The 57,273-nt window shown below is 70.0% G+C and carries 40 protein-coding genes, 3 rRNA genes and 24 pseudogenes (2 of these 67 running past the window's edge); 10 read left to right on the top strand and 57 right to left on the bottom strand.

Going from position 1 to position 57,273, the window contains the following annotated elements:
• The 18 genes and pseudogenes from L2X98_RS17085 to tyrS all read right to left on the bottom strand — a co-directional run.
• Nucleotides 1–191 carry the beginning of a hypothetical protein gene (locus tag L2X98_RS17085; protein ID WP_259611676.1) on the bottom strand. Its footprint begins 214 nt before the window's first position, so only the first 191 of its 405 coding nucleotides appear in the window; it begins with the start codon at nt 189–191; its stop codon lies off the left edge, out of view.
• On the bottom strand, nt 158–772 hold the full coding sequence (locus L2X98_RS17080) for a hypothetical protein (RefSeq protein WP_259611675.1): 615 nt from the start codon (nt 770–772) through the stop codon (nt 158–160). Before L2X98_RS17080 ends, L2X98_RS17085 begins: the two co-directional genes overlap by 34 nt.
• On the bottom strand, nt 769–2,385 hold the full coding sequence (locus tag L2X98_RS17075; RefSeq protein WP_259611674.1) for a hypothetical protein: 1,617 nt from the start codon (nt 2,383–2,385) through the stop codon (nt 769–771). Before L2X98_RS17075 ends, L2X98_RS17080 begins: the two co-directional genes overlap by 4 nt.
• Nucleotides 2,382–4,022 (bottom strand): annotated as a pseudogene (gene recN / locus L2X98_RS17070) (DNA repair protein RecN). Before recN ends, L2X98_RS17075 begins: the two are co-directional and overlap by 4 nt.
• A 54-nt stretch (nt 4,023–4,076) precedes the next feature.
• Nucleotides 4,077–5,009: an NAD kinase gene (locus L2X98_RS17065; protein WP_259611673.1), complete on the bottom strand. Its 933-nt coding sequence runs from the start codon at nt 5,007–5,009 to the stop codon at nt 4,077–4,079.
• Nucleotides 5,006–5,806: a TlyA family RNA methyltransferase gene (locus L2X98_RS17060; protein WP_259611672.1), complete on the bottom strand. Its 801-nt coding sequence runs from the start codon at nt 5,804–5,806 to the stop codon at nt 5,006–5,008. Before L2X98_RS17060 ends, L2X98_RS17065 begins: the two co-directional genes overlap by 4 nt.
• The gene (locus tag L2X98_RS17055; protein WP_259611671.1) at nt 5,803–5,952 is read right to left on the bottom strand and encodes a hypothetical protein; all 150 of its coding nucleotides are present in this window, start codon (nt 5,950–5,952) and stop codon (nt 5,803–5,805) included. The genes L2X98_RS17060 and L2X98_RS17055 overlap by 4 nt, the downstream gene beginning before the upstream one ends.
• Before the next feature lie 34 nt (nt 5,953–5,986).
• Nucleotides 5,987–7,026, bottom strand: a pseudogene (locus L2X98_RS17050) (HAD-IIA family hydrolase).
• Nucleotides 7,027–7,043: 17 nt separating this feature from the next.
• Nucleotides 7,044–7,478 carry a hypothetical protein gene (locus L2X98_RS21815; RefSeq protein ID WP_354002837.1) on the bottom strand — a complete coding sequence of 145 codons (435 nt, stop codon included), beginning with the start codon at nt 7,476–7,478 and terminating at the stop codon, nt 7,044–7,046.
• Complete coding sequence (locus L2X98_RS17045) at nt 7,471–7,962, bottom strand: hypothetical protein (RefSeq protein WP_354002836.1); 492 nt, start codon at nt 7,960–7,962, stop codon at nt 7,471–7,473. Before L2X98_RS17045 ends, L2X98_RS21815 begins: the two co-directional genes overlap by 8 nt.
• Nucleotides 7,963–7,980: 18 nt before the next feature.
• Nucleotides 7,981–8,799: a hypothetical protein gene (locus L2X98_RS17040; protein WP_259613425.1), complete on the bottom strand. Its 819-nt coding sequence runs from the start codon at nt 8,797–8,799 to the stop codon at nt 7,981–7,983.
• Nucleotides 8,800–9,007: 208 nt separating this feature from the next.
• Nucleotides 9,008–9,124 (bottom strand): 5S ribosomal RNA (rrf, locus tag L2X98_RS17035).
• A gap of 113 nt (nt 9,125–9,237) precedes the next feature.
• A 23S ribosomal RNA gene (locus L2X98_RS17030) occupies nt 9,238–12,344 on the bottom strand.
• 367 nt (nt 12,345–12,711) lie between these two features.
• Nucleotides 12,712–14,236, bottom strand: a 16S ribosomal RNA gene (locus L2X98_RS17025).
• The 16S, 23S and 5S rRNA genes sit together here, the layout of an rRNA operon.
• Nucleotides 14,237–14,594: 358 nt before the next feature.
• The gene (locus L2X98_RS17020) at nt 14,595–14,993 is read right to left on the bottom strand and encodes a hypothetical protein (protein WP_259613424.1); all 399 of its coding nucleotides are present in this window, start codon (nt 14,991–14,993) and stop codon (nt 14,595–14,597) included.
• Nucleotides 14,912–15,316 (bottom strand): DUF4184 family protein, encoded by a 405-nt coding sequence (locus L2X98_RS17015; protein ID WP_259611670.1) that lies wholly within the window; start codon nt 15,314–15,316, stop codon nt 14,912–14,914. Before L2X98_RS17015 ends, L2X98_RS17020 begins: the two co-directional genes overlap by 82 nt.
• 19 nt (nt 15,317–15,335) lie before the next feature.
• Nucleotides 15,336–15,590, bottom strand: a pseudogene (locus L2X98_RS17010) (DUF4184 family protein); the annotation flags it as partial.
• A gap of 66 nt (nt 15,591–15,656) precedes the next feature.
• Nucleotides 15,657–16,988, bottom strand: a pseudogene (gene tyrS, locus L2X98_RS17005) (tyrosine--tRNA ligase); the annotation flags it as partial.
• Between the two features lie 28 nt (nt 16,989–17,016).
• Here tyrS and L2X98_RS17000 point away from each other — a divergent pair.
• Nucleotides 17,017–17,652, top strand: a complete 636-nt coding sequence (locus tag L2X98_RS17000) for a hypothetical protein (protein WP_259611669.1) — start codon at nt 17,017–17,019, stop codon at nt 17,650–17,652.
• Nucleotides 17,653–17,693: 41 nt separating this feature from the next.
• On the opposite strand, the pseudogene L2X98_RS21810 reads toward L2X98_RS17000, so the two are convergent.
• The 21 genes and pseudogenes from L2X98_RS21810 to infC form a co-directional block, all read right to left on the bottom strand.
• A pseudogene (locus tag L2X98_RS21810) lies at nt 17,694–18,254 on the bottom strand (SatD family protein); the annotation flags it as partial.
• A gap of 79 nt (nt 18,255–18,333) precedes the next feature.
• Nucleotides 18,334–19,758: pseudogene (argH, locus tag L2X98_RS16995) on the bottom strand (argininosuccinate lyase).
• Between the two features lie 36 nt (nt 19,759–19,794).
• Nucleotides 19,795–20,700, bottom strand: a pseudogene (gene argF, locus L2X98_RS16990) (ornithine carbamoyltransferase); the annotation flags it as partial.
• Nucleotides 20,697–21,910: pseudogene (locus tag L2X98_RS16985) on the bottom strand (acetylornithine transaminase). The pseudogenes argF and L2X98_RS16985, both read right to left, overlap by 4 nt.
• Nucleotides 21,907–22,812: an acetylglutamate kinase gene (gene argB, locus L2X98_RS16980; protein WP_259611668.1), complete on the bottom strand. Its 906-nt coding sequence runs from the start codon at nt 22,810–22,812 to the stop codon at nt 21,907–21,909. The pseudogene L2X98_RS16985 and the gene argB overlap by 4 nt, the downstream one beginning before the upstream one ends.
• Nucleotides 22,809–23,968, bottom strand: a pseudogene (gene argJ, locus L2X98_RS16975) (bifunctional glutamate N-acetyltransferase/amino-acid acetyltransferase ArgJ). Before argJ ends, argB begins: the two are co-directional and overlap by 4 nt.
• Nucleotides 23,965–25,007, bottom strand: a pseudogene (gene argC / locus L2X98_RS16970) (N-acetyl-gamma-glutamyl-phosphate reductase). Before argC ends, argJ begins: the two co-directional pseudogenes overlap by 4 nt.
• A 251-nt stretch (nt 25,008–25,258) precedes the next feature.
• Entirely contained in the window at nt 25,259–26,026 is a 768-nt protein-coding gene (locus tag L2X98_RS16965) for a dienelactone hydrolase family protein (RefSeq protein WP_259611667.1), read from the bottom strand.
• A gap of 135 nt (nt 26,027–26,161) precedes the next feature.
• Nucleotides 26,162–27,556 (bottom strand): hypothetical protein, encoded by a 1,395-nt coding sequence (locus tag L2X98_RS16960; RefSeq protein ID WP_259611666.1) that lies wholly within the window; start codon nt 27,554–27,556, stop codon nt 26,162–26,164.
• 63 nt (nt 27,557–27,619) lie between these two features.
• Entirely contained in the window at nt 27,620–28,387 is a 768-nt protein-coding gene (locus tag L2X98_RS16955) for an ABC transporter ATP-binding protein (protein WP_259611665.1), read from the bottom strand.
• Between the two features lie 10 nt (nt 28,388–28,397).
• Nucleotides 28,398–30,224: pseudogene (locus tag L2X98_RS16945) on the bottom strand (phenylalanine--tRNA ligase subunit beta).
• A gap of 377 nt (nt 30,225–30,601) precedes the next feature.
• Nucleotides 30,602–30,970 (bottom strand): hypothetical protein, encoded by a 369-nt coding sequence (locus L2X98_RS16940; RefSeq protein ID WP_259611664.1) that lies wholly within the window; start codon nt 30,968–30,970, stop codon nt 30,602–30,604.
• Nucleotides 30,970–31,977, bottom strand: coding sequence for a phenylalanine--tRNA ligase subunit alpha (gene pheS / locus L2X98_RS16935; protein ID WP_259611663.1), 1,008 nt, complete (start codon nt 31,975–31,977; stop codon nt 30,970–30,972). The genes L2X98_RS16940 and pheS overlap by 1 nt, the downstream gene beginning before the upstream one ends.
• Nucleotides 31,978–31,992: 15 nt before the next feature.
• Nucleotides 31,993–32,898, bottom strand: coding sequence for an amino acid ABC transporter permease (locus tag L2X98_RS16930; RefSeq protein WP_259611662.1), 906 nt, complete (start codon nt 32,896–32,898; stop codon nt 31,993–31,995).
• Nucleotides 32,895–33,578, bottom strand: a complete 684-nt coding sequence (locus L2X98_RS16925) for an amino acid ABC transporter permease (protein ID WP_259611661.1) — start codon at nt 33,576–33,578, stop codon at nt 32,895–32,897. The genes L2X98_RS16930 and L2X98_RS16925 overlap by 4 nt, the downstream gene beginning before the upstream one ends.
• 78 nt (nt 33,579–33,656) lie before the next feature.
• Nucleotides 33,657–34,559: a glutamate ABC transporter substrate-binding protein gene (locus L2X98_RS16920; protein ID WP_259611660.1), complete on the bottom strand. Its 903-nt coding sequence runs from the start codon at nt 34,557–34,559 to the stop codon at nt 33,657–33,659.
• A 30-nt stretch (nt 34,560–34,589) separates the two neighbouring features.
• Entirely contained in the window at nt 34,590–35,378 is a 789-nt protein-coding gene (locus L2X98_RS16915; protein ID WP_435526220.1) for an amino acid ABC transporter ATP-binding protein, read from the bottom strand.
• Between the two features lie 51 nt (nt 35,379–35,429).
• Nucleotides 35,430–36,245, bottom strand: a complete 816-nt coding sequence (locus L2X98_RS16910) for a TrmH family RNA methyltransferase (protein ID WP_259611659.1) — start codon at nt 36,243–36,245, stop codon at nt 35,430–35,432.
• A gap of 9 nt (nt 36,246–36,254) precedes the next feature.
• Nucleotides 36,255–36,710 carry a 50S ribosomal protein L20 gene (gene rplT, locus L2X98_RS16905; protein WP_259611658.1) on the bottom strand — a complete coding sequence of 152 codons (456 nt, stop codon included), beginning with the start codon at nt 36,708–36,710 and terminating at the stop codon, nt 36,255–36,257.
• A 32-nt stretch (nt 36,711–36,742) separates the two neighbouring features.
• Nucleotides 36,743–36,937 (bottom strand): 50S ribosomal protein L35, encoded by a 195-nt coding sequence (gene rpmI, locus L2X98_RS16900; protein WP_259611657.1) that lies wholly within the window; start codon nt 36,935–36,937, stop codon nt 36,743–36,745.
• A 68-nt stretch (nt 36,938–37,005) separates the two neighbouring features.
• On the bottom strand, nt 37,006–37,602 hold the full coding sequence (infC, locus tag L2X98_RS16895; protein ID WP_259613371.1) for a translation initiation factor IF-3: 597 nt from the start codon (nt 37,600–37,602) through the stop codon (nt 37,006–37,008).
• Between infC and L2X98_RS16890 the strand changes: the two genes are divergently transcribed.
• Nucleotides 37,528–37,686: a hypothetical protein gene (locus tag L2X98_RS16890; RefSeq protein WP_259611656.1), complete on the top strand. Its 159-nt coding sequence runs from the start codon at nt 37,528–37,530 to the stop codon at nt 37,684–37,686. The genes infC and L2X98_RS16890 overlap by 75 nt on opposite strands.
• A 182-nt stretch (nt 37,687–37,868) precedes the next feature.
• A pseudogene (locus L2X98_RS16885) lies at nt 37,869–38,265 on the top strand (DUF1844 domain-containing protein).
• Between the two features lie 9 nt (nt 38,266–38,274).
• Here L2X98_RS16885 and L2X98_RS16880 read toward each other — a convergent pair.
• The 6 genes and pseudogenes from L2X98_RS16880 to L2X98_RS16855 all read right to left on the bottom strand — a co-directional run bounded on the left by L2X98_RS16880 (nt 38,275) and on the right by L2X98_RS16855 (nt 42,563).
• Nucleotides 38,275–39,045 (bottom strand): annotated as a pseudogene (locus L2X98_RS16880) (SseB family protein).
• Nucleotides 39,042–39,760 (bottom strand): annotated as a pseudogene (priA, locus tag L2X98_RS16875) (bifunctional 1-(5-phosphoribosyl)-5-((5-phosphoribosylamino)methylideneamino)imidazole-4-carboxamide isomerase/phosphoribosylanthranilate isomerase PriA). Before priA ends, L2X98_RS16880 begins: the two co-directional pseudogenes overlap by 4 nt.
• Before the next feature lie 33 nt (nt 39,761–39,793).
• A complete protein-coding gene (gene hisH, locus L2X98_RS16870) occupies nt 39,794–40,447 on the bottom strand; it encodes an imidazole glycerol phosphate synthase subunit HisH (protein WP_259611655.1) in 654 nt (217 codons plus the stop codon).
• The gene (hisB, locus tag L2X98_RS16865; RefSeq protein ID WP_259611654.1) at nt 40,444–41,055 is read right to left on the bottom strand and encodes an imidazoleglycerol-phosphate dehydratase HisB; all 612 of its coding nucleotides are present in this window, start codon (nt 41,053–41,055) and stop codon (nt 40,444–40,446) included. The genes hisH and hisB overlap by 4 nt, the downstream gene beginning before the upstream one ends.
• Nucleotides 41,052–42,148, bottom strand: a pseudogene (locus L2X98_RS16860) (histidinol-phosphate transaminase). Before L2X98_RS16860 ends, hisB begins: the two are co-directional and overlap by 4 nt.
• A gap of 31 nt (nt 42,149–42,179) precedes the next feature.
• Entirely contained in the window at nt 42,180–42,563 is a 384-nt protein-coding gene (locus tag L2X98_RS16855) for a LysM peptidoglycan-binding domain-containing protein (protein WP_259611653.1), read from the bottom strand.
• Between the two features lie 255 nt (nt 42,564–42,818).
• Here L2X98_RS16855 and lexA point away from each other — a divergent pair.
• Nucleotides 42,819–43,510: pseudogene (gene lexA, locus L2X98_RS16850) on the top strand (transcriptional repressor LexA).
• Nucleotides 43,511–43,572: 62 nt separating this feature from the next.
• Here lexA and metE read toward each other — a convergent pair.
• From metE to L2X98_RS16830, 4 genes and pseudogenes are all read right to left on the bottom strand, one after another.
• Nucleotides 43,573–45,904: pseudogene (gene metE / locus L2X98_RS16845) on the bottom strand (5-methyltetrahydropteroyltriglutamate--homocysteine S-methyltransferase).
• Complete coding sequence (locus tag L2X98_RS16840) at nt 45,901–46,515, bottom strand: methylenetetrahydrofolate reductase (protein WP_259611652.1); 615 nt, start codon at nt 46,513–46,515, stop codon at nt 45,901–45,903. The pseudogene metE and the gene L2X98_RS16840 overlap by 4 nt, the downstream one beginning before the upstream one ends.
• Nucleotides 46,516–46,528: 13 nt before the next feature.
• Nucleotides 46,529–47,338 (bottom strand): annotated as a pseudogene (locus tag L2X98_RS16835) (methylenetetrahydrofolate reductase); the annotation flags it as partial.
• A gap of 188 nt (nt 47,339–47,526) precedes the next feature.
• A complete protein-coding gene (locus L2X98_RS16830) occupies nt 47,527–47,754 on the bottom strand; it encodes a hypothetical protein (protein ID WP_259611651.1) in 228 nt (75 codons plus the stop codon).
• 26 nt (nt 47,755–47,780) lie between these two features.
• Here L2X98_RS16830 and L2X98_RS16825 point away from each other — a divergent pair.
• Nucleotides 47,781–48,791, top strand: a pseudogene (locus L2X98_RS16825) (prolyl oligopeptidase family serine peptidase); the annotation flags it as partial.
• A gap of 86 nt (nt 48,792–48,877) precedes the next feature.
• Entirely contained in the window at nt 48,878–49,084 is a 207-nt protein-coding gene (locus tag L2X98_RS16820; RefSeq protein WP_259611650.1) for a S9 family peptidase, read from the top strand.
• Nucleotides 49,085–49,101: 17 nt separating this feature from the next.
• On the opposite strand, the pseudogene hflX reads toward L2X98_RS16820, so the two are convergent.
• Nucleotides 49,102–50,621 (bottom strand): annotated as a pseudogene (gene hflX, locus L2X98_RS16815) (GTPase HflX).
• A 29-nt stretch (nt 50,622–50,650) separates the two neighbouring features.
• On the opposite strand from hflX, the gene L2X98_RS16810 reads away from it, so the two are divergent.
• A complete protein-coding gene (locus L2X98_RS16810; protein WP_259611649.1) occupies nt 50,651–51,292 on the top strand; it encodes a class I SAM-dependent methyltransferase in 642 nt (213 codons plus the stop codon).
• Between the two features lie 74 nt (nt 51,293–51,366).
• On the opposite strand, the gene L2X98_RS16805 is transcribed toward L2X98_RS16810, so the two are convergent.
• Complete coding sequence (locus L2X98_RS16805) at nt 51,367–51,837, bottom strand: MarR family winged helix-turn-helix transcriptional regulator (protein WP_259611648.1); 471 nt, start codon at nt 51,835–51,837, stop codon at nt 51,367–51,369.
• 58 nt (nt 51,838–51,895) lie between these two features.
• Here L2X98_RS16805 and L2X98_RS16800 point away from each other — a divergent pair, with 58 nt between their 5' ends.
• From L2X98_RS16800 to L2X98_RS16795, 3 genes and pseudogenes are all read left to right on the top strand, one after another.
• A complete protein-coding gene (locus L2X98_RS16800; RefSeq protein ID WP_259611647.1) occupies nt 51,896–52,786 on the top strand; it encodes a haloalkane dehalogenase in 891 nt (296 codons plus the stop codon).
• A gap of 118 nt (nt 52,787–52,904) precedes the next feature.
• A pseudogene (locus L2X98_RS22505) lies at nt 52,905–53,111 on the top strand (alcohol dehydrogenase catalytic domain-containing protein); the annotation flags it as partial.
• The gene (locus L2X98_RS16795; protein WP_435526219.1) at nt 53,027–53,767 is read left to right on the top strand and encodes a zinc-binding dehydrogenase; all 741 of its coding nucleotides are present in this window, start codon (nt 53,027–53,029) and stop codon (nt 53,765–53,767) included. The pseudogene L2X98_RS22505 and the gene L2X98_RS16795, both read left to right, overlap by 85 nt.
• A gap of 33 nt (nt 53,768–53,800) precedes the next feature.
• Here the strand turns inward: L2X98_RS16795 and dapF are convergent, their stop codons facing one another.
• The 6 genes and pseudogenes from dapF to miaB all read right to left on the bottom strand — a co-directional run.
• Entirely contained in the window at nt 53,801–54,664 is an 864-nt protein-coding gene (dapF, locus tag L2X98_RS16790; RefSeq protein ID WP_259611645.1) for a diaminopimelate epimerase, read from the bottom strand.
• Between the two features lie 185 nt (nt 54,665–54,849).
• Nucleotides 54,850–55,074 (bottom strand): annotated as a pseudogene (locus L2X98_RS21805) (hypothetical protein); the annotation flags it as partial.
• A complete protein-coding gene (locus L2X98_RS21800; RefSeq protein WP_354002835.1) occupies nt 55,071–55,238 on the bottom strand; it encodes a hypothetical protein in 168 nt (55 codons plus the stop codon). The pseudogene L2X98_RS21805 and the gene L2X98_RS21800, both read right to left, overlap by 4 nt.
• Nucleotides 55,239–55,277: 39 nt before the next feature.
• Nucleotides 55,278–55,598: a GNAT family acetyltransferase gene (locus tag L2X98_RS16780; RefSeq protein WP_354003078.1), complete on the bottom strand. Its 321-nt coding sequence runs from the start codon at nt 55,596–55,598 to the stop codon at nt 55,278–55,280.
• A gap of 102 nt (nt 55,599–55,700) precedes the next feature.
• A pseudogene (miaA, locus tag L2X98_RS16775) lies at nt 55,701–56,609 on the bottom strand (tRNA (adenosine(37)-N6)-dimethylallyltransferase MiaA); the annotation flags it as partial.
• 73 nt (nt 56,610–56,682) lie between these two features.
• Nucleotides 56,683–57,273: pseudogene (gene miaB / locus L2X98_RS16770) on the bottom strand (tRNA (N6-isopentenyl adenosine(37)-C2)-methylthiotransferase MiaB); it runs 968 nt beyond the window's last position.

The raw sequence follows: 57,273 nt of genomic DNA, 5'->3' as shown, positions 1-57,273 counted from the left end.
CGACCGCGCGCAAGCCCGGTGTCCGGCCACGACTGGTCGCCGAGCCATCCCGACGCGCCCGACGCGGCGCTGCTCATCGAGGCGGGCACGGTGAGACCGACCGCGATGTGCGCGGGGGCGGCATCCGTGCCGGCCCAGCCGAAGTCCCACCCCGGATTCAGCGCCGTCCAGCGCAGCTTGCCTGGCGCCACTCCCCGTCCTCCCAGACGGTGGCGACCGGATCATCGATGCGGTAGCGGATGACGATCGCATGCTCCCCCGGCCAGTCGTCCGGGATCTTCGTCTGCAGCAGCGCCTGGCCCTGCATCCGGCGCTGGGTGAACGGGACGGCGGCCCCGTCGACGGTGACGGATGCCACGGTCAGCGCCATCCGGTGACCGGCGATGTCGTCGTGCCACTGCCGCAGCACCTGCGGCACGTCCTGGTAGTCGCCCCCGACCGTCGCGGTCATGGTCTCCTGCACGTCGAGGCGGACCCGCTCGCCGGGGCCGACGGTCGCCGTCGCATCGGAGGAGAAGTCGGTGACGAACACGCCGTAGTCGCCGGGCAGGTCGCCGTCGTAGACGGCGTCGTCGGGCGGACGGGCGGTGGATGCCGGAACCCACACCGCGATGGCGATCGCCGCCATCACCGCGACCACCGCCGCCGTCCGGACGACGAGTCGTCCACCGGTGACGAACTGCGGATCGGCCTCGGCCTTGGCCCGCACGCCCTCGTCGGCGAGCAGGCGCCGCACCAGCCGCCCGGCGCGCCGGGAGGGCGAGAACATCACCGCATACGGCAAGCGGATCGGACAGCGACGTGCGCTCGTCGCCGCGGGTGCGCTGCACGAACAGGCGCAGACCCAGCAGGTGCTCCTTGACCAGCGCGCCCTGTCGAGTGAGCGGTCGCGCGCTGAGCGCGAGCACGAGGATGACGACGGCCAGAGCCGTGGTGACGACCACGATCGCGACCGGCCACCAGTACACGGACAGCGGCACCTGGTATGACAGCTGACGCACCAGTCCCCACTGCAGCACGGTCCAGGCCAGGGCCGCACCGATGAACGAGTCGCGCACGAAGCCGGTGGGCACCCGCCGCAGACCCCGCGTGAACTGCTCGCGCCACGCCGGCGCCGACAGGTAGCGCGACCAGGCGGTGAAAAGGTTTCCGGTCCGGCCGGTGCGCGCCGCGGCGCGCACCAGGGCCCGCCGCGCTGCCGCCGACTTCGGCGCGGCGCGATGGTCGGCCACGGCCCCGGCCAGACCCGAGGTGAGCACGGCCCGCCAGAGCCGGGCGGCGAGAGCCGGCTCGACGCCGGGCGGCGGCTGCTCCTGGTAGACGTACCAGGCCCGACCCCGGGCATCCGCCCACGCGACCGCCCGTGCGGCCAGGGCGAACAGCAGCGTCGCGGCCAGCAGGAGCAGGGGCACGAACGGGCCGATCACCTGCACCCAGTACAGGAACGAGGGGGCCGGCATGGTGAACGTCCCCTGCTGGAAGGGGAACCGGAACCAGAACGTCGCGTACGGCGGGATGTTCTGGTCGTTGACCAGCGAGTAGGTGACGGCGGCGGCGGTCTGGGTGTCGGGCTCGAGCTGTGAGGAGTCGCTCAGCAGCGAGCCAGGAGATGCCGCCGTGCGGCTGCCGGGAGTAGTCCGCGACCAGTGCGCGCGGCACGGTGACGGTCAGCGCCGAGTGCGCCACGCCGTGCGGGAAGTCCGGGCCGAAGACGTTCCACTCCAGGAGGTCCTCGATCCGCCCGGTGGAAGCGTTCTCTGCCGGGTACGCCAGATCGCTCAGCGTGTACCGCAGCACGAGCTCGTGGTCGCCGGTCAGCGGCGAATCGCGCTGGATCCGGAACGTCGTGCGCGTGGGCGCGCGCACGGTGTCCACGCCGGTCTCGGCCCCGTCGAACGTGGCCGAGACCAGGGTCGGGTCCAGGTCGTGCGACTCGTACTGCGACGGGATGACGCGCTCGACGGCATCCTCGTCCACATCATCCGGGAAGAAGGCGGTGATCCGCTCGGTGACCTCGACGCGCAGGCGACCGTCCGCCGACCGGGCGAGGGTGTAGTCGGCGGCGAAGGAGCGGGCGATCCAGGTGTCGGTGGCGCCTTCGGCCGAGGCGGTGATGTCGTCGAAGCCGATCGGTCTATTGATCACCGGGCCCGCCAGCAGCAGGATGCCGATGCCGATCACCAGCGCCCAGCCGACCCGGGTGGCCCAGCGGATGTTCGCCGAGCCGTGCGAGCGCACCCATGCCTCCAGGCGCAGCAGGCGCGCCGAGAGCCACCGGTACAGCGGGGTGGGGCGGCGCTGCTCCACCCGGACGGCGCCGTCGGGCATGGGTCCGTCGGGCACAGGAGCGTCGGGCAGGCCGCCGCCGGGGTCGTCGGAGCTCACGCGGCCCCGCGAGCCGTGTCCAGCAGCTCCCGGGCGTGCGTGAGCGCGGCATCCGAGTCGGTGAGCCCGGACAGCAGCCGCGCCATCTCGGCCTCGCGGTCGGCGCCCTCCAGCCGCCGCACGCTCGAGGACGTGACCGTCCCGTCGTTCGACTTCACCACGCTCAGGTGGTTCGTGGCGAACGCGGCGACCTGGGCGAGATGGGTGACGGCGATGACCTGCGCCGACCGCGCGAGCCGGCCGAGCCGGCGCCCCACCTCGATGGCCGCGGCGCCGCCGATGCCGGCGTCGACCTCGTCGAAGACGAACGTGGGGACGGGGTCGGTCGCGGCGATCACCACCTCGATCGCGAGCATGACACGGCTCAGCTCTCCGCCGGATGCGCTGCGTGAGACCGGTCGTGCCGAGCCGCCGGGGTGCGGGGCCAGCAGGATCGCGATCTCGTCCCGGCCGTGCGTCGAGGCGGGCGCGTCGCTCACCGCGACCTCGACGCGGGCGTCGGGCATCGCGAGCGCGTGCAAGCTCTTCGGTCACGGCGTCGCCGAGCTGCTGTGCGGCCCCGCGGCGCGCTTCGGTCAGCGTCGCGGCCGCCGCATCGAGGTCGGATGCCGCGGCCCGGCCCTCGGCGGTCAGCCGCTCGATGCGGTCGTCGTCGTCATCGAGCTCGGCCAGCCGCGCCGAGCCGGTCTGCAAGGCTCGAGCGCAGCCTCGAGCGTCCCATGGGTGCGCACCAGCCCGCCGAGCACCGCACGCCGCTCTTCGACGGCGGCCAGCTCGTGCGGGCCGGACTCGTCGAGGTCGGCGAGGTACCCGGAGATGCCGGCTGCCAGATCGGCCGCCCGGTAGCCGATGTCGGCGGCCTGCTCGGCCAGCGCCTGCAGCATGGAATCATCCTCTGCGGCCCGCTCCAGCGCACGCCGAGCGTGCGCCACCAGCGCGGTCACATCTGGCTCGTCATCCTCGGACGACAGGGCGGCGTGCGCGGTCGCGGCGGCCTCGCGCAGTGCTTCGGCGTTGGCCAGCCGCTCGGCCCGCCGGTTCAGCTCGACGTCCTCGCCCGGCTGCGGGTCGGCCTGCTCGATCTCGGCGAGGGCGGTGCGCAGCGCCTCGGCCTCGGCGGCGCGGGCATCCCGGTCCGTGATCAGGGCGGTCAGCTCGGCATCCAGCGTGCGCCAGTGATCGTAGCGCTGCTGATACTCCCGCAGAGCACCGGCGACCGGGTCGCCGCCGAACCGGTCCAGCGCATCGCGCTGCGCGGCGGATGACCGCAGCCGCAGCTGCTCGGACTGCCCGTGCACCACGACGAGCCGGTCCGCGAGATCGGCCAGGACCCCCGCCGGGGCGGTCCGGCCGCCGACGGTGGCCCGGCTGCGGCCCTCGGCCGACAGCGTCCGTCCCAGATAGAGCTCGGCCCGCCCGTCGCCGATCGGCTCGACCTCGCCGCCCGCGTCGCGCACCCGCTCGGCGACCGGGCCGGCATCGGGCACGATCCACACTCCGTCCACCGACGCCTGCGCGGCCCCGGCGCGAACGGCCCCGGAGTCGGCGCGCTGGCCCAGCAGCAGTCCGAGGCCGGTGACCACCATGGTCTTTCCCGCCCCGGTCTCGCCGGTGATGGCGGTGAAGCCCGGACCCATGGGCAAGGTCGCCTCGGCGATCACACCGAGGTCGCGCAGCCTGCATGTGCTCGATCACGGCCGGGCTCCCGGCCCGTCCCCGTTCCCCCGCCACCCGGCGACCGGAAGCTGGAACTTCCGCACCAGCCGGTCGGTGAACGCCGCCGGGTGCAGTCGCGCCAGGCGCACCGGCTCCTCGGAGCGCCGCACGACCACCCGGGCTCCCGGAGGGAGCTCGTGCGAGCGCCGGCCGTCGCACCAGAGGATGCCGGTGCCGTTCGTCCGCTCCAGCACCTCGATCGCCACCGACGTCTCGGGCCCCAGCACCAGCGGCTTCGCGAACAGCGCATGCGCCGACAGGGGCACCACCGCGATCGCGGCCACGGTGGGCCAGATGACGGGGCCGCCGGCCGAGAAGTTGTAGGCGGTGGAGCCGGTCGGGGTGGACACGACCATGCCGTCGCACCCGAAGCTCGACAGCGGCCTGCCGTCGATCTCGACGACGACCTCCAGCATCCGCTCCCGACTCGCCTTCTCCACCGTGGCTTCGTTCAGCGCCCAGGTCGAGAAGATGACCGCGCCGCTGACGTCCTTGACCCGCACCGACAGCGCGAGCCGCTCCTCGACGCGGTAGTCGCGGTCGATGACGCGCCGGACAGCATTGTCCATGTCGTCGCGCTCGATCTCGGCGAGGAAGCCGACATGCCCCATGTTGATCCCGAGGACGGGCGCCGTCCCGCCGCGCACGAGCTCGGCGGCCCGCAGGATCGTGCCGTCGCCGCCGAGCACGATCGCCAGCTCGATGTCGGAGACGGCCACGTCCGTGCCGAGCGTCGAGGTCCGGCGCAGCTTCGGCTGCAGGCCGATCAGCTCTTCCCGGTCGTCGGCGGCCAGCACGGGCCGTGCACCGGCGGTGTGCAGCGCGTCGATGACGTGCGCCGCCGCCTCGACCGTGTCCTCGCGCTGGGCGTGCGCGACGACCAGGATGCTGCGCTGATCCGTCGTCATGTGCTTCCCGTCGCCGCGTTCACGATGCCCGTCCATTCTGTCGGATTCCCCTCGGATCCCGATATCAGGTGGACCACGTACTCCCGGTTGCCGTGGGTGCCGACCACCGGCGACGGGATGACCCCGTGGGTGCCGAGGCCGACGTCCCAGGCGGCCCACAGCACGTCGGCGACCGCCTCGGACCGCAGCGCCGGATCGGTCACCAGACCGCCCCGGACCGCGGTGCGCCCCACCTCGAACTGCGGCTTGACCAGCAGGACGACATCGGCGGCGGGGGCGGCGACCGCCGCGACGGCCGGGAGCACGTGGTGCAGCGAGATGAACGACAGGTCGCCGCAGATCAGCTGCGGCGCGGCCTCGATCCCGGACACCTCGCGCAGGGATGCGGCGGTCATGTACCGGACGTTGAACCCCTCGATCGCTATCACGCCGGGGTCCGCGGCGATCTCGGCCGCCAGCTGGTCGTGGCCGACGTCGACGGCGATCACCGGATCGGCGCCGCGCTCGCGCAGCACCTGGGTGAATCCGCCGGTGGAGGCGCCCATGTCCAGCGCGAGACGTCCGGCGACCGGCACGGCGAAGGCATCCAGTCCGGCGAGGAGCTTGTGCGCAGCGCGGCTCACGTAATGGTCGGCGCCGGCCAGGCCGATCTCGGCCGCGTCGTCGACGGGGGCGGATGCCTTGACCACGGCGCGCCCGTCGACGGTGACCAGTCCCTGCGCGATGAGGGTCTGGGCGTGCGTGCGCGAGCGGGCCAGTCCCCGGGCGGCCAGCGCCTGATCGAGCCGCTGCGTCATGCGGTCGGAGGGGTCGCCGGGCCGCTGTCCAGCACGCGTGCGAGCTCTTCGTGCAGCGCCGCGTAGGCGTCGGCCCGTTCGGCGAGCGGCTGGCCCTCGATCACCCGCAGGCGGCTGATCAGCTCGTCGTGCTCCACGTCCTCCATGGTCCCCATGCTAGCGCCGGGCACCCCGCCGTGCTCAGGGGCGGAACGGGTCGGCGTACAACTCCTCCTGCACGTGGAAGCCGAAGATGGCCCGCCCCGAGTCCCACACGGCCGCCGCGCCCGCGCGGACCAGATCGATGGGATGCGGACCCGCCTGCACCACGCGCAGCTCGGCGCCGTCGATCTGCACCACGGCGTCGCCGACCTGCGTGCGGTCGCCATCGGTGCGGGTGGTCGGATACGGCTCGAACAGCTGGCGCAGGTCCGCGACGATGTAGTCCGGGCGGCTGGTGGGCGGCGCGGCCAACAGGTGCTTGGGGCGGTCGACTCCGGTCAGCACGAACGCGGAGGGGATGCCGGCAGCCTGCGCCCCGGCGATGTCGGTGTCGAGACGGTCGCCGATGAACAGCGGCCGACGTGCCTCGAAGCGCGCCACCGCCTCGTGGAAGATCGGCGTCTCAGGCTTGCCGGCCACGGTGGCCAGGCGTCCCACCGCGGTGTGCACGGCCGAGACGAGGGTGCCGTTGCCGGGCGCGATCCCGCGCTCCTGCGGCAGCGTCCAGTCGGTGTTGGTCGCGATCCAGGGGATGCCGCCCTCCTCTTCGGGCGTCTGCAGCGCGTACGCGGCCTCCGCCAGCTGGGTCCAGGCGATGTCGGGAGAGAACCCCTGCAGCACCGCCGCCGGCGCGTCCTCCGCGCTCGCGGTGACGGTGTAGCCGGCGCGGGCGACCTCGGTGACAAGCCCTTCGCCGCCGACGACCAGGATCGTCGCCGGCGGGGCGATCTTCGTGCGCAGCGCCGCACGGCGGCCTGGGGGCTGGTCACGATGTCTTCGGGCACCGTGCGATCCAGGCCCAGGTCGCGCAGGTGCGCGGCGACGTTCGCGTCGGTGCGCGAGGCGTTGTTGGTGATGTAGCCGAGCCTGCGCCCCTCGGATGCCGCCCGGTTCAGGCTGTCCACGGCATGCGCGAGCGCCCCTGCGCCGGTGTACACGACGCCGTCGAGGTCGGCCAGCACCGTGTCGATCCCGTCGAGCGGCGTCGCCGTGCTCTCCGCGGGCGCCTCCCCGCGCAGCCGCGCGAACACGCCCTTCACTCCCCGTCCCCCTCCGCCGAGGTTGTCCTCGGTCCGCCGAGGTTGTCCTCCGTCCGCCGAGGTTGTCCTCCGTCCGCGGAGGTTGTTGTTGTCGGTCCGCCGAGATTGTCCTCGGTCCGCCGAGATTGTCCTCGGTCCGCCGAGATTGTGCCGGCCCCGTCCTCGGTTTCGTCGGCCGCGAGGTCGTCATCCTGAGGCTCGACCTCAGTCTGGTCGTCGGCATCCTCTCGGTCGCCGGCATCCGCCTGGTCGTCGGGCACCGCCTGGTCGTCGGCATCCGCGGCATCCGCAGGCGGGTCTTCTCCCGCCTCGTCGAGATCCTCTTCGAGATCTTCGACGTACACGGTCTCGTCCTGTCCGACACCGGATGCCTCGTCCAGCGCGTCGGCCGCGACATCGGCGAGTCGCTGCCAGCGGGTGGCCTCATCCATCCGGCCGAGCTCTTCGAGGACCGTGGCCCGCGCGGCGAACAGCGCCGGGCTCCATTCGTAGGCGTGGTCGGGATCGGCCTCGGGGATCTCGAGCTCCTGGAGGGCACGGCTCGCGTCCCCCTGGTCGAGCCATGCCCCGGACATCGCGATCGCCAGCTTGCACGCGGACATCGGCGGGCAGCGTGGACCGCTCGACCGAGCGCCCGACCTCGAGGGCACGTTCCGGCCGACCGACCCCGCGCTCGCTGTCGACCATGAGAGCGATCTGGTCTTCGCGGCCGGACAGCCGCCGGTACGTGCGCAGTTCGCGCAGCGCCAGCGCGTAGTCGCCGAGCGCGTAGGCCGTGATCGCCACGGTCTCCCGTGCGACGGGGATGCGTCCGGCATGCCGCGATGCGGCCAGCGCATGCTCGTGCGCCAGCGCCGGGTCGTCGTCGATGAGCTTGCGCCGCCATCGCGAGATGCCGCGCGACGCGCTCCGCATTCTCCTTGCTCAGCGTCTTCAGCTCGTTGCGGGCTGCCGGGGCGAGGTCCTTCGGCGTAATCTCGTCCGGCAGCTGGGGATCGCGCGGGCGATCCTCGCGCACGTCCTGCGGGGGACGCGAAGAGCGACGGTCCGAGTCTTGTCCATGATGGCTGTCGGGTCGGCGCCGATCGTCTCGATAGGGTCGATCGTCCCGACGGGGCCGATCGTCCCGCTGGGGCCGGTCATCCCGATAGGGCCGGTCATCCCGATGGGGCCGGTGCTCTCTGTTCGTGCGGTCGCTCCGGTCGGAACCCGCCCCGCTATACGGGCGATCACGTCGCTCAGAGCCGCGGTCGCGGTAGGAATGGTCGCCCCCGCCGGAGTCGCCACGGTACTGGCGATCGCCGGCGCTTCCCCGAGCCGGCCGATCATCACGTGCAGAACCGCCCTGATACGGGCGGCCGCTGCGCTCGGAGCCGGCCCGATTCGGCCGGTCACCGCTTCCCGAGCCACCGCCACGGTACGGACGGTCCCCACCAGTCGAGCCACCGCCACGGTACGGACGGTCCCCACCAGTCGAGCCACCGCCACGGTACGGACGGTCCCCACCAGTCGAGCCACCGCCGCGATACGGACGATCCCCAGCAGACGAGCCACCGCCACGGTACGGACGATCCCCACCAGACGAGCCACCACGATACGGGCGGTCACCACCAGAACCACCACCACGATACGGGCGGTCACCGCCCTCGTTCGAGCGCTGGGGCCGGGATCCGGTATCGCGGTGCGGACGTTCGTCGCGTCCCCGATAGGGGCGCTCGCCCGCGGAATCGCCGCGAGGCGCGCGGTCGCCATGCGGCGGCTTGTTCCGCTTGCGTCGGATTCCTGTCCTTCCCGGCTCCCGCGCCATCCCGGCGGGGAACGTCGGAGGACGGTCGTCCACCGTCCCGACGCTCGTCGTGACGGTCCTCTCGATCAGCCATATCTCTCCCTTGCCCTGCCATTGTGGACCCCGTAACGCAGAAATGGCCACCCAAGATGGGTGGCCATTTCTGGAATGGAAGTCCGGCGGTGTCCTACTCTCCCACAGGGTCGCCCCTGCAGTACCATCGGCGCTGAGAGGCTTAGCTTCCGGGTTCGGAATGGGACCGGGCGTTTCCCTCTCGCTATGGCCGCCGAAACACTATTGACGTTTCAGTCTGCACAACAAAAGTCTTGTTCTGGTGTGCGGTGCCCGACCGTACGTCGAGAACCACAAAGTGGACGCAAGCACCCGCAGGAAAAAACGGGTGTGTTATCAAGTCATCGGCTTATTAGTACCGGTCAGCTGCACGCATTACTGCGCTTCCACATCCGGCCTATCAACCCAGTAATCTGGCTGGGAGCCTCTCACCCGAAGGTATGGAAGTCTCATCTTGAGGCCGGCTTCCCGCTTAGATGCTTTCAGCGGTTATCCATCCCGAACGTAGCTAATCAGCGGTGCTCCTGGCGGAACAACTGACACACCAGAGGTTCGTCCAACCCGGTCCTCTCGTACTAGGGTCAGATCCTCTCAAACTTCCTACGCGCGCAGCGGATAGGGACCGAACTGTCTCACGACGTTCTAAACCCAGCTCGCGTACCGCTTTAATGGGCGAACAGCCCAACCCTTGGGACCTACTCCAGCCCCAGGATGCGACGAGCCGACATCGAGGTGCCAAACCATGCCGTCGATATGGACTCTTGGGCAAGATCAGCCTGTTATCCCCGAGGTACCTTTTATCCGTTGAGCGACAGCGCTTCCACAAGCCACTGCCGGATCACTAGTCCCGACTTTCGTCCCTGCTCGACCTGTCAGTCTCACAGTCAAGCTCCCTTGTGCACTTACACTCGACACCTGATTGCCAACCAGGTTGAGGGAACCTTTGGGCGCCTCCGTTACTCTTTGGGAGGCAACCGCCCCAGTTAAACTACCCACCAGGCACTGTCCCTGAACCGGATCACGGTTCGAAGTTAGGCATCCAGAGTGACCAGAGTGGTATTTCAACAATGACTCCACCCGAACTAGCGTCCGGGCTTCACCGTCTCCCACCTATCCTACACAAGCCACACCGAATACCAATACCAAGCTATAGTAAAGGTCACGGGGTCTTTCCGTCCTGCTGCGCGTAACGAGCATCTTTACTCGTAATGCAATTTCGCCGAGTTCGTGGTTGAGACAGTTGGGAAGTCGTTACGCCATTCGTGCAGGTCGGAACTTACCCGACAAGGAATTTCGCTACCTTAGGATGGTTATAGTTACCACCGCCGTTTACTGGGGCTTAAATTCGAGCTTCGCCTTGCGGCTGACCGCTCCTCTTAACCTTCCAGCACCGGGCAGGCGTCAGTCCGTATACATCGTCTTGCGACTTGGCACGGACCTGTGTTTTTAGTAAACAGTCGCTACCCACTGGTCTCTGCGGCCACCACACCCTTTCCCGCGCAAGGCGGTATAAGTGGATGGCCCCCCTTCTCCCGAAGTTACGGGGGTATTTTGCCGAGTTCCTTAACCACGATTATCTCGATCTCCTCGGTATTCTCTACCTGACCACCTGAGTCGGTTTGGGGTACGGGCGGCTGGAACCTCGCGTCGATGCTTTTCTTGGCAGCATAGGATCACCCACTTTTCATCCGCATCGTGTCTCACCCTTCATGAACGGCGGATTTGCCTACCGTTCGGGCTACGCACTTGCACCAGGACAACCATCGCCTGGCTTGGGCTACCTTCCTGCGTCACACCTGTTAATACGCTAGCCGCACCAGCATGGGGTCGAGCGTTCACGCAGCAACCATCACCCCGAAGGGATCCGGCAACGCCACGCTAGGACTCTTAGCACCACTGGATTGACTGGGGCGGTTCTTCGCCGGTACGGGAATATCAACCCGTTGTCCATCGACTACGCCTGTCGGCCTCGCCTTAGGTCCCGACTTACCCAGGGAAGATTAGCTTGACCCTGGAACCCTTGGTCTTTCGGAGGACGTGTTTCTCACACGTCTTTCGCTACTCATGCCTGCATTCTCACTCGTGTGGCCTCCACGGCTGGGTCACCCCGCCGCTTCACCGGCCACACGACGCTCTCCTACCCATCAACACGGCTGGACCACGAAGGCCTACCACAAGTGTCAATGCCACATCTTCGGTGGCGTGCTTGAGCCCCGTTACATTGTCGGCGCGGAATCACTTGACCAGTGAGCTATTACGCACTCTTTCAAGGGTGGCTGCTTCTAAGCCAACCTCCTGGTTGTCAAAGCAACTCCACATCCTTTCCCACTTAGCACGCGCTTAGGGACCTTAGATGGTGGTCTGGGTTGTTTCCCTCTCGACGATGAAGCTTATCCCCCACCGTCTCACTGCTGCGCTCTCACTTACCGGCATTCGGAGTTTGGCTGACGTCAGTAACCTGTTGAGGCCCATCGGCCATCCAGTAGCTCTACCTCCGGCAAGAAACACGCAACGCTGCACCTAAATGCATTTCGGAGAGAACCAGCTATCACGAAGTTTGATTGGCCTTTCACCCCTATCCACAGCTCATCCCCTCAGTTTTCAACCTAAGTGGGTTCGGCCCTCCACGACGTCTTACCGTCGCTTCAGCCTGGCCATGGATAGATCACTTCGCTTCGGGTCTAGGACATGCGACTGAACGCCCTGTTCAGACTCGCTTTCGCTACGGCTACCCCACACGGGTTAACCTCGCCACATATCGCTAACTCGCAGGCTCATTCTTCAAAAGGCACGCTGTCACAGCTACCAAGGCTGCTCCAACGGTTTGTAAGCAAACGGTTTCAGGTACTATTTCACTCCCCTCCCGGGGTACTTTTCACCTTTCCCTCACGGTACTTGTCCACTATCGGTCATCTGGGAGTATTTAGGCTTATCAGGTGGTCCTGACAGATTCACACGGGATTTCTCGGGCCCCGTGCTACTTGGGATACTCTCCGCGCCAAGAACAAGCATTTCGGCTACAGGGCTCTCACCTGCTATGGCTCGCCTTCCCAGACGATTCGCCTATACTCTCTTGTCACGCCGGCTGCTCGGCAGAACAGCCAGGAAAGTCCCACAACCCCGCACACGCAACTCCCGCCGGATATCACACGTGCACGGTTTAGCCTCTTCCGATTTCGCTCGCCACTACTCACGGAATCACGGTTGTTTTCTCTTCCTGTGGGTACTGAGATGTTTCACTTCCCCACGTTCCCTCTACCCGCCCTATACATTCAGGCGGGAGTCACCAGGTCGGCACGCCGCCTGGCGGGGTTTCCCCATTCGGACACCCTCGGATCAAAACTTGCTTATCAGTTCCCCGAGGCTTATCGCAGATTGCTACGTCCTTCTTCGGCTCCAGATGCCAAGGCATCCACCGTTCGCTCTTAAAGACTTGAAATCACATGAGCAGACCAACCCCCAAAAAAGGGGTCGGCCAAATTATTTCTTTAAGATGCTCGCGTCCACTGTGTAGTTCTCAAAGTACGGGCGGCACCCGCCCCCACCACCAACCGGCGACAGGAACGAGCCCACGAGGAAACCACCAACCACCCCGAAAGGCAGCCACGGCCAGTCCCTCAGGACCCAACAACGTGCAGACACCCCGCTCCCCAACCCCCACCTTCCAACCATCCGAAAACGGCGTACTAGCAAGAATCAGCTGCGCTGATGCCATGTCAAATGTTCCACCCATGAGCTAACCAGCACCACACATCCGGTGATGACCTGGCGCCTGGAAGACCCGAAGATCCCCAGATGCTCCTTAGAAAGGAGGTGATCCAGCCGCACCTTCCGGTACGGCTACCTTGTTACGACTTAGTCCTAATTACCGATCCCACCTTCGACGGCTCCCTCCACAAGGGTTGGGCCACCGGCTTCAGGTGTTACCGACTTTCATGACTTGACGGGCGGTGTGTACAAGACCCGGGAACGTATTCACCGCAGCGTTGCTGATCTGCGATTACTAGCGACTCCGACTTCACGTAGTCGAGTTGCAGACTACGATCCGAACTGGGACCGGCTTTTTGGGATTCGCTCCACCTCACGGTATCGCAGCCCATTGTACCGGCCATTGTAGCATGCGTGAAGCCCAAGACATAAGGGGCATGATGATTTGACGTCATCCCCACCTTCCTCCGAGTTGACCCCGGCAGTATCCCATGAGTTCCCACCATAACGTGCTGGCAACATAGAACGAGGGTTGCGCTCGTTGCGGGACTTAACCCAACATCTCACGACACGAGCTGACGACAACCATGCACCACCTGTATACGAGTGTCCAAAGAGTTGACCATTTCTGGCCCGTTCCCATATATGTCAAGCCTTGGTAAGGTTCTTCGCGTTGCATCGAATTAATCCGCATGCTCCGCCGCTTGTGCGGGTCCCCGTCAATTCCTTTGAGTTTTAGCCTTGCGGCCGTACTCCCCAGGCGGGGAACTTAATGCGTTAGCTGCGTCACGGAATCCGTGGAAAGGACCCCACAACTAGTTCCCAACGTTTACGGGGTGGACTACCAGGGTATCTAAGCCTGTTTGCTCCCCACCCTTTCGCTCCTCAGCGTCAGTTACGGCCCAGAGATCTGCCTTCGCCATCGGTGTTCCTCCTGATATCTGCGCATTCCACCGCTACACCAGGAATTCCAATCTCCCCTACCGCACTCTAGTCTGCCCGTACCCACTGCAGGCCCGAGGTTGAGCCTCGGGATTTCACAGCAGACGCGACAAACCGCCTACGAGCTCTTTACGCCCAATAATTCCGGATAACGCTTGCACCCTACGTATTACCGCGGCTGCTGGCACGTAGTTAGCCGGTGCTTTTTCTGCAGGTACCGTCACTTCCGCTTCTTCCCTGCTAAAAGAGGTTTACAACCCGAAGGCCGTCGTCCCCCACGCGGCGTTGCTGCATCAGGCTTCCGCCCATTGTGCAATATTCCCCACTGCTGCCTCCCGTAGGAGTCTGGGCCGTGTCTCAGTCCCAGTGTGGCCGGTCACCCTCTCAGGCCGGCTACCCGTCGACGCCTTGGTGAGCCACTACCTCACCAACAAGCTGATAGGCCGCGAGCCCATCCCAGACCGAAAAATCTTTCCAACTGCAGACCATGCGGCCACAGCTCATATCCAGTATTAGACACCGTTTCCAGCGCTTATCCCAGAGTCCAGGGCAGGTTGCTCACGTGTTACTCACCCGTTCGCCACTGATCCCCAAGTGCAAGCACCTGGTTCACCGTTCGACTTGCATGTGTTAAGCACGCCGCCAGCGTTCATCCTGAGCCAGGATCAAACTCTCCGTAAAAAAACGATGCCACAACACCACCGGGAAAACGGCAGACGCTTGCAGCGAGTTCAACCATGACCAACAGAAATGCCATCACTGACAATCCATAAATTGATCCAAAGGAATCTCACCAGCCAACCAAACAAATGGTCAACCGACGAGGATAAAATTTGGCATTTGACAAGTGCACGCTGTTGAGTTCTCAAAGACCGGACGCACCCACAACCCGGACAAAATCCATCGCGCAGGGCAACTTCCCAATCATACCCAGTCCGCACGGCATCTCGACTCGACACGCCGCCCTCGGGCTGGACGTCCCATGCTACCACTTCGGAGACCGATGAAAACATCGGATCGTGGTGGAGATGGGAGGTGTTCACTGCTTGAGGGGTGCGGGGCCTTCCGGCCTCTCCGCTCTACCCTTTGGGGCGAACAGGTAATACTGTACGCGAGGATCGACGCGTGCGCCCAATCGGGCGTGCAGCCCGGGCGTGTCTGCCCGGTCAGGCCGTATTTCACCCTGCACACTCGCCGGATCGCGCTCCACGATCCGGCCCGACGTGCCGCTCAGCGACGGCTTGCGGCGGCGCAGGGCCGGGACGGCGATCGCGAGCAGGATCGTCAGCGCCGCCCACACCGCGCACGCCGGCGGCAGCACGCGATAGGCCAGGTGCTGGACGGTGAACTGTGCCGTCAGCGGGCCGAGCACGACCAGCCCCGCCACCCATGCCACGACGAGCACGACCGGCAGCGCGAGCAGCCATGCCCACGGCATCCAGCCTGGAAGCACCCGCGCCACCGGAACGCTGCGCGCACGACGCAAGCCGGAGCAGCGCCCACACCGCGAGCACGACGACCCCGATCACGCTCGACCCGTGCCTGCACCCACTTGTACCCGACCAGCGGTCCCCATTGCGCATCCAGCGCCGGGACGAGCCCGACACCGCTTGCGCCCTCGTGGCTGAACGCGTCCCAGGCGATGTGGCTGGCCACCCCGAGCGCGAGCGCCAGGACGAGGAGCAGGATGTCGCCCAGCACTGACCGCGCACCCGGACGGAGCGCGAACGTCTGCCGCACGCCGGAGCCGGCTTGCGGCATCCCACTCCGCCGGAAGACGCGCGGCGATCCACGGCGGAGCCAGCTGCCGGACCGCTGGCCGCAGGACGGCGCGCCACAGCAGCAGGAGCACCAGAGCCAGGCCCACGGTGACCGGCAGCCAGGCGAAGCTGTGCGTCCACTCGTACGCGATCGGGGTCCCCCGCAGGAACAGCGGCAGATCCGGCGTCATCGCCCCTACGGCGATCGCGGCCGCCGGCAGCGGCGAACGCACGAATGGCAGAGCGACGATCGCGTGACTCGGGGTGAACGGCACCGTCAGACCCCCGATGCGCTGCGGATCGGCGAGCCTCGCCGACGCACCGGCCTCAGCGCCCGGGGTGACGAAGACGCCGGCCAGGGTCTTCTTGCCGCGCCGCAGCACGGACACCGCACCCGGCAGCCCGCCGGTCACCAGCGCGCCCTCGTCCTCGACGCGCACGCCGTCCAGCGAGACGCCGCCCTGGGCGATGGCCCGCCGGCCCTCGGAGAGACTGGCGACGAGCCCGGTGTCGACCAGCGCCTGGACCACACTGGTGTCCAGGCCCGCCTCGACGTGCGGCAGTTCGCGCAGCGCGCTGCGCAGGGTGTCGGGATCGAGCGCGGCGAGATCCCCCGTGCCGAACAGGGCATCGGATGCCGCAGCCACCGCCGCGGTCGTCTGGACGCCGTGCACCGTCGTGCACACCTCGTACGCGAGCCGCTTCTGTGCCGCGCGGCGGTACGGTTCGACCTCGACCAGCCGCGCGTACTCCTCGATCTCGGCGCGCGCCAGGAACGTGAACACCTTGAGCCGATCGACCACATCGCCGTCGTCGGTGTTCAGCCAGAACTGGTACATCCGGTACGGGCTGCACATCTCGGCGTCCAGCCAGATCGCATTGCCCTCGCTCTTGCCGAACTTGGTGCCGTCGCTGTTGGTGATCAGCGGGGTCCCGATCGCATGCGCGGACGCCCCCTCGACCCGGTGGATCAGATCGACGCCGCTGGTGAGGTTGCCCCACTGGTCGGATCCGCCGGTCTGCAGCACGCAGCCGTACTGACGGTACAGCTCGAGGAAGTCCAGGCCCTGCAGGATCTGGTAGCTGAACTCGGTGTAGCTGATGCCGGCATCCGAGTTCAGCCGTGCACTGACGGCATCCTTCTTCATCATGGTGCCGACCCGGTAGTGCTTGCCGATCTCGCGCAGGAAGTCGATCGCCGACAGCGGCGCGGTCCAGTCGAGGTTGTTCACCAGCCGGGCCGCGTTCGCCCCCTCGAAGCTGAGGTAGCGCTCGACCTGACCCCGCAGCCGCTGCACCCACTCGGCGACGGTCTCGCGGGTGTTCAGCGTCCGCTCCGCCGTGGGGCGCGGGTCGCCGATAAGTCCAGTCGATCCGCCGACCAGCCCCAGCGGCTTGTGCCCGGCCAGCTGCAGGCGGCGCAGGCAGCGAGCTGGACGAGGTTGCCCAGGTGGAGGCTCGGGGCGGTGGGGTCGAATCCGCAGTAGTACGTGATCGGCTCGCCGCCGAGCAGGGCGCGCAAGCGCCTCGGGGTCCGTGGACACGTGCACCAGGCCGCGCCACACCAGTTCGTCCCAGACGTTCGGGAACGCCGGGTCGTTGGCGGGTGCGAGGGCGCTCAGAGCGGATTCAGCCACGCGTTTCAGGCTATCAGCGCGGCCCAGCCCTCCCATGTCCGCACCACGTGAGACACTGCCGCTCATGGTCCTGTTCCCCGGTACGGACGTGCTGCTGACGGCGGCCCTGTCGATCTTCCTCTTCCTGGCGCTGTGCGCCGCGCTCGTGCTGATCGTGATCGCGCTTCGTCGCCCCACCACGTATCCGCTGATGGTCGCGGGGATCCTCGTCGTCGTGGCACTGCTGGTGGTCGCGATCTCGCCGGTGAACACGCCCGCGCTGATGGGTCTCATCCTCACCATGCTGGGCGTGGCGGTGGCCGTCCTCGGCGGCAATCCCATCTCGCGTCGCGTGCTGGACGTGGCAGCCGGGTCGCGCGTGCGCGAGACCGAGGACGGCGGCATCATCGTGGCTGCGCGCGACGAGGAAGCCGCGACCGGCGAACCGCGCACCCTGATGCGCGGCGGCAGGGTGATCGGGTATCTCGAGCGGCTCGCGGCCGTGGTCGCGATCGTCGTGGGGTATCCCGAGGCCATCGCGGTGGTCGTCGCGGTCAAGGGCATCGGCCGGTTCTCGGAGCTCAGCGAGCCCGAATCGCGCGAGCGCTTCATCGTCGGCACCCTCGCGAGCCTGCTGTGGGCCTGCGTCCTGGGCGCTCGCTGCGCCTGGCGATCTGGTGACCTCTGGCGACCCGGTGAGTCAGGGCGCAGCAGGCGGTAGCCCTCGATCACCGCGGCGGACCCGCCGGCGGCCAGCGCCTGCGACACCGCGGACTGGGTGATCTTCTCCTGCGCGGCCAGCGCGTTCTGCGTGAGACCCTGGCACCGTCCGTAGGTGAGTGTGCGCGTGCGCTCGCTCATCGTGCCCACGATCTGATCGCGCGCGAGCAGATAGGCGTTGACGTGCCGGACGGCGTCGCGCGTCGCGGCGGACTCGTCGGCGGATGCCGCAGCCTGGGTGCGCGCGTTGGGCGCTGTCCGCTTCGCCAGCGCGTGCACGGCGTCGATCGCCTCCCGTGCCGCCCACCATCCCGGACCCTCGGGGATCGGCCCGGTCGCCGAGGCGACCGTGCCGGTCGCGCCGATGCCGAGCCCGAACCGGCATTCGATGTCGTCGGGCAGGGCGAGCTGGATCAGCAGCGATGTGGCCAGCGCCGCATCCAGGCTGGGATACACGCCCTGGAGTTCGTCGCCGACGGTCGGACGCAGCGGGGTGATCGCCACCGGCAGATCGTGCGCGACACGGGCGATGCCGTCGTCGAGGGCGCGCTGCGCATGCTCCCTGTCGGCGAGGCGGCGGGAGCCGACGATATCGACCGTCATGGCGACGTTCATGACATCAGCGTATCACTGATAGTTCGCAAATATAAGCGTATGGCTTCTCGGTGTGGCGATCGACTCGTCACAGGCCCAGCGCGTGCGCCACCGCCTGGGCACGGGCGATCAGCTCGGCGCGCTGCTCCCCGACCCGCACCGGCGCCGTGCCGCCGGCCCCATCGCGACTGGCCACCGACCCCTCGATCGTCAGCACCTCGCGCACGGCCGGCGTCAGGTGCGGCGAGACATCGGCCAGCAGCTCGTCCGACGCGTCGGCCAGCCCGATCCCCCGCTGCTCGCACGCGCGCACCAGCGCGCCGGAGATCTCGTGCGCCTCGCGGAACGGCACACCCTGGCGCACCATCCAGTCCGCGACATCCGTCGCCAGCGAGAAGCCCTCGGGGGCGAGCGCTGCCATCCGCTCGGTGTCGAACCGCATCGTCGCCACCATGCCGGCGAAGGCCGGCAGGAGCACATCGAGGGTCGCGATCGAGTCGAACACCGGCTCCTTGTCCTCCTGCAGGTCGCGGTTGTATGCGATCGGCAGGCCCTTCAGCGTCGCCAGCAGTCCGGCGAGGTTGCCGATCACACGGCCGGCCTTGCCCCGCGCGAGCTCGGCGATGTCGGGGTTCTTCTTCTGCGGCATGATGCTCGAGCCGGTCGAGTATCCGTCGTCGAGGGTGACGAAGCCGAACTCGCGGGTGTTCCAGAGGATGATGTCCTCGGCGAACCGCGACAGGTCGATGCCGATCTGCGCGGCGACGTACGCGAACTCGGCGACCACGTCCCGTGATGCGGTGCCGTCCAGCGAGTTCTCCGCCGGGCGGTCCAGCCCCAGCTCGCGGGCGACCAGCGCCGGGTCCAGGCCGAGGCTCGAGCCGGCGAGCGCTCCCCGCCGTACGGTGAGACGCGGGCGCGCACGGCCCAGTCGCGGAGTCGCTCCAGGTCGCGCACGAGCGGCCAGCCGTGCGCCTGCAGATGATGGGCCAGCAGCACCGGCTGGGCGTGCTGCAGGTGGGTGCGGCCGGGCATGATCGCCTCAGGATTAGCCTCGGCCTGTGCCACGATCGCATCGATCAGGCGGAGGATGCCGCGGGCGATCGTCCGGGACTGGTCGAGCAGGTACAGCCGGCCGAGCGTCGCGATCTGATCGTTGCGGCTTGCGTCCGGCGCGCAGCCGGCCGCCGAGCTCGGCGTCGGCCCGCTCGATCAGACCGCGCTCCAGCGCCCCGTGCACATCCTCGTCGCCGTCCGCGGCGACGAACGCGCCGGAGGCGACATCCGCCGCCAGCTCGTCCAGCGCCGCACGCATCTGCTGCGCTTGCTCGTCGGTGAGGTACCCGGCCGCATGCAGCGCCACCGCATGGGCACGCGAGCCGGCGATGTCATAGGGCGCGAGCACCCAGTCGAAATGCGTCGATCGGCTCAGCGCCGCCAGCTCGGGCGACGGGCCGGAGGCGAAGCGCGCGCCCCACAGCGCTCCCTCATTGGTGCCGTGCTGCTCGGTCATGCCGCATCCTCGGTGGCGGTGCCGTTCTGCCGCAGGCCAGACCAGCAGGGCCTTCTGCGCGTGCAGCCGGTTCTCGGCCTCGTCCCACACCACCGACTGCGGGCCGTCGATGACCGCGGCATCCACTTCGTAGCCGCGATCCGCGGGCAGGCAGTGGATGAAGATCGCGTCGGACTTCGCCTCGGTCATCAGCTCGGCGGTGACCTTGTAGTCGCCCAGATCGCGCAACCGCTCGAGCTTCTCCTCCTCCTTGCCCATCGAGACCCAGGTGTCGGTCACGACGACGTCGGCACCGGCGGCGGCCTCGTGGATGTCGGTGTACAGCGTCAGCGATCCTCCGGTCTCGGCCGCCCGTGCGTCCGCGTCGGCGACGACGTCCTCACGCGGCGCGTACTCCTCCGGCGATGCCACCCGCACGTGCATGCCCGCCGTGACCCCGGCGAGCATGTACGAGTGGGCCATGTTGGACTTGCCGTCGCCGAAGAACGCGAGCGTGAGACCGCGCAGCGCGCCCTTGTGCTCGCGGATCGTCAGCAGATCGGCCAGCAGCTGGCAGGGGTGGAAGTCATCGGACAGGGCGTTGACCACCGGCACCCGGGTGCCGCGGGCCATCTCCTCCAGGCCCGCCTGCGCGTAGGTGCGCCACACGATGGCGGCGACCTGCCGCTCCATCACCCGCGCGGTGTCGGACGGGGTCTCTTTGCCGCCGAGCTGGCTGTTGGCCGTCGAGATGATCAGCGGCGAGCCGCCCAGATCGGCGATCCCGACGGCGAACGAGACGCGCGTGCGGGTGGAGGACTTGTCGAAGATCACCGCGACCGTCTGCGGGCCGGCCAGGGGCTTGGCCGCCCAGCGGTCCTTCTTCAGCTCGAGGGCGAGGTCGAGGATCTCGGCCTGCTCGGCGGCCGTCAGATCGTCGTCGCGCAGCAGGTGGCGGGTCATGCGTCTTCCTTCGGGTGGGTCGCGGCGACCTCGGCGAGCGAGGCTGCGAACAGGGTGGTGAACTCGTCGACCTCGGCGTCCCCGATCGTGTAGGCGGGGGCGAGGCGGATGACGTCGGCCGTGGGCGCGTTGACGATGAGTCCGCGTCGCTGCGCGGCATCCCGCACCTCGGCGGCGACCGGCGCGGTCAGGGTGATGCCGATCAGCAGGCCGGCCCCACGCGTGCCGGAGACCAGCGGCATCCCTGCGACCGCCTGCCGAGCTGCGCCCCGCGTTCGGTGACCGCAGCCAGCAGTCCGCCGTCCTCGATCTCGGCGAGCACCGCGTTGCCGACGGCGGTGGCCAGCGGATTTCCGCCGAACGTCGAGTTGTGCGTTCCGGGGTAGAACGCGTCGTGGTCGCCGAAGGTGACCAGCGCGCCCAGCGGGAACCCGGCCGCGATGCCCTTGGCCAGGCTCATCGCGTCCGGCACGATCCCCTCGTGCTGGAACGCGAACCAGGCGCCGGTGCGGCCGACCCCGGTCTGCACCTCGTCGACGATCAGCAGGGCACCGTGCGCGGTGGTCAGCTCGCGTGCACGGCGCAGGAAGCCCGCGGGCAGCGGCACCACCCCGGCCTCGCCCTGGATCGGCTCGACGAACAGCGCGGCGACCGAGTCGTCGATCGCCGCCTCCAGCGCGTCCATCGTGGGGTCGATGTGGGCGACGTCGGGCAGCAGGGGGCGGAACGGATCCTGGTAGGCCGCCTTCGGCGTCAGCGACAGCGAGCCCATGGTCCGCCCGTGGAAAGCGCCGTTCAGGCTCAGGATCGTGCTCTTGCCGGTGGCGTGGGCGTGCAGCCGCGCGAGCTTGATCGCCGTCTCGTTGGCCTCGGACCCCGAGTTCGCGAAGAACACGTGCCCGCCCTCGCCGGTGCCGGCCAGCCGCTTCAGACGCGCGGCCAGTTCGAGCTGCTGCGGGGTCGCGAAGTAGTTCGACACGTGCGCGAGGGTCCGCGCCTGCTCGGCGACGGCCTGGACGAACACGGGGTGCGCATGCCCCAGCGCGTTGACCGCGATCCCGCCGAGGAAGTCGAGATAGCGGATGCCGTCGGCATCCCACACGTGCGAGCCCTCGCCCCGCACGAGCAGCGCGAGCCGCCCGCCGAGGTTGAGCAGGTCCCGGGCCGCGTCATCCTGCCACGTGCCCGCGCCGTCGGCTGCCGTCGTCACTGTGCCACCACCTCTGTCCCGATCCCCTTCTGCGTGAACATCTCCACCAGCACCGAGTGCGGCACCCGGCCGTCGATGATCGCCGCCGTGTCCACCCCGCCCGAGACCGCATCCAGGCACGCGCGCATCTTCGGGATCATCCCCGACTCCAGGCGCGGGAGCATGGTCTGCAGTTCGGGCGCGGTCAGGTGCGAGACGAGCGAATCGCGGTCCGGCCAGTCGGCGTAGAGCCCGGGGACATCGGTGAGGATGACGAGCTTCGCGGCGTTCAGCGAGACGGCCAGCGCCGCAGCCGCCGCATCCGCGTTCACGTTCAGCGAGTGCCCGGGGTTGTCCAGGTCCGGTGCGATGGACGAGACCACGGGGATGCGCCCGGAGGCCAGGTGGTCCAGGATCGGCTGCGGGTCGACCTGCACGACGTCGCCCACCCGGCCGAGATCATGTTCGACGCCGTCGATGACGACCCCGCGGCGGCGTCCGCCGAACAGGCCCGCGTCCTCGCCGGACAGCCCGGTCGCGATCGGTCCGTGCGCGTTGATCTTCGCCACCAGCTGTGGGTTGACCTGCCCGGTCAGCACCATCCGCACGACCGAGATGGCCTCGGTCGAGGTGACCCGGTAGCCGCCCTTGAACTCGCTCGGGATGGCCAGCCGGTCCAGCATCGCCGAGATCTGGGGCCCGCCGCCGTGCACGACCACCGGCAGCACCCCGACGTAGCGGAGGTAGGCGATGTCGGCGGCGAAGGCGTCCTGCAGCTCTTCGGAGACCATGGCGTTGCCGCCGTATTTGACCACCACGACCTGATCGCGGTAGCGCCGCAACCAGGGCAGCGACTCGATCATCGTCTCGGCCTTCGCGCTGGCGATGGCCGGATCGGTGTCCTGCAGACGTTTGTCGGTCATGAGGCGTATGCGCTGTTCTCGTGGACGTAGTCGTGGGTGAGGTCGTTGGTCAGGATCCGCACGGTCGCCGGGCCGCTCTTCAGATCGATGACCAGGTGCGTGGCGCGCGGCGCGAGGTCGACGTCCTCGCGGGGCGCGTCCGGCCCTCCGCCGGTGCACACCCGCACGCCGTTCATCCAGACATCCGTGTCGTACGGGTCGAACGCGGCCTGCGTGGTGCCGATCGCCGCCAGCACCCGGCCCCAGTTCGGGTCGTTGCCGAAGATCGCCGCCTTGAACAGGTTGTTGCGGGCTACGGCGCGTCCGACCTCGATGCCGTCGGCCTCGGATGCTGCGTGCCGGACCTCGATCGTGATGTCGTGGCTCGCGCCCTCGGCGTCGGCCTGCAGCTTGCCTCGGCCAGGGAGATGCAGATCTGGGCGAGCACGTCGCGGAACGCGCCCGGGTCGGGCACGATGCCGCTGGCGCCGCTGGCCAGCAGCGTGACCTGGTCGTTCGTGGACATGCACCCGTCCGAGTCGAGCCGGTCGAAGCTGATCCGGGTGGCGTGGCGCAGATGGGCGTCGGCGTCGGCTGCGGTCAGCACGGCGTCGGTGGTGATCACGACGAGCATCGTGGCCAGGCCGGGCGCCAGCATCCCTGCCCCCTTCGCCATTCCGCCGATGGTCCAGCCGTCCTCGGCGTGCAGCACCGTCTTGCTGACGGTGTCGGTCGTCATGATGGCGGATGCCGCATCCTGGCCGCCGTCGCGCGACAGCGCCGCGACGCCCTTCTCGACGCCGTCCAGCACCCGAGCGCGGAACGTCTCGTCGCCGGTGCCGATCAGCCCGGTCGAGCAGACGAGGATGTCGCCGGCGGACACGCCGAGCAGCTCCGCGGCCTTCTCGGCGGTCTGGTGCGTGGTCTGGAACCCGAACGAGCCGGTGAAGCAGTTCGCGCCGCCGGAGTTGAGCACGATCGCCTCGACCACCCCGTCCGCGACCGCCTGCTGCGACCACAGGATCGGGTTGGCCTTGGCACGGTTGCCCGTGAACACGGCGGCGCCGACCTTGTCCGGCCCGCGGTTGACGACGACGGCCACGTCCGGCTTGCCGGTGGACTTCAGGCCCGCAGCGACACCGGCCGCCTCGAATCCCTTCGGTGCGGTGACGCTCACGGGGCCACTCCGTTCACGGTGAGGGCGCGGCCTTCGGGAAGGCCGAGCGCGATGTTCATGGACTGCACGGCGGCGCCGGCGGTCCCCTTGACCAGGTTGTCGACCGCGGTCACCACCGTGACGCGGTTCGTCTCGCGATCGATCTGCAGGCCCATCAGCGCGGTGTTCGCGCCGAGGACGTCGGCGGTACGGGGGAAGACGCCGTCGGGCAGGCTGCACGAACGGCTCGTCGTCGTAGGCGCGCTCCCAGGCGCCGCGGACGTCGGCGTCGGTGGCGCCCGGGGCGATGCGCGCCGAGCTGGTGGCGAGGATGCCGCGGGCCATCGGCACGATCACCGGCGTGAACGAGAGGTGCACCTCGGCGGCCCCGGCGGCGCGCAGCGCCTGCTTCACCTCGGGGATGTGCCGGTGCACCCCGCCCACCGCGTAGGGGTTCGCGGACCCGAGGATCTCGCTGCCCAGCAGGTGCGGCTTCAGGCTCTTGCCGGCCCCGGACGGGCCCACCGCCAGCACACTGACCAGGTCGGTCGCATCGATCACCCCGGCCGCCACGCCGGGCGCGAGACTCAGGCTCACGGTGGAGGCGTTGCGAGCCGGGGGCGGCGATGCGGGTCGCGCCGACCAGGTCGCCGCGCAGCTTGCCGGTGGCCGTGGGAAGCTCGGGCACCCCGTACGCCCAGGGCTCGTGGAACGGCCCGCCGTAGAACGCGTCCCAGTCGGCGCGGCCGGTGAGCCGGTGGTCGGCGCCCGCGTCGATGACCAGGGGCGTCTGTCCCAGGGCGTCGGTGTACTGTCCGGACTGCCCGTGCGGCAGCGCGAGGAAGACGATGTCGTGCCCGGCGAGGACCTCGGGAGTCGTCTCGGCCAGCACCAGATGTGCGAGCGAGCGCAGGTGGGGCTGGTGGGCGACGAGCGGCTGGCCGGCGTTGGAGTGCGCGGTGACGGTGCGGATCTCGATGTCGGGGTGTGCGGCGAGGATGCGGAGGATCTCTCCCCCTGCGTAGCCGGAGGCGCCGGAGACGGCGACCGAATAGGTCATTCTTCTACCTTAGTTTCCTGGGGTCGGCCGGATGGATCCGGCAGGGGCCGACGACGGCGACACCTCACCCGCCCGAGGGGCGGAGCGTGGGTCGCCTAGAGTCGGCGGTCGCCCAGGCGAACGCTTGCGGCGGCGCGCGGAACCGAGGCTCGGAACGAGCGGCTCGAGGTGCGGGGCGGCCGGAAGCATGGCCCGACGATAGCGCCCGGCCCGGGGCATCCGCAAATCCGCCCCGTCACGAACGGACCGGATCACACGTGCGCGGCGAGGAACGCCGTGGCCTGCTCCCATGCATCGGCGGCGGCGGTCGGGTCGTAGCGGCTGCCGGTGTCGTTGAAGAACGCGTGGGATGCCTCGGGGTAGACGTGTGCGGTGAAGTCCACGCCGGCGGCGGCCATCTGCGTGCGCACGGCGGGCAGCGCATCCATCAGGGCGCGGTCCCGGCCGCCGTAGAGGGCCAGGATCGGCGCCTGGATGCGCGCCATGCGCTCGGGGTCGGGTGCCGTGCCGTAGAACGGGACCACGGCGCGGATGCGGTCGTCCGCGGCCGCGAGGAGGAACGCGTAGGTGCCGCCGAAGCAGTAGCCCACCACGCCGATGCCGCCGGCGGCCGGCGCGGGCGCGGACGGCGCGGAGCGGGAGAGATCGGCGGCGAGCCGGTCGACCGTCGCACACAGCGCGGCCACCGCCCACTCGGCGTATTCCGGGGCGCGCGAGGCGGCCAGTGACTCGCGCATCCGCGGCTGGCCCGCCGTGCGCTCGGCTTCGTCGGCCGAGTTCATCAGCGCGAACAGCTCGGCGCCCAGTGCGGGTTCGACGCCGGCGTGGCTGAGGATGTCGGGGGCGATCACGAGATACCCCTCGCCGGCGAAGCGATCGGCGACGTCGGTGATGTGCTCGGTGAGACCCCAGATCTCGTGGATCAGGACCAGGCCGCCTCGCGGCACGCCGTCGGGCCGGGCCACGAAGCAGTCGAACGTCTCGCCGTCGGGTGTGTTCAGCGTGATCAATGCGGGCATGCCTCTACCGTACCCACCGCCCGGCCGGGCTCAGCCGGTGGGGAACGCCTTGATGCGCTCGAGCAGCCGGGCCGGTGCGGTCCAGCGCACGACCACCGGTCACCACGCCGGCGATCATCGCACCCGCTCCCAGCGTCAGCGCGACGGCCAGCCCGATCCAGCCCAGCTTGCGGACGGTCGGCGAGCGCACCGATCAGCGCGAGCACGAGCGACGGCGTCGCGACCACCAGCACGGCGGCCATCACCACGAACACCAGCAGACCGTTCACGAACGTCTGCCCCGGCACGGTCTTGAACGGGCTGTCGCCTGCCGCCGCGACCGGCGTGACGATCAGCGCCGACGACACCGCCGACACCCCGTACCCGGCCAGCAGCAGCGCGAGCGCCCCCGCCAGAACCGACGGCAGCGACGCGCCAGGCGTCGGCCACGGCGACCGTGATCAGCGCGACGGCGACCACGGCCGGGATGCCCACGGACGCCGCCGCCAGCATCCGTCCCAGGCGGTCCTGCCAGCCGCGCGCGCCGCTGGAGAGCACCGAGGCGAACGCCGTGCCGTCGTACGAGATGTCGGTGTAGCCGACGATCGACAGCACGAACGCCACCACCACCGCCGAGGCCGAGAACATCCCGCCGCCGACACCGCCGGTGAACAGGAACAGGAACGGAATCAGGGGCACCAGGATGAACTGACGCAGATACCGCGGATCTCGCAGCCACGCCGTGAGCGAGCGCGCCCAGGTGGCGCCGGCGGCTCCCGTCGGCAGCGGGCCGAACAGCCCGAGCGCCCCCGACTTCGTCGCACGCGCGGCGCGGCGCGGCGCGGCGGTCGACGCGGCGAGTGCGCGCCACCACGCCCACCACAGCGCCGCGACGGTGGCCGCCGCGATGACGGTCTTGGCGAGTGCCGGCAGCCAGGCGCCGACCGCCAGTTCGGCGGGCACGGCCCACGCCGCGCCGAGCGGCGTCCAGCTGAGCACCTCGGCGGCCTGGGTCAGACGGTCGAGCGAACCGCCGGCCGCGTCCAGCGCACCGAGGGCGCCGGTGATGATCGGGCCGGAGAAGATCATCAGGATCAGGACCGCCGTTCCGACGACCTCCCGCCCCCGCCGGGCCGAGCCGAAGCCGGCCGACAGCGTCGCGATCAGCCGGTTGGCCACCACGCAGGTCGCCACCCCGATGAGGGCGCACACGGGCGCCGCCAGCGCCGCCGCCGGCCAGCGCACCCACAGGGCCACGGTGCCGAGCGCGGCGATGGTCGTCGCGATTCCCGGCACGCCCGTCGCCCCGGTTCCGGTCAGCGCGAGCATGATCTGGCGCGTCGTCAGCGGAAACGGCGCGAGCCGTCCGGCATCCACGGTCGTGTCGTTTCCGGCGATGAGCACGGGGCCGACCACCCAGCCCACCAGCAGCAGCGCGCCGCCGAGAACGGCGACCAGCCGTGCCTGGTCGGGGCCCTGCAGCACGGCGAGCGCGGTCATGCCCGCCAGCACCAGGACGAGGGCCGCCCCGGCCCACAGCATGCCGAACACGAAGCCGACCAGCTGCCACGGGCTTGCGGCTGAGCGTATTGAGCAGAATGCGGTATCTCAGCCTCAGGATCGCTGCAACCACGCCGGTCCCTCTCCGACGTGTCGTCCCCCCACCAGCGCCATGAAGCGCTCCTGCAGGCTCTCCCCCGCGCGCACCTCGTCCACCGTGCCGGCGGCCAGGACGCTGCCGCCGGCGAGGATCGCGACGTGGTCGCACATGCGCTGCACCAGGTCCATGGAGTGGCTGGAGACGATGACGGACCCGCCCGAGGCGGTGTAGCCGCGCAGCACGTCCTCGATGTTGGCGGCCGAAACCGGGTCGACCGACTCGAAGGGCTCGTCGAGCACGAGGAGGCGCGGGGCGTGCACGAGCGCGCAGGCCAGCGCGACCTTCTTGGTCATGCCGGCGGAGTAGTCGGCCACGATCGTGCCGGCCGCCTCGCGCAGGTCCATCATCGCGAGCAGGTCGGCCACGCGCGGGGCGATGTCGGGGCGCGGGATGCCGAACATCATGGCCGTGTACGTGATCAGCTGCTCGCCGGTGAGCCGGTCGAACAGGCGCACGCCGTCGGCCAGGTTGCCGATGATGCGCTTGGCCTGCACCGGCGCCTGCCACACGTCGATGCCGTGCACCGCGACGCGTCCCGCGTCCGGCCGCAGCAGACCGGTGGCCATCGACAGGGTGGTGGTCTTGCCTGCGCCATTGGGACCGACCAGTCCGAAGAACGAGCCGGTGGGCACCTCGAGGTCGATGCCGGCGACCGCGACCTTGTCGCCGAAGCGCTTGGCAAGGCCGCGGATCTGCAGCGCGGGTTGGATCGATTCGGCCATCGCTGAGAGCCTATCGGGGCGACGGCATCCCGCTGGCGCGGATGCCGCGGAACAGTTCGCGCCGTCGCAGCGTCAGTCGCGCAGCTTGGCGCCGAAGCGCTCGGCGGCCAGCTCGACCCCCTGCAGCTTGGCCTCGGTGGCCTCCGCGGCGGCCAGCGTGCGGTCGGCGGCGCGGAACAGCAGCGCGAACGTCAGGCTCTTCGTGCCGTCGTCGAGCCCCGGGCCTCGGTAGTCGTCGACCAGACGCAAGCGATTCGAGCAGGCTGCCGCATCCGTCCTTCAGCGTCCGCCGCACCTCGGCGGCCGGCACCTCCACGGGGACCACGAGCGACACGTCCTGGGTCGCGGGCGTCTGAGTCGACAGGGATGCCGCAACCACACGGGCCCCGGCGGCCGCCAGCAGCGCATCCAGGTCGAGCTCGGCGACGTACACCCGGCCGTGCAGGTCGGCGTCCTCGGCGACCGCGGGCAGCAGCTCGCCGACATAGCCCACCTCGGCGCCGGCCGCGGTCAGCGTCCCGGTTCGGCCGGGGTGCAAGCGCGGCACGCTCGCCCTGCGCCACGTCGATCGTCGCGCCGGCGGCGACGGCGATCACGCGGACGGCATCCAGGGCGTCCGACAGCGAGACCGCGACGGCCGGCTGCCGGGCTGCTTGGCTGTGGCATTGCCGGCCAGCAGCACCGCCACATGCCGAGGCTGGGGCGGCAGGGAGGCGTCGAGCGCGGCGAGGGTCGCCTCATCCGGACGCTGGGCCAGGGGCGGCACGGTCGTGGTGCCGTATTCGGTGCCCGGCTCGGGAAGGAACACGGCCCCGGTCTCGAACAGCGCCAGGTCGGTGAAGCCGCGCGACAGGTTGCGGTGCGCGACCTGCAGCAGGCCGGGGATGAGCGACCGGCGCAGGTCCGGCGCCTGGCCGTCGAGCGGATTGGCCAGGCGGATGCCGGGCAGGTGCGCGCCGGAGGCGGAGCCGTGGCGGTCGTTCTGCGCGGCCGTGGTGAACGGGAACGACGGCGTCTCGACGAACCCGGCCGCCGCCAGCGCATTCGCGATGCGCCGACGTGCCTGCTGGGACGCGGTCCAGCCGCTGCCGGACGGCGGGGTCGGCAGCACCGACGGCACCCGGTCGAGGCCCTCGATGCGGGCGACCTCTTCGGCCAGCGTCCACTTGTCGGTCAGGTCCGGCCGCCACGACGGCGGCGTGACCAGCCAGTGGTCGCCGTTGTCGTACACGTCGCAGCCGATGGTCTGAAGGGCGCCGGAGACCTCGGTCGCCGCGTAGTCCACGCCGATGAGGGCGGACGCGAACGGCTTGGGCAGGGCGATGGCCTCGCGCTCATAGACCGCGAACAGGGCCCCGCCGATCTCGGTGTCCAGCGTCCCCCCGCCGAGCTCGACCATCAGGTCGGCCACCCGGCGGGCGGCCACGAACGGGATCAGCGGGTCGACGCCCCGCTCGAACCGCCGGGACGCCTCGGAGGGCAGCTTGTGCCGGCGCGCGGTGCGCGCGATCGTGACCGGCTCGAAGGTCGCCGCCTCGATGAGCACGTTCTTCGTGTCGCGGCTCATCTCGGTGGTGGCGCCGCCCATCACGCCGGCCAGCCCGATGGGGCCGGATTCGTCGGTGATGAGCAGGTCTTCCGGGTGCAGTTCGCGCACCTGGTCGTCGAGCGTGGTCAGCGTCTCGCCCGGACGCGCGCGGCGCACCGTGATGCCGCCGGTCAGCTTGTCCAGGTCGTACCCGTGCACGGGGTTGCCGAGTTCGAGCATGACGTAGTTCGTGATGTCCACGAGCAGCGAGATCGACCGGATGCCGGCCAGCACGAGGCGGGCGATCATCCACGGCGGCGTGGGGCGGGTGGCATCCACGCCGCGCACGATGCGCGCGACGAACTCGGCGGCGCCGGCGTTGCCGCGGATCGGCGCCGCGTCGTCGACGACCACGGCGAACCCGCCTTCGGGCTGCTCCAGGTCGCCCCACTGCCGGTCACCCGGGTCGCGGAAGGCGCCGCCGGTCGCGTGCGCGTATTCGCGGGCCACTCCCCGCAGACTCAGCGCGTAGCCGCGATCGGGGGTCACGTTGATCTCCACCGCGACGTCGTCCAGGCCCAGCAGCGCGATCGCGTCGGTGCCGACGGGGGCGTCCAGGCCCAGGTCGGCCAGCCGCAGGATGCCGTCGTGCTCGTCGCCCAGCCCCAGCTCGCGGGCCGAGGCGATCATGCCGTCCGAGACATGCCCGTACGTCTTGCGCGCGGCGATCGGGAACGGACCGGGCAGCACCGCCCCGGAAGGGTGACGACGACCTTGTCGCCGGCGACGAAGTTGTGCGCACCGCAGACGATGCCGCGGATGCCGCCGTTCGCCTCGCCGACGTCGACCTGGCACCAGTTGATGGTCTTGCCGTTGGTCTGCGGCTCGGGCTCGAGCGAGAGCACCTGGCCGACGACGACCGGGCCGGACACCTCGAAGCGGTGCACGTCCTCCTCTTCGAACCCGACGCGCACCAGCGCCGCCAGCACGTCCTCGGGCGTGGCATCCGGTGCCACCTCGACGTATTCACGCAGCCACGACAGCGGGACGCGCATCACACCACCATCCCGAACTGCTCGCTGAAGCGGACATCGCCCTCGGCCATGTCGCGCATGTCCTGCACATCGCTGCGGAACATCAGCGCCCGCTCGACGCCGATGCCGAACGCGAAGCCCGAGTACACCTCGGGGTCGATCCCGGCCGCACGGAGCACATTCGGGTTGACCATGCCGCACCCGCCCCACTCGATCCAGCGGGCTCCGCCCTTGAAGGTGGGATGCCACAGGTCGAACTCGGCGGACGGCTCGGTGAACGGGAAGTAGTTGGTGCGCAACCGGGTCTTCGCCTCGGCGCCGAACAGCTGCCGGGCGAGGTGGTCGAGCGTGCCCTTCAGGTGCGCCATCGTGATTCCCCGGTCGACGACCAGTCCCTCGACCTGGGTGAACACCGGCAGGTGGGTGGCGTCGTACTCGTCGGTGCGGAAGACGCGGCCGGGCGAGATGATGTAGATCGGCAGCTCGCGGGTGAGCATCGAGCGCATCTGCACCGGGCTGGTCTGCGTGCGCATCACCAGATGACGTGCGGTCGGATCGACGTAGAACGTGTCCTGCATCTGCCGCGCCGGGTGGTCCTCGTCCAGGTTCAGCGCGTCGAAGTTGTACCACTCGTGCTCGAGCTCGGGGCCTTCGGCGACCTCCCAGCCCATGCCGATGAAGATGTCGCCGATCTGCTCCTGCAGCACCGTGAGCGGATGCCGCGCCCCGACCTTCGCGCGCGCGGCGACCGCGGTGATGTCCACCCGCTCGACCTCGAGCCGCGCGGCGGTCTCGGCGGCGTCGAGCTCGGCCTCGCGCGCGGCGAGCGCCTGGGCGACCCGGCCGCGGCCCTGCCCGATGAGCTTGCCGAACTCGGCCTTGTGCTCGGGCGCGACCTCGCGCATGCGTGCGTTGAGCTTCGCCAGGGGCGAGCCCTCCGCCGCGTGCGCGGCGCGTGCGGCCTTCAGCGCGGCCGTATCGGATGCGCTCGCGATGGCCGCCAGCGCGGCGGTGACGGCGGCATCCACCGCCTCGGGGAAATCTCAGAAACGTCGTCGGACACGAGAACCGAGTCTACCGGCGCGTGGCGATCGCCTCTGTCTCGGTCGTCGGGCCGCCGTCGCGCAGCGCCCCTTCGGCACCTTCGGCGAGCGGCGCGTGCTCTTCTCCACGCGGTACGCCACGTAGGACAGGATGAGGCACAGCACGATGTAGATGGTGCCGCCGACGATCGCGGTCGGCACGAGTGGCGAGCCGAACTCGATCTGGTTGCCCAGCAGCTTGATGACATACAGCAGCTCGGGGTAGGTGATGATGAACCCGAGTGCGGTGTCCTTCAGGGCGACCACCAGCTGCGAGATGATGACCGGCATCATGGCGCGCACGGCCTGCGGCAGCGGCACGAGTCGCATCACGGCGTTCTTGCGGAGGCCGATCGCGTACCCGGCCTCCTTCTGGCCGCGCGGCAGCGATTCCACACCTGCGCGGATTGCTTCGGCCAGCACCGAGCCGTTGTAGGCGATGAGTGCGATCACGACCGCGTAGTAGGGGTCGACCCGGATGCCGATCACGGGCAGCCCGTAGAACATCAGCATCATGAAGATCAGGACCGGGATCGCCCGGAGCACCTCGACGATCCATCCCACCGGGATGCGCACCCAGGCATGATCGGACAAGCGCCCCACTGCGAGGATGAAGCCGAGGATGAGCGCGCCGATCCCGGCGACGACGAACGCTCCCAGGGTGTGTCCGAGTCCTTCCAGAATCAGCAGCCAAGGACGGCTGTAGGTGAAGATCGACCACTTCTGCGCGGTGAACTGTCCAGTCGCGGCCAGTCGCCACACCACCAGCCCGAGCAGCACCAGGACGACCACCACCGTGATGGCGCCGAGGATGCGGTTGCGCAGCACCGCGCGGGGGCCGGGGACGTCATACAGGACGGAGCTCATCGCTCGACCCTCCACTTCTTCTCGAGCACGCGTTGCAGCCACGCCAACAGCAGCACCAGCACGACGAAGATCGCGGCGATGAGCAGGAGCGTGAGCAGCTGGTTCTCACCGGTGACCATCTCGAGGAAGATGTTCCCGCTCCCGCCGGCTTCACGGTGCTCGCTGAGGTTCGCGGTGACCGACCCCAGATTCAGCACCGAGAAGCCGGCCGCCACGGTGGTGTTCTTCAGCAGCGCGATCAGCACGCTCATCATCGGTGGGACCACCGAGCGGAAGGCCTGCGGGAAGATGACCAGGCTCATCACCTGGCCGAAGTTCAGGCCGATCGCGCGGGCGGCCTCGGCCTGGCCGACCGGGACGGTGTTCACGCCGGAGCGGATCGTCTCGGCCACGTAGGTGGCCGTGTAGACGCCGAGTGCGACCGTGGCCAGCGTTATCGCGCTGATGCGCTGACCGAGCAGGATCGGGATGCAGAAGGCGAAGAAGAACATCACCAGGGTCAGGGGGGTGTTGCGGATCCAGTTCACGTACACCGTGCCCACCGCCCGTGCCACCGGCACCGGCGAGACCCGCATGGCACCGACGATCACGCCCAGGACCAGGGCGAGGATCCCGCCGACGAAGAACAGCACCAGCGTGCCCTCGATGGCCTGCACCCATAGCGTGGCGACGTCGCTCATGCGCTCTCCTTCTGCCCTTCTGCGTCGATCCGGATGATCGGTCGGGCGACGCGTGCGCGCCGCCCGACCGAGACCGGATCAGCCGACGGCGTCGACCTCGGGCTGGGTGGACTTGACGCCGGAGGCGCCGAGGTTGCTGTCGAAGATCTTCTGCCACACGTCGTGACCGTCGGTGAGCACATTGTTGAAGAACGCCTGCAGCGCGGCATCGTTCTTGGCCAGGCCGATGCCGTAGCGCTCTTCGCTGAAGACGTCGCCGACGGTCTTCAGGTGGTCGGGGTCCTGGGCGGCGTAGCCGAGGAGGATCGCCTCATCGGTGGTCACGGCATCCACCTGTCCCTGCAGCAGATCCTGCACGCAGGTCGAGTAGGTGTCGTACTCCTTGGTCTTGGCCGGGGTCTCGTCCTTGATCCGCTGGATCGAGGTCGACCCGGTGGCCGAGCAGACGACGTCATCGGCGGTGAGCGAGTCCTTGCCGGTGATCTTGTCGTTGTCCTTGGCGACCAGAAGGCCCTGACCGGTGATGAAGTACGGGCCGGCGAACGAGATCTGCTCCTTGCGCTTGTCCGTGATCGAGTAGGTGCCCACGTAGAAGTCGATGTCGCCGTTCACGATGGACTGCTCGCGGTTGGCCGAGGCGATCGGCTTGAAGTCGATCTTGTCCTCGCCGTAGCCGAGGGATGCCGCCATCCAGCGCGCGATGTCGATGTCGAATCCGCTGCGCTTGCCGGTGGTGGTGTCCAGGTAGCCCAGCCCCGGCTGGTCTTCCTTCACGCCGATCGTGACCTTGTCCGCCTTCTGGATGCGCTCGAACGTCGGGCTGTCGGGCACCGAGACATCGGTCGCGACCGTCCACGGAGTCTCCGCAGCCGCCCCTCCGTCGCTGCCGGTGTCGCTCGGCGTGCCGCTGTTGCACGCCGTCAGGGCAAGGGCGGCCACGGCTGCCAGGCTCAGGCTCGCGATGATGCGTGATTTTCGCATGTGTGATTCTCCTTTGTGCGGGGACTGCCGTCAGTGGGTGAGGAGCTTCGAGAGGAAGTCCTTGGCCCGGTCCGACTGCGGGTTGGTGAAGAAGTCCTCGGGTGTGGCCTCTTCGACGATCTGGCCGTCGGCCATGAACACGACGCGGTCCGCGGCCTTGCGGGCGAACCCCATCTCATGGGTGACCACGATCATGGTCATCCCGTCCTGCGCGAGTCCGACCATGACGTCGAGCACCTCGTTGATCATCTCCGGGTCCAGCGCGCTGGTCGGCTCGTCGAAGAGCATCACCTTGGGGTTCATCGCCAGGGCGCGCGCGATCGCGACGCGCTTGCTGGCCGCCGGAGAGCTGCCGGGGAGCTTGTCGGCCTGCTGACCGACCCCGACCCGATCGAGCAGGGTGCGGGCCTCGGCCACGGCATCCGACTTCTTCATCTTGCGGACCTTGATCGGACCGAGAGTCACGTTGTCCAGGATCGTGAGGTGGGAGAAGAGGTTGAACGACTGGAACACCATGCCCACGTCGCTGCGCAGCGCGGCCAGTCCCTTGCCCTCCTTGGGCAGCTCGGCGCCGTCGATGGTGATGGTGCCGCTGGTGATCGTCTCCAGGCGGTTGATCGTGCGGCACAGCGTCGACTTGCCCGACCCGGACGGGCCGATGACGACGACCACCTCGCCCCGGTGGACGGTCAGATCGATGTCCTTGAGGGCCTGGAAGTCGCCGTAGTGCTTCTGCACATCCGTGATCACGACCAGCGGGTCACCGCGCCGGACCGAGATGTTCGACGTCGGGGGTGCCGGGTCATCGGGGATCGTCATGGGTACACCCTATGAGTGCGATGGGAGTTGCGCGAGGGGCACGCGTGACGTTTACCGATCCGTGACCGATGCACGCAGCGCGAATGCCGACTCGTACAGGCAGACGCTGGCGGCGGTCGCCAGGTTCAGCGATTCGGCGCGTCCGTAGATCGGCAGACGCAGCGCCTCGTCGGCCAGTGCGAGCGCGTCGTCGTCCAGCCCGCGCGCCTCGTTGCCGAACAGCCAGGCCGTCGGACGGGCCAGCGCCCCCGACTCGCGGGCGGCCAGCAGGTCGTCGCCCTTCACATCGGCGGCGATGACCCGCAGGCCCGCCGCGCGCGCCGCGGACGCCACCTCGGCGAGGTCCCCGCCGAACGCGATCGGCACGTGGAACAGCGAACCCGTGGTCGAGCGGACCACCTTGGGGTTGTACGGGTCGACCGTCCGACCGGTCAGGATCACGGCATCCGCCCCCGCCGCGTCCGCGGCTCGGATGATGGTGCCGAGGTTGCCGGGATCGCGCACCTGCTCGCAGATGGCGATCAGACGAGGGGATGCCGCGAGCACGTCCCGCACCCGGGTCGGGAACTGCCTCGCCACCGCGAGCACCCCCTGCGGCGTGACGGTGTCGGCCATCGCCTCGAGCACCTGCTCGCTGGTGTAGACCAGCTCGATCCCGGCCGCATCCGCGGCGCGGCGCAGGTCGGCGTGCTTCTCGGCGGCGGTGGGCGTCGCGAAGAGCTCGACGATCCCGTCGGGCCGGAAGGCGAGCGCCTCGCGGACGGCCTGCGGCCCCTCCAGCAGGAAGAGACCGGACTCGTCGCGCACGCGGCGCTTGGACAGCTTGGCGACGGCGCGGGCACGGGCGGATCGCGGGTTCTCCAGCACGGGTTCAGTCTAGGGTGGCCCGCCGAAACCACAGAGGCGAACGGGCGCCCCTCCGAGGAGGGACGCCCGTTCGAGGAGGGTCAGCTCACGCCTGGGGGCGTTCACGTTCTCCGGCAGCGCCTTCTTCGCGGTCTCGACCAGCGAGGCGAACGCGGTGGGCTCGTTCACGGCGAGCTCGGCCAGCATGCGGCGGTCGACCTGGACATCGGCCAGACGCAGACCCTGCATCAGGCGGTTGTAGGTCAGGCCGTTCTGACGGCTCGCGGCGTTGATCCGCTGGATCCACAGGCGACGGAACTCGCCCTTGCGCTTGCGGCGGTCCCGGTACGCGTAGACCAGCGAGTGGGTGACCTGCTCCTTCGCCTTGCGGTACAGGCGCGAACGCTGACCCCGGTAACCCGAGGCGCGCTCCAGGATGACGCGACGCTTCTTGTGGGCGTTGACAGCCCGCTTGACTCTAGCCATTTCGTTTCGTTCCTATCGTGCGTCGGCGCGCGTCAGCGCCCGAGAAGCTTCTTGATGTTCTTCGCGTTCGCGGGCGAGATGGCCTCGTCCTTGTTGAGCCGACGCGTGCGACGGCTGGACTTCACCTCGAGGTTGTGGCGCATGCCCGACTGCTGCTTCATGATCTTTCCGCTCCCGGTGACCTTGAAGCGCTTCTTGGCGCTCGAGTTCGTCTTCTGCTTCGGCATCTTCTCTTCCTTCGTGGTGCATCCCGCGATGCGGGAATGGTCATCCCGCGTCGCGGGAGCTTGGGGGCCTATTCGGCGTCTGCCGCGGGGGCTTCCGACGTGCCGGGCGTCCCGGCCTTGGCTTCGCGGGCGGCGGCCTTGTGGGCGGCGCGCTGCGCGTTCTGCTCGGTCTTGACCTCGGACTTGTTCTTGTGCGGAGCGATCACCATGACCATGTTCCGCCCGTCGATGCGCGGGGTCGACTCGACGGTGCCGAGCTCGGCGACGTCCTCGGCGAACCGACGGAGCAGGCGGACGCCGAGCTCCGGACGCGACTGCTCACGGCCGCGGAACAGGATCATCGCCTTGACCTTGTCGCCGGCCTCGAGGAACCCCTCGGCGCGCTTGAGCTTGGTGGTGTAATCGTGCGCCTCGATCTTCAGGCGGAACCGCACCTCTTTGAGGATGGTGTTGGCCTGATTGCGCCGGGCCTCCTTGGCCTTCTGCGCAGCCTCGTACTTGAACTTCCCGAAGTCCATGATCTTGACGACGGGAGGCTTCGAATTGGGCGCAACCTCGACCAGATCGAGGTCGGCCTCCTGTGCCAGTCGTTGCGCGACCTGGATGGCGACGACGCCGACCTGCTCACCGTTGGGTCCGACGAGACGGACCTCGGGGACGCGGATGCGCTCGTTGGTGCGGGGATCGCTGATGCGGAACTCCTCTTTCGTGCGGTGGAATGGCTTCGCAATGCTGATGCATCGCGGTGAAATCGGCCCACTCCACCCGCACGGCGCCTACGCACCGGCTCTCGCACCCGGACAACCGCCTCGCGGCGGCGGAGTGCTCTCGACCCGGTAGCCTGGAACGGCAAGCGCGGGTGGGATGTGATCCTCTTTCATTCCGGAGCAGAACACTCCGGAGCCCGCCCAAGTTTAGCAGAGAGTACGACGTGAACACGATTCCGGACGAGTTCGAGCGGGATGCCGCGCGCCAGGCCCAGTGGGAAGAGCAGGAGCAGCGCGCCTCAGCGGCGACCCGCGACATCGCCGACGTGCCGGCCGTGGAGATCATCACCACCGCGGCCGTGCACCTGATGAGCGCCGCCGCGGTCAAACTCGGCCTGGCCGACGACCCTGACGCCCAGCTCGATCTGGATGAGGCGCGCAAGCTCATCAACGCCCTGGCGGGGCTCATCACCGCCGGATCGCCCGAGATCAGCAGCGCCCACGCCGCTCCCCTGCGGGACGGCCTGCGTTCGCTGCAAGCTCGCGTTCCGCGAGGCCTCCACCGTGCCCGACCCGATCGGCCAGGGTCCGGGCGAGAAGTGGACCGGACCGGTCTCCTGATCCGCCCGCTCAGCGGGTGAGCTTGACGCTGAGCGAGTCCACCAGGGTGGCGATCCGGTCGTCGGCGGCCCAGCGCTGCGCGAGGCGGGCGAGCACGGCATCCAGCGCCTCGCGGTCGAGTCCGTCGATCAGCCGCAGCCGCACCACGAGCTCCGGGCCGCGCAGTCGGCCGTCCGGGTCGCCGGGGGCCACCTCGAGGTCGATGACGTTCAGCTCGCGGGCCACGCTGGCCTGCAGGGCCGTGAACACGTCGGGGCTGCGATAGCTGGGCTCCCACGGCTCGCTCGCGCGATGGCCCACACCGCGGGGCGCCGCAGCACGTGCTCGGTGTGCGAGCCGGGGTCGATCACGATCAGATCGGTGTCGTCGTCCACCGCCGCCAGAGCCGTGCGCACGCCCTCGGCCGGCACCGGCCGGGCCGCTGCATCCCACCGTCTGCATCGCCCCGACAGAGGAGAACACCGGCAGCACCCGGCGGCCGTCAGGGGCGGCCACGGTCACGATGGACAGCTCCTGCGTCTTGTCGACGGTCAGACCCGTCGGCCCGACCCCCTCGTCGCCCTTCTCGGCGACCAGCGGGATCAGCGACCGCGCGGTGCGGTAGGCCTCCACGACCGCGACCGGGTCGCCGGCGCCCTCCGCGCAGGCGGTGAGGGCTGCCAGCAGCGCCGGATCGGCCGAGCCGTCGTCGCCGGAGTGCGGATTGGCCTGGAAGCTGCGGCCGGCCCACGGCACGCCGGCCGAGTCGGTCGCGTGCGGGTCGTGGGCGCAAGCCGTCAGTCTCTGGCGACATCCAGCGCCTCGGCGAGGGTGAACGCCCCGGAGTACAGCGCCTTGCCGACGATGGCTCCTTCTATGCCCAGCGGAACGAGAGCGCGCAGCGCGATGATGTCGTCCAGGCTCGACACCCCGCCCGAGGCGACCACCGGCTTCGGCGTCCGTTCGGCGATCTGCCGCAGAGCTCGAGGTTCGGCCCGCGCAGGGTGCCGTCCTTGGTCACGTCGGTGACGACGTAGCGGCTGCATCCGGCGTCCTCGAGGCGGTCCAGGACGGTCCAGAGGTCGCCGCCCTCCCGGGTCCAGCCGCGTGCGGCCAGGGTCGTGCCGCGCACGTCCAGCCCGACCGCGATCGCATCGCCGTACCGGCCGATCACGTCGGCCGCCCACTCCGGGTTCTCCAGCGCGGCGGTGCCGAGGTTGATGCGGGTGGCACCGGATTCGAGCGCGGCGTGCAGCGACGCATCGTCGCGGATGCCGCCGGACAGCTCGACCTGCACGCCCCGGACCTGCTTGATCACCTTGCGCAGCACTCCGGCGTCGCTGCCGCGGCCGAATGCCGCGTCCAGGTCGACGAGATGGATCCAGTCGGCTCCCTGCCGGGCCCACTCCAGCGCGGCCTCGACCGGGTCGCCGTAGTCCGTCTCACTGCCCGCCTCTCCCTGGGTGAGGCGGACCGCCTTGCCGTCGGCCACGTCGACGGCAGGAAGGAGGGTCAGTTCGGGTGTGGCTCGAAATCACTGGGCACGAGGTCACACAGTAGCCCGGGGCAGGCCGTCGATCCAATTGGACAGCAGGCGGATGCCGGCGGCTCCGGATTTCTCCGGGTGGAACTGGGTGGCCGACAGCGGCCCGTTCTCGACCGCGGCCAGGAACCGGCCGCTGCCGTAGGTGCACCAGGTCAGGGCCGGGGCGGGGAACGGCGCCTGCGTCTGCAGCGACCATTGCGCGGCGGCGTAGGAGTGGACGAAATAGAAGCGCTCCCGCTCGATCCCCGCGAACAGGCGGCTGCCGGCATCCGGCGCGACGGTGTTCCACCCCATGTGCGGCAGGACCGGGGCATCCAGCTCAGTGACCGCGCCCGGCCACTCGCCCAGGCCCTCGGTGTCCACCCCGCGCTCGACGCCGAGCTCGAACAGCACCTGCATGCCGACGCAGATGCCCAGCACCGGCAGGCCCCCGGCCAGCCGGCGGTCGATCAGCTCGTCGCCGCGGATGGCGCGCAGCGCGGCCATCACCGCGGCGAATGCGCCGACGCCGGGGACGACCAGTCCGTCGGCGTCCCGCGCCAGACCGCGGTCGGCGGTCAGCCGCGCATCCGCGCCGGCGGCCTCGAGCGCCTTGACCGCGGAGTGGACGTTGCCCGAGCCGTAATCCAGGACCGCCACGAGAGGGCGAGCGGTCACAGCGCGCCCTTGGTGCTGGGGATGCCGTCCACCTGCGGGTCGAGCGCCTTGGCCTGGCGGAACGCGCGCGCGAAGGCCTTGAACTCGGCCTCGGCGATGTGGTGCGGATCGCGGCCGGCGAGCACGCGCACGTGCGTGGTCAATCCCGCGTGGAACGAGATCGCCTCGAATGCGTGGCGGACCAGCGAGCCGGTGAAGTGCCCGCCGATCAGGTGCAGCTCGAAGCCGGCCGGCTCGCCGTCGTGTACGAGGTACGGGCGCCCGCTGATGTCCACGACCGCCTGGGCGAGCGCCTCGTCGAGGGGCACGAGCGCATCGCCGTAGCGCGAGATGCCGCTCTTGTCGCCGAGCGCCTCGCGGATGGCCTGGCCGAGCACGATCGAGATATCTTCGACGGTGTGGTGCACGTCGATGTCGGTGTCGCCGGAGGCGCGCACGGTGAGGTCGGTCAGCGAGTGCTTCGCGAACGCCGTCAGCAGGTGGTCGAAGAACGGGACGCTGGTGTCGATGCGGGATGCGCCGGCGCCGTCCAGATCGAGCACGAGCTCGACCGTCGACTCGCTCGTGGTGCGGGTCCGCGAGGCGGTGCGGGAGGCGGCGCTGGTCATGACGCCGAGTCTACCGAGGCCAGCGCATCCAGGAACGCGCTGGTCTCGTCCTCGGTGCCGGCTGTGACGCGCAGGCAGTGCGGCAGCCCGATGTCGCGGATGAGCACGCCGCGCTCGTAGAGGGCCCGCCAGGTCGCACCCGGGTCCTCGACGCCGGAGAAGAGGACGAAATTCGTCCAGGACTCGTACGGGTCATAGCCGAGCGCCGGCAGAGTGGCCGAGATCCGATCGCGCTGGACGACGATGTCGTCGACCGTGGCCAGCATGGTCTCGGCGTGGCGCAGGGCGGCGGATGCTGCGGCCTGGGTGAGCGCGCTCAGGTGATACGGAAGCCGGACCAGACGCAGGGCGTCGATCACGGCGGCGTCGGCGGCGAGGTAGCCGACACGCGCACCCGCGAACGCGAACGCCTTGCTCATCGTGCGCGAGACCGCCATCCGCGGTCGATCGGCCAGCATCGTCAGCGCCGAGCGCTCCTCGCGCGGCGCGAACTCCCAATACGCCTCGTCGACGATCACCATGCCCGTGGTCGCCTCGTACACGGCTTCGATCACATCCAGCGGCAGCGGCGTGCCGGTCGGGTTGTTCGGTGCGCACAGCATCACCACGTCGGGCTGCGCCTGCGCCACCTGCGCCGCGGCCGATGCGGCGTCGATGGTGAAGTCGTGACCGCGCTCGCCCGCCACCCACTGCCCGCCGGTGGCACGGGTCAGCAGCGGGTACATCGAGTACGTCGGGGCGAACCCGAACACCGTCCGGCCCGGTCCGGCGAACGCCTGCAGGCAGGTGCCTGCAGGACCTCGTTCGACCCGTTGGCCGCCCAGATCTGATCCCGCGTCAGCCCGTGACCCAGGTACTCGGCGAACTGCTCGCGCAGCACCGTGAACTCGCGATCCGGGTACCGGTTGACGTCCCGCAGCGCGAGGGCGACGGCATCCAGGATGTCGTCGGACACCTCTTTCGGAACCGGATGCGTGTTCTCGTTGACGTTCAGGGCGACCGGCAGAGGCGCCTGCGGGGCGCCGTACGGTGTCAGTCCGCGCAGATCGTCGCGTATCGGCAGGTCTTCCAGACGGGGGCTCACGCGTCCCATCGTAGAGCGCGCGCCGCGGGCGCCCGGCGGGTCACTTCGCCGGCGCGTACTCGGTCGGGATCGACAGTCGATCGCCCGGCGCGACCGTGACGCCGTCCAGCGCGTTCAGGCGCACGATCCCGTCGACCACGTCCCGGGGGTCGGCCTGCGGCGCCACCGTCTGCGCGATCGACCACAGCGTGTCGCCGGCGCTGACGGTCACGATCGCGAACGACCCCGCCGCGGCCCCGGTGTCGCGCGAGGCGAGCGCCGATCCGCCGCTGAGCGCCGCCATGCCGATCGCCGCGGCGACCGGCAGCGCCACCAGGGCGGCCAGCACACGGCGACCGCGTGCGGTCAGTCGCAGGCGGGTGGCCGCGTGGGCCGTGCTGTGCGGCGTGATCCCTGCCGTGCTGGCGATGCCGATGGTGCTCATGCGTTCCTCCGAGTGATGGGGAGAGGTTCGGCGCCGACCCTCGGCCGGGAGGACCGGTGCCGAACTTCTCTTCCGAATCTAGTTTCGATGTTGTAAACTGTCAAGCGGGATCTTCCCCGAATCGACTCGAAGGGCGACACGCGACGGCGTTGCCCTCGATCCGGTTCGGGAACGGATACCGTTTCGATGAGGCCACCCCATCACCGACCTCCGACATTCGAAGACGCTGCCTCGGCGGCAAGAACGGGAGCTGACATGACCGATGCATCGCACGACGCGGGTCCCAAGCCGCGCCGACAGACGCGCCGACGCAAGAGCCTGAGCGAGAAGCAGATGGCGATCCTCGAGGTCATCCAGCGCTCGATCGCCCGCTACGGGTATCCGCCGAGCATGCGCGAGATCGGCGACGCGGTCGGCCTGAAGTCGCTGTCCAGCGTGACCCACCAGCTGAACCAGCTCGAGCTGAGCGGCTACCTGCGACGCGACGCCGGCAAGACGCGCGCCATGGAGGTGCTGATCGACCTGCCCGGTTCGGGCACCGAGAATCCCGCCGACACCACCCCGGCGGTCGGCGACGCCGCCCTCGTCCCGCTGGTCGGGCACATCGCGGCGGGGGTGCCGATCACCGCCGAGCAGCAGGTGGAGGAGATCTTCCCCCTCCCCCGCCAGCTCGTGGGCAAGGGCGACCTGTTCATGCTCAAGGTGCAGGGCGAGTCGATGATCGACGCCGCCATCTGCGATCGCGACTGGGTGGTCGTGCGGTCGCAGGCGACGGCCGAGAACGGCGACATCGTCGCGGCGATGCTGGACGGCGAGGCGACGGTGAAGACGTTCCGGCAGCGCGACGGTCACACCTGGCTGCTCCCCGCAACTCGGCGTTCGAGCCGATCCTGGGCGACGACGCCGTCGTGCTGGGCAAGGTCGTCGCCGTCCTGCGCGCGGTCTGATCCGCAGACGCGGTTCCGGGCCGGGCGCGATCGCCCCGACCCGGAACCGCGTCGTCACGGCATCAGGCCGGCACGCCGACCTCCAGCCCGAGGCGCACCCGTCGGGTGGCCTCGACCAGGTTGTGCAGCGATGCGACCGTCTCCGGGTAGGCACGCGTCTTCAGCCCGCAGTCCGGGTTCACCCAGATCTGCCGCAAGCCCGAGCTCGGCGGCGGCGCGCTCCAGCAGCCGGGTGATCTCGCTCACGCGGGGCACCCGCGGCGAGTGGATGTCGTACACACCGGGTCCCACGCCCCGCTCGAAGCCGGCGGCGGCGATGTCGCCGACGACCTCCCCACCGCTGCGGGCCGCCTCGATCGAGGTGACGTCGGCATCCAGCGCGGCGATCGCGTCGATCACCTCGGTGAACTCCGAATAGCACAGGTGAGTGTGCACCTGCGTGGCCGGGACGACGCCCGCGGTGGCCAGACGGAACGCGTTGACCGACCAGTCCAGGTCGGCCTGCTGGCCGACCCGCTTCAGCGGCAGCGGCTCGCGCAGCGCGGGCTCGTCGACCTGGACGATCCGCAGTCCCGCCGCCTCGAGCTCGGCGATCTCGTCCCGCAGCGCGAGCGCGACCTGGTTCGCGGTCTCGCCCAGCGGCTGGTCGTCGCGGACGAACGACCAGGCCAGGATCGTCACCGGGCCGGTGAGCATGCCCTTGACCGGCTTGTCCGTCAGCGCCTGCGCGAACGCCGACCACGGCACGGTGATGGGCGCCGGGCGGGACACGTCGCCCCAGAGGATCGAGGGTCGCGTGGCGCGCGTGCCGTAGGACTGCACCCATCCGTTGCGGGTCACGGCGAATCCGTCGAGGTTCTCGGCGAAGTACTGCACCATGTCGTTGCGCTCGGGTTCGCCGTGCACCAGCACGTCCAGCCCCAGCTCCTCCTGCAGCCCGATCACGGCGGTGATCTCCAGCCGCAGCGCTGCCTCGTACTCGGCGGTGGAGATCTCCCCCTTCGCATGCGCGGCGCGCGTGCGGCGCAGCTCGTCGGTCTGCGGGAACGAGCCGATCGTCGTGGTCGGCAGCGGCGGCAGGTCCAGTGCGGCATCCTGCGCCGCCTCGCGGGCCCCATGATCGCCGCGGACGAAGGCGTCGGCGCTCAGCGCAGCCGCGCGCACCCGCACCGCCCCGTCGCGGACCCCGGGTGCGCTGCGCCGGTCGGCGAGGGCGGCGGATGCGGCATCCAGCGCCTCGTCGATGGCCGCGCGTCCGCGCTCCAGTCCGGTCGCCAGCGTGGCGACCTGCCGCACCTTCTGGTCGGCGAACGCGAGCCAGGACGCGAGCCGCGGGGCGAGATCGGCCTCGTCCGCGACGTCGTGCGGCACGTGCTGAAGCGAGGTGGATGTCCCGGCCGTGACGTGTCCGGCGCCGAGGCGCCGCAACCGCTCCAGCGTGTCCCATGCGGCGGCCAGATCGCCGCGCCAGACGTTGCGACCGTCGATCACCCCGCCCACGAGGGTCTTCTCGCCCAGGCCGACCGCCGGCTCCGGCACGTCACCGCGCACCAGGTCGAGCGCGATGGCCTCGATCGGCGCGGCGGCCAGCGCGCGCCATGCCTCGGCGCTCGGCTGCGCATAGCCGGCGGCCACCAGCAGCGACGGTCGATCGCCGCCGCCGCCCAGCACGTCGTAGGCGCGCCGGGCAGCCGCCGCCAGGCGCGACGCGTCCACCGGGAGGCTCTCGCTGACCAGTGCCGGCTCGTCCAGCTGCACCCATTCGGCACCCGCGGCCCTCAGTGCGGCGAGCAGGTCGACGTACACCGGGAGCAGGTCTTCGAGCCGGTCCAGCGGGGTGAAGCCGGCGGGCGTAGGGGCCGCCGGCTTCGACAGGGCCAGCAGGGTGACCGGGCCGACGATGACCGGACGGACCGTGATGCCGTCCGCACGCGCCTCGGCGATCTGCCGCACCAGCCGGTCGTCGTCCAGCACGAAGGCGGTATCGGGTCCGATCTCGGGCACCAGATAGTGGTAGTTCGTGTCGAACCACTTGGTCATCTCCAGCGGCGCGCGCTCCCGGTCGCCGCGGGCCGCGGCGAAGTACGCGCCGAGTCCGATGGTGCCGTCCGGCTCGCGCAGCGCGGCGAAGCGCTCCGGGAGCGCCCCGACGGTCACCGCCGCATCGAGCACCTGGTCGTAGAACGAGAACGACTCGGGGATGGACGAGTCGTCGGCGCCGAGCCCGAGGTCGACCAGACGTCGACGCGTGCCGCGGCGCAGCGCGGCGGCGATCCGCTCGAGCTCGGCCTCGTCGATCCGCCCGGCCCAGTGCGCCTCCACGGCGTGCTTGAGCTCACGGCGGCGGCCGATGCGGGGGTAGCCCAGGATGGTTCCCTGCGGGAAAGCGGTCATCGTACGGTCTCCTTGTCGGTGGTGGTGAGGATGCCGGCCTCGCGGAGGACCGCGAGGACCGTGTCATGGCTGTTGAAGGCGTACAGGTGCACGCCGGGGGCGCCGCCGGCGACGACCTCGGCGGCCAGCCGCGCGGCGTAGCCGATCCCGAACGCCCGCCGGGCCGCGGCATCCGGTTCGATCTGCAGTCCGATGGACAGCTCGGCGGGGACGTCCTGGCCGGTCAGCTCGAGCACCCGGTGCAGGCGGGACGGCGCGGTGATCGGCATGATGCCGGGCAGGATCGGCAGGGTCACGCCCGCGCTCCGGCACCGGTCGACGAAGCCGAGGTAGTCGTCGGCGTGGAAGAAGAGCTGGGTGATCGCGAACGTCGCCCCGGCGGCCTGCTTGGCCAGCAGCGCGTCGATGTGCTCGCGCGGGTGCCGCGAGCGCGGGTGCCCGTGCGGGAACGCGGCCACCGCGGTCTGGACCGGCTCCGGGCGATCGAGCCGGGCCGCGCCGGGCAGCCCCGCCAGCGGCGTCTCGGCGTACGGTGCGCGCTCGGCCTGCACCCGGTCGATCAGCTTGCACGAGCTGTGCCGCGCTGTCCAGATCGCCGAGGAAGCGGTCACCCTCGGTCGCGCCGTCCGGCGGGTCGCCGCGCAGGGCGAGGAAGCTGCGGATGCCGGCGTCCAGGAACTCGCGGATGAGCCGGGCCGCACCCGCATACGTGTTGCCGACGCAGGTCAGGTGCGCCAGCGGCTCGACCGCGGTGTGCGCACGCAGATGCCGGAGCAGGGCGAGCGAGCGGCCACCGTGCGACCCTCCGGCGCCGTAGGTGACGGAGATGAAGCGCGGCCCGGCTTGCGGCGAGGTGCCGGATGGTCTCGTGCAGCGCGGGCGTGGCCTCCGGCATCCGCGGCGGGTACAGCTCGAACGAGAACGGGAGCGTGCCGCGTTCGCGGAAAGCGCCGCTCCCCTCGGGAAGGTCGGCGCCGCGCGGGAGGTCGTCGGCGAGGGACATGACGGGGTCCTGTTCGGTGGCAAGGGCGGTGGCCGGGCGGCCGCGGTCCAGCGCGGGAGTGCGCTGTGTGTTCGCGGGCGGGTGCCGGGCTCGGCTGTCGCTCCTGCCCGGGAGGACCGGGCGTCGATGCGACCACGGTAGGGCCATCCGGCAGCGTCGACACCGGATGTGACGCACTGTTTCGAGGTCCATATCGACGAAGGGATACGACCGTAGGCAGGCCCGCGGGCGCCGTTCGGCGGGCCGGCACCAGCCCCGCAGACTAGCGTGGAAGGATGCCCTCCACGCTCCCCTACGGCACCTGGCCCTCCCCGATCACGGCCGAGCTGGCGGCATCCTCCGCCCCGCGGATCGACGGCGCGCAGTTCGTCGGCGACGACATCTGGTGGGGCGCGTCCGTCCCCGCCGAGGGTGGGCGGATGACCGTGCACTCACGTCGCTCCGGCGTGCCGCTGCCCGCGCCGTGGAACGTGGGATCCCGCGTGCACGAGTACGGCGGCGGGGCGTGGGCCGCGACCGCGGACGGACGCCTCTTCTTCGTGGAGAAGAGCGATCAGGCCGTGTGGGAGCTGGCCGGCGGCCAGTCCCGGCGCCTCACTCCGGACGGTCGCGGCGAGCGCTACGGCGGACTGACCGTGCAGCACGACCGGCTGCTGGCGATCCGCGAGACCCATGCCGGAGCGGGCGTCCCGGTGCGCGACATCGTCGAGATCACGACCGGCGAGACGCCCATCATCGGCTCGCTGGCCTCGGGCAGCGACTTCGTCGCCCACCCGGCGCTGTCACCGGACGGCAGCCGTCTCGCCTGGATCGCGTGGGACCACCCCGACATGCCGTGGGACCGCACCCGGCTGCAGGTGCGGCGGCTGTCGGATGGCGACTCCCCGTCCGGTGCGACGGTGGCCGCCGGCGCGTCGGCGGTGCTCCGAGCCGGAGTGGCTGGGCGCGGACGAGCTGCTGTACGCCGACGATGTCACCGGCCGCTGGAATCTCTGGCGGATCCGGGTCTCGGGCGGTGCCGAGCCCCGGCCGGTCGCACCCGCCGACGCCGACACCGGCGGGCCGCTGTGGGTGCTGGGCACGCGCTGGTTCCGCCCGCTGGCGGACGGACGCGTGGTCGCGATCCGCACGAACGGCGGCGACGAGGTCGTGATCCTCGATCCGGGCTCCGGGAGCGCCGAACGGGTGGGGGTGGACGCCACCGCGAACGCCTCGATCGAGGATGCGCACGGGTCCCGCGTGCTCCTCACCGCGGCCGGGCTGACCGGCCCGCCAGCGGTCTGGCTCGTGGATGTCGAGGATCCGGCTGGCGCCGAGCGGATCAGCGGCGGCGCCTCATCCTGGGATGCCGAGTGGAACCCGGTGCCCCGGGCGGCGACGTTCGACGGCCCGCACGGACCGGTGCACGCCTTCGATTACCCGCCGACCCACCCCGACGTCACGGCGCCGACCGGAGAGCGGCCGCCGTACGTCGTGTTCGTGCACGGCGGGCCGACCGCGCACACGGCGGCCGCGGCATCCGCGCGCATCGCGTTCTACACCAGCCGCGGCATCGGCGTGCTGGACGTGAACTATGGCGGCTCCACCGGATACGGCCGGGCATACCGGGAGCGGCTGCGCGGGCAGTGGGGCGTGGTCGACGTGGACGACGTGGCCGCGGCGGCCGCGGGCCTGGCCGCGGCGGGACGGGCGGATGCCGCGCGCCTGGCGATCGAGGGCGGTTCCGCCGGCGGATGGACGGTGCTGGCGGCACTGACGAACACGGACGTGTTCGCCGCGGGGATCTCTCGCTACGGCGTGGGCGACGCCCGGACGCTGGCCACCGACACGCACGACTTCGAGTCCCGCTACCTGGACGGTCTGATCGGGCCGCTTCCGGCCGCCGAGGGGCTGTACCTGGAGCGGTCGCCGCTGTCGCACCCGGAGCGTTTCCGGGTGCCGGTGCTGCGCTGCAGGGCGCCGACGACCCGGTGGTCCCGCCGGCCCAGTCTGAGGCGATCCGCGACGCGCTGGCGGCCCGCGGCATCCCGCATGCCTACGTCGTCTACCCCGGCGAGGGGCACGGGTTCCGCCGCTCCGAGACCGTGGTGGACGCCATGAAGACGTCACTGGCCTTCTTGGGGGCCGTCTTCGGCTTCACCCCGGCCGACGGGGAGCCGCTGACGCTCAGCCGGTGACGCTCCTTCGGTGACGCTCAGTCGGTGACGGCGTACGCGGCGAGCTGTGCCGCCAGCTGCGCGCCCACCCGGGCGTGCACGAGCGTGCCGGCGGCCTCGTGCCGCTGCTCGAGGATGATCCCCGACTCGTGCACCGCCGAGATGAGGTCGCCGCGGTCATAGGGCACGAGTGCCGTGATCTCCTCCGCCGGCAGCGGCAGGGCGTCCTCGATCGTCTGGCGCAGCTGCGCGATCCCCTCGCCGGTCCGGCTGGAGACGAACAGCGCCGTCGGCTCGAGTCCGCGCAGCACCAGGCGGGTGTCGTCGCCGACCAGATCCGCCTTGTTGAAGACGACGATCTCGCGGATGTCGCGGCCCCCGACATCCCCGATCACATCGCGCACCGTCGCCAGCTGCGCGGCGGGGTCGGGGTGGGCGGCATCGACCACGTGGACGATGACGTCCGAGTCGGCCACCTCTTCGAGGGTGGAGCGGAAGGCCTCGACCAGCTGATGCGGCAGGTTGCGCACGAACCCGACGGTATCGGTGAGCGTGTACACCCGGCCGTCGGCGGCCTGAGCGCGGCGGACGGTCGCATCCAGCGTGGCGAACAGCGCGTTCTCGACGAGCACGCCGGCGCTGGTCAGGCGATTCAGCAGGCTCGACTTGCCGGCGTTCGTGTACCCGGCGATCGCCACCGAGGGCACGGTGTGCCGCTTGCGCTCGGCCCGCTTGGCCGCGCGTGCCGGACCGAAGTCCTTGATCTGACGGCGCAGCTGCGCCATCCGGGTGCGGATGCGACGCCGATCCAGTTCGATCTTCGTCTCACCGGGCCCGCGGGACCCCATCCCGGCGCCGCCGGCGCCGACCTGTCCGCCGGCCTGGCGGCTCATCGAGTCGCCCCAGCCGCGCAGGCGCGGCAGCAGGTACTCGAGCTGGGCCAGTTCGACCTGCGCCTTGCCCTCACGGCTCTTCGCGTGCTGGCTGAAGATGTCCAGGATGACGGTCGTGCGGTCGATGACCTTGACCTTCACGACATCCTCGAGCGCGCGCCGCTGGCTCGGCGCGAGTTCGGTGTCGGCGATCACGGTGTCGGCACCGAGGGCGAGGACCATGCCCGCAGCTCTTCGGCCTTCCCCCGCCCGACGTACGTCGCCGGGTCGGGATGCGGGCGTCGCTGCATCACGCCGTCGAGGACGATGGCCCCCGCCGTCTCGGCGAGCGCCGCGAGCTCGCGCAGCGAGTTCTCGGCATCCTCCTGGGCACCCTGGGGGTGCACTCCGACGAGCACGACGTTCTCCAGTCGCAGCTGCCGGTACTCGACCTCGGTGACGTCCTCGAGCTCGGTGGAGAGGCCCGGCACGCGTCGCAGAGCGGCGCGCTCCTCGCGGTCCCACTGCTCCCCGTCGACGCCGGTCCCGGACGCGGTCTCGTCGCTCTGCAGCGCCTGGGCACTGCCGAAAACGCGCACGCCGGAGTGAGTGTCCGCGCGCGCCAGCACGCGATCCACGGGGTCGGTCGGGCTCTCATCCATTCGCAACACTCTAGTCTCCGGCATCGTTCTTCCTTCCGCTACGCTGAAGCCTCATGGGCAGCGAGCACTACTTCAGCGCGACCCCTGCCAGTGCCGAGAACCTCCGTACGATCCAGGTGCGCCTGGCCGGTCGTGACGTCGAGGTCACCACCGCCGGTGGCGTCTTCAGTCCGGACCGGGTGGATTCGGGCACGCAGGTCCTTCTGTCGAACACGCCGCCTCCGCCGCCGGGCGGCGACATCCTCGATCTCGGCTGCGGGTGGGGGCCCATCGCCCTCAGCATCGCCTTGGACTCCCCGCACGCACGCGTGTGGGCGGTGGACGTCAATCAGCGGGCCCTCGATCTGGTCCGCCGCAACGCCGACGCCCTCGGTCTGGACAACATCAACGCGGTGACCCCCGATGATGTTCCCGACGACGTCGTGTTCCGCGGCATCCGGTCGAATCCGCCGATCCGGGTCGGCAAGAACGAGCTCGCGACGACATGCTGCCGGTGGATTCCCCGGCTGGACGAGCGCAGCGACGGGTGGTTCGTGGTGCAGCGGAACCTCGGTTCGGATTCGCTCCAGCGCTGGCTGGCCGCGACCCTGCACGATTCGTTCAGCGTGCATCGGGCGGCGACCGGCCGCGGCTATCGCGTGCTGAAGGTGCGTCATCACGGGACGCCGATGACCGACACGATCCCGCTGCCGTAACGGCACGACGACAGCGAGGCGAAGCACGTCACCCTGCCGACGAGAGCCTGCCGTCCGTCCGCGTCCGCGGTCATCTACGGATTTTCAGACGACCCCGTCTCGATGGCGTTGATCAGCGTCTGCAGGTCGGACCTGAGCCGTTCGACCAGGGCCGGACTCGTGAGTTCCGCCCAATCCCTCTCCACCCGTTCGCCGGCAGACACCGCGACCGGACGTGCGCGCTGGCCACGATCGGTGAGGACCACAAGTCGCGATCGGGCGTCGTCGGGGTTCAGCTCGGTGCGAACGTAGCCGTCGCGTTCGAGCTGGGTGACCATCTCGGCCACCGTCTGCTTGCGGACTCCGACCAGCGCGGCCAGCCGCCCGAGCGCGATTCCATCATCCCGAACGAAGGGAAGGACCTTTGCCCGCCCGCCGGTGAGGTCAGGAAATCCTGCCGCCACGAGCGCGGAATCGACAGCTCGGCCATAGGCGTCGTGGATGACTCGCGAAAGGCGCGAGATCCGCGGGCGGGCATGGCTGAGGTCATCGGGATTGACAGGCACCTGTCTACCTCCTACAATTGGGCAGGTTCCTGACAATCCTAGGACCCCTGGAGTCTCCATGCCTGACATCGACGTCCTCGACTCGCACATCCACTTCGAGTCGTCGGGAGTCGGCGACGCGCTCGTGTTCTTGCACGGCAACCCGACCTCGTCGCACCTCTGGCGCAACGTCATCCCTGGAGTGGCTGGCGAGGGCTTCCGTGCCCTCGCACCAGATCTGGTCGGGATGGGACGGTCGGGCAAGCCCGCTATCGATTACACGTTCGCCGACCACGCCCGCTACCTCGACGCGTGGCTCGAGGCGATGGGCATCCGAGAGCCGATCCTGGTCGGCCACGACTGGGGTGGTGCACTCGCACTCGATTGGGCCGCCCGCCACCCGGACCAGATCCAAGGCATCGTGTTCTTCGAGACGATCCTCCGGCCGATGAGTTGGGAGGATCTTCCCGCATCCGCCCGACCGGTGTTCAAGATGCTGAAGTCGGATGCCGGCCCGCGGGCAGTTCTCGACGCGAACGTGTTCATCGAGCAGGCGCTCCCCGGCGCGATCGCCGACCTCAGTCGCCAAGACCACGACGTCTACCGGGCTCCGTACCAGACACCTGAGTCCCGCCGACCGATGCTGCAGTGGTCCCGGTCCATGCCCATCGACGGTGAACCGGCCGATGTGGTCGACCGAGTCGAGGCCTACGACGACTGGCTGCGGACGTCGACTGACATACCGAAGCTGATGCCCGTCTTCCACGACGGGCCCGGGCTCATGGGGCCGGCAGTCCACGATTGGGCGGTCGAGAACATCGTCAGCCTCGACGTGGTCGACTGTGGTGTTGCCGGTCACCACGCGCCGGAGGACCAGCCCGAGTCACTTGCCCGGGCCATCGACAGCTGGCTGCCACGTCACGCTTCACCTGCGCGGATGAGTCAACGGGCCGACCGGGAGTCGGAATGAAGGCCATTCGTCAGCACCGCTACGGCGGACCAGAGGTGCTGGTCTTGGAGAACCTCCCCGCTCCACATCCACATGCGCGACAGGTGCGCATCCGGGTGGCCGCGGCCGGTGTGCAAGCCTGCTGGACACGCAGATTCGCAGCGGACTCGGCCCGCCCCGTACCCGGATTCCGCTGCCGATGACCCCCGGACGAGAGGTCGCAGGCATCGTCGACACTGTCGGCTCCGAACACGACCGGTCGTGGCTCGGAAAGTTCGTCGCAGCAGACCTCGGAGTCGGCAGTGGCGGCTACGCAGAACTGGCCATCGCCGATGTCGACCGTCTGCATGTCCTCCCGGCACATCTGGACCCGGCCGAGGCCGTTGCTCGATCGGCACAGGTCGCACGGTCCAAGCGATTCTGGAGCTCGCCGAACTCGGCCCCACCGACAGTGTCCTCGTCACCGGCGCCAGCGGCGGCATCGGGAGCACATTGGTCGCGGCAGCGCGCCGCGTCACGGGGCAGGTCATCGGTCTGGTCACCGGCACGTCGAATCGTGCGATGGTCTCGGCGCTCGGCGCGACGGCCGTCGACTCCGCAACACCCAAGTGGGCCACGACAGTCCGCGATTCCTTCGGCAGCGGTGCCACCGTCGTGCTCGACGGGGTGGGCGGCGAGCTGGGCGCACAGGCCATGTCGATGCTCGCGGTGGGCGGTCGCCTGATCATGTTCGGGACTGCGTCAGGGACCTCCATCCCGCTCGACGCGGACACCGTCTACCGCTCGGGGATCACTGTGACCGCGGCAGTCGGCGCACGACTCCTCGATCGGCCCGGCGGACTGGGCGACCTCGAAGAACGATCACTCGCGGCGCTGATCGATCACACGCTGGCCACTCCGATAGGACACCGGCTCCGCCTTGAGGAGGCGCCGCTGGCCCATCAGATCCTCGAACAGCGCAGATCACACGGGAAGGTGGTGTTGATACCCGCGGGCGGATAGCGGCGGGGCATCGACTGCCGCGGGGTCTCGGGATCAGGCGAGGACGATGCTCCCCGAATAGACGAGCGCGGCCGGTCCCGACAGCAGCACGTGGTCGCCGATCATGCGCACGCCCAGGGTGCCGCCGGGCACGTCGACGATCCAGCGATCCGGGGCCGATGCCCCGGCCCACTCGCGCACCGCGAGCGCGGCCGCGCTCACCCCGGTGCCGCAGCTGAGCGTCTCGCCCACGCCGCGCTCGAACACCCGCATCCGCAGCCGGCCCACGCCGTCGGCGACCAGCGGGTCGGAGGGCACGACGAACTCGACGTTCGCCCCTGCCGCCGGGACCGGATCCAGGATCGGGATCGCGGTGAGGTCGAGCCCTTCCAGTTCGGCCTCGGACGACAGCGCCACCACGACGTGCGGGTTGCCGACGTCCACGCCGAGCCCGGGTCGGGCGACCTCCAGTCCGCGGGCGCGCACGAGCACCTCGTCATCCTCGATCCGGAACGGTCCGAGGTCGACCTCGTAGCCCAGCTCGCTGCGGGTCAGCCGCAGCGGGCCGTTGCGGGTGCCGATGAGGACGGCGTCCTCCGCACCCAGCTGCGCCAGCCCGGTCTGGAGCAGATAGTGCAGGAAGACCCGGATGCCGTTGCCGCACATCTCCGAGATCGAGCCGTCGGCGTTGCGGTAGTCCATGAACCACTCCGCGCCCGCCGCCACCGCGTCGGCACCGGCCGGTGTCGCCGCCGAACGCACCACCCGCAGCATCCCGTCGCCGCCGATGCCGAAGCGCCGATCGCACAGCGCGGCCACCTGATCGGCGGACAGGTCGAGGGCGCCGTCGGGGTCGGGCACGAGGACGAAGTCGTTGCCGGTGCCCTGGCCCTTGGTGAAAGACACGGTGGTAGACATCCCGACCATCCTATGGGCCGGGCGTCACGAAGACTCCGGGCGGACCAGCGGCCCCCGCACCCGGTACCGGCTGCACGCGAAGCTCGGTTGCGGGCGACGTCCACCAGTTCGAGGTCCAGTGCCCGCGGCAGCACGGGTCGGCCCGCACCGAGGGTGACCGGGGCGAACTGCACCCAGATCTCGTCGAGCAGGCCGGCATCGGCGAACGCCCCCACCAGCTCGCCGCCGCCGACCAGCCAGACATCGCGGTCGCCGGCGGCCGCGGTCAGCTCGGCGTGCACGGGAGCGACGTCGCCCGCGACGAACCGGACATCCGCCCCATCCGGCACCGGCAGCGTGCGGTGGGTGAACACCCACGTCGGCTTGCGCGTACGGCCAGGGCCCGGTGTCGTGCGCGAGGATCCACTCATACGTGGACGCGCCCATCGCCAGCGCTCCGATGCCCGCGATGAACGCCTCGTAGTGCATCGGGCCGTGCTCGTCGATGTCCTGGTCGAGCAGTCCAGCGCAGCGAGTGGTCGGACGTGGCGATGAATCCGTCCAGGCTCGATGCCGTGTAGAAGTGCGTGGTCATCCCGTCATGATGCCCGCGGGTGCCGACATCCGCTCTCGCTCAGACGTCGGGGATCAGGCGCTTGCCGGTGTCCCACGTCTGGAACGGCTCGTAGCCGAGCGCGTCGTAGAAGCCGCGTGCGGCCTCGTTGTCGGGCCGCACCATGAGCTGCACCTTGGGGCAGCCCATCGCCACCAGGCGCTGTTCGGCCGCGGCCACCAGCGTGCGTCCGATGCCCGCGCCGCGGCGCTCCGGGTCGCTGGCCAGGTAGTACAGCCAGCCGCGATGGCCGTCGTACCCGGCCATCACCGAGCCGATGATCCGGTCGCCGTCCACGGCGACCAGGAACAGCTCGGGCTGCACGGTGAGCTTGCGCTCGATGTCCTTGCGCGGGTCGTTCCAGGGGCGGGTGAGCCCGCAGGCTCTCCCACAGCGCCACCACGGGCTCGGTGTCGGCGCGGTCGAACGCGCGGATCCGGATGTTCATCCGTCCCAGTCTGCCAGGACCGCGGCATCCGCCCCCGGAGCGGTCCACCGCACGTCGGAGTAGCGCGCGAACCACGACACCTGCCGGCGGGCGTAGCGGCGGGTCAGCGCCTGGGTCTCGGCGACCGCCTCGGCCTCGGTCCTCTCGCCCCTCAGCTGGGCCAGGGCCTGCGCATAGCCGATCGCCCGTGGAGCCGTCGTGCCGCGCTCCAGGCCCCGCTCCCGCAGCGCCCGCACCTCGTCGAGCAGGCCGGCCCGCCACATGCGCTGCACCCGGGCATCGAGCCGCGGCACGAGCTCGGCGCGCTCCACGCGCACGCCGATCACGCGGATGTCGGGATGCCACGCCTCCGGCTCGTCCGGCAGCACGGCGCCGTGGGTGGCTGCGCCCTGCGCGAGCACCTCGAGCGCGCGGACGATGCGCCGGCCGTTGCGAGGATCGATGCGCTGCGCGGTGGCAGGGTCGGCGTCTCGCAGCCGGGCGAACAGCGCGGCCGGACCGACCGCATCCAATTCCGCCTCGAGTGCCGCGCGCACGGCGGCGTCGCGCGGCGGGAAGCGGAAGTCGTACAGCACGCTGGAGACGTACAGGCCGGATCCGCCGACCAGGACGGCGTCGGCGCCGCGGGCGTGGACCTCGCCGATCGCCCGGCGCGCGGCCCCCTGGTACCAGGCGACGGCGGCGTCGTCGGTGACCTCGAGGACGTCCAGCAGGTGGTGCGGGATGCCGCGGCGCCCGGATGGCGGGAGCTTCGCCGTGCCGACGTCCATACCGCGATACAGCTGCATGGCGTCCGCGTTGACGATCTCGGCGGCCGTTCCGCCGGCGGAGAGCGCTTCGGCCAAGTCGAGCGAGAGCGCGGTCTTGCCGGTGCCCGTGGCGCCGACGACGGCCCAGAGGGCCGGGGGCGTCGCGCGTCGTCTCGCTCCGCTCGCTCAGGGACCCGCCCTCGGCCGTCTGCCGACGGGCTGGGCTCGGTCAACGCCCGGCGGGCGCGCCGATGCCGGGCAGGCCCAGCGAGACGGCGCCGCCGGGAGTCGTGCCGGTGGTGCCGTGGGCGGGCACCGCGCACGAGTCGGCCTGGCCCCGGTCGTGGGCGTCGCCGGCCCTCGTGCGGCGGATGCGCAGCGGCGCCCCGTCCGGCGCGTCGGCCAGCAGGTGGAACGGCGCCGCGTGCGTGATGGTGACCGTGACCAGGTCGCCCGGTCGCGGGCAGCGGCGACCCCGCCGGCACCTCGAAGTGCACGAGCCGGTTGTCGCGCGCCCGTCCGGTCAGACGGTGGGTCGCGGCATCCTTCTTGCCCTCCCCGGTGGACACGAGCACCTCGACCTCGCGGCCGACCTGCTTCTGGTTCTCCTCGAGCGAGATGCGCTCCTGCAGTGCGAGCAGGCGCTCGTAGCGCTCCTGCACGACCGCCTTGGGCACCTGGTCGGCCATGGTCGCCGCCGGAGTGCCCTCGCGGATGGAGTACTGGAACGTGAAGGCGCTCGTGAATCGCGCCTGCTCCACGACGCGCAGGGTGTCCTGGAAGTCCTCCTCGGTCTCACCGGGGAAGCCGACGATGATGT

It is taken from the genome of Microbacterium elymi (genome assembly GCF_021582895.2).
Classification (GTDB): Bacteria; Actinomycetota; Actinomycetes; order Actinomycetales; family Microbacteriaceae; genus Microbacterium; species Microbacterium humicola.
The sequence above is the reverse complement of the archived record's forward strand: the minus strand, read 5'-3'. Positions and strand labels throughout refer to the sequence as shown.

Excerpts from the sequence above, each read along its gene's own strand:
- L2X98_RS17065 (WP_259611673.1), bottom strand. The coding sequence starts at position 5,009 with ATGACGACGGATCAGCGCAGCATCCTGGTCGTCGCGCACGCCCAGCGC.
- L2X98_RS17060 (WP_259611672.1), bottom strand. The coding sequence starts at position 5,806 with ATGACGCAGCGGCTCGATCAGGCGCTGGCCGCCCGGGGACTGGCCCGC.
- L2X98_RS17055 (WP_259611671.1), bottom strand. The coding sequence starts at position 5,952 with ATGGAGGACGTGGAGCACGACGAGCTGATCAGCCGCCTGCGGGTGATC.
- L2X98_RS21815 (WP_354002837.1), bottom strand. The coding sequence starts at position 7,478 with ATGGATGAGGCCACCCGCTGGCAGCGACTCGCCGATGTCGCGGCCGAC.
- L2X98_RS17045 (WP_354002836.1), bottom strand. The coding sequence starts at position 7,962 with ATGCGGAGCGCGTCGCGCGGCATCTCGCGATGGCGGCGCAAGCTCATC.
- L2X98_RS17040 (WP_259613425.1), bottom strand. The coding sequence starts at position 8,799 with ATGGCGACCGCGCGCCTCGCGGCGATTCCGCGGGCGAGCGCCCCTATC.
- L2X98_RS17020 (WP_259613424.1), bottom strand. The coding sequence starts at position 14,993 with ATGCCGTGGGCATGGCTGCTCGCGCTGCCGGTCGTGCTCGTCGTGGCA.
- L2X98_RS17015 (WP_259611670.1), bottom strand. The coding sequence starts at position 15,316 with ATGCCGCAAGCCGGCTCCGGCGTGCGGCAGACGTTCGCGCTCCGTCCG.
- L2X98_RS17000 (WP_259611669.1), top strand. The coding sequence starts at position 17,017 with ATGGTCCTGTTCCCCGGTACGGACGTGCTGCTGACGGCGGCCCTGTCG.
- argB (WP_259611668.1), bottom strand. The coding sequence starts at position 22,812 with ATGACCGACAAACGTCTGCAGGACACCGATCCGGCCATCGCCAGCGCG.
- L2X98_RS16965 (WP_259611667.1), bottom strand. The coding sequence starts at position 26,026 with ATGCCCGCATTGATCACGCTGAACACACCCGACGGCGAGACGTTCGAC.
- L2X98_RS16955 (WP_259611665.1), bottom strand. The coding sequence starts at position 28,387 with ATGGCCGAATCGATCCAACCCGCGCTGCAGATCCGCGGCCTTGCCAAG.
- L2X98_RS16940 (WP_259611664.1), bottom strand. The coding sequence starts at position 30,970 with ATGCGCGTCCCGCTGTCGTGGCTGCGTGAATACGTCGAGGTGGCACCG.
- L2X98_RS16930 (WP_259611662.1), bottom strand. The coding sequence starts at position 32,898 with ATGAGCTCCGTCCTGTATGACGTCCCCGGCCCCCGCGCGGTGCTGCGC.
- L2X98_RS16925 (WP_259611661.1), bottom strand. The coding sequence starts at position 33,578 with ATGAGCGACGTCGCCACGCTATGGGTGCAGGCCATCGAGGGCACGCTG.
- L2X98_RS16920 (WP_259611660.1), bottom strand. The coding sequence starts at position 34,559 with ATGCGAAAATCACGCATCATCGCGAGCCTGAGCCTGGCAGCCGTGGCC.
- L2X98_RS16915 (WP_435526220.1), bottom strand. The coding sequence starts at position 35,378 with ATGACGATCCCCGATGACCCGGCACCCCCGACGTCGAACATCTCGGTC.
- rplT (WP_259611658.1), bottom strand. The coding sequence starts at position 36,710 with ATGGCTAGAGTCAAGCGGGCTGTCAACGCCCACAAGAAGCGTCGCGTC.
- rpmI (WP_259611657.1), bottom strand. The coding sequence starts at position 36,937 with ATGCCGAAGCAGAAGACGAACTCGAGCGCCAAGAAGCGCTTCAAGGTC.
- hisB (WP_259611654.1), bottom strand. The coding sequence starts at position 41,055 with ATGACCAGCGCCGCCTCCCGCACCGCCTCGCGGACCCGCACCACGAGC.
- L2X98_RS16855 (WP_259611653.1), bottom strand. The coding sequence starts at position 42,563 with ATGAGCACCATCGGCATCGCCAGCACGGCAGGGATCACGCCGCACAGC.
- L2X98_RS16810 (WP_259611649.1), top strand. The coding sequence starts at position 50,651 with ATGGGCAGCGAGCACTACTTCAGCGCGACCCCTGCCAGTGCCGAGAAC.
- L2X98_RS16800 (WP_259611647.1), top strand. The coding sequence starts at position 51,896 with ATGCCTGACATCGACGTCCTCGACTCGCACATCCACTTCGAGTCGTCG.
- dapF (WP_259611645.1), bottom strand. The coding sequence starts at position 54,664 with ATGTCTACCACCGTGTCTTTCACCAAGGGCCAGGGCACCGGCAACGAC.
- L2X98_RS21800 (WP_354002835.1), bottom strand. The coding sequence starts at position 55,238 with ATGACCACGCACTTCTACACGGCATCGAGCCTGGACGGATTCATCGCC.